Annotated in this window: 50 protein-coding genes and 1 pseudogene; 31 read left to right on the top strand and 20 right to left on the bottom strand. The window is 65.9% G+C overall.

The window, feature by feature from the left end; genetic code table 11:
* Window positions 1–425: 425 nt before the first annotated feature.
* From AC0IY0_RS25050 to AC0IY0_RS25015, 8 genes are read right to left on the bottom strand one after another with little or no spacing between them, the layout of a single operon-like run.
* The gene (locus AC0IY0_RS25050; RefSeq protein ID WP_471766002.1) at window positions 426–758 is read right to left on the bottom strand and encodes a hydroxyisourate hydrolase; all 333 of its coding nucleotides are present in this window, start codon (window positions 756–758) and stop codon (window positions 426–428) included.
* Window positions 755–2,182, bottom strand: a complete 1,428-nt coding sequence (locus AC0IY0_RS25045; RefSeq protein WP_471766000.1) for an amidase — start codon at window positions 2,180–2,182, stop codon at window positions 755–757. The genes AC0IY0_RS25050 and AC0IY0_RS25045 overlap by 4 nt, the downstream gene beginning before the upstream one ends.
* Window positions 2,179–2,931 carry an aspartate/glutamate racemase family protein gene (locus AC0IY0_RS25040; protein WP_471765999.1) on the bottom strand — a complete coding sequence of 251 codons (753 nt, stop codon included), beginning with the start codon at window positions 2,929–2,931 and terminating at the stop codon, window positions 2,179–2,181. Before AC0IY0_RS25040 ends, AC0IY0_RS25045 begins: the two co-directional genes overlap by 4 nt.
* A 12-nt stretch (window positions 2,932–2,943) precedes the next feature.
* Window positions 2,944–3,762, bottom strand: coding sequence for an ABC transporter permease (locus AC0IY0_RS25035; protein ID WP_471765998.1), 819 nt, complete (start codon window positions 3,760–3,762; stop codon window positions 2,944–2,946).
* 9 nt (window positions 3,763–3,771) lie between these two features.
* The gene (locus AC0IY0_RS25030; protein WP_447672976.1) at window positions 3,772–4,653 is read right to left on the bottom strand and encodes an ABC transporter permease; all 882 of its coding nucleotides are present in this window, start codon (window positions 4,651–4,653) and stop codon (window positions 3,772–3,774) included.
* A gap of 20 nt (window positions 4,654–4,673) precedes the next feature.
* A complete protein-coding gene (locus AC0IY0_RS25025; RefSeq protein ID WP_471765997.1) occupies window positions 4,674–5,717 on the bottom strand; it encodes an ABC transporter substrate-binding protein in 1,044 nt (347 codons plus the stop codon).
* 26 nt (window positions 5,718–5,743) lie between these two features.
* Window positions 5,744–6,832, bottom strand: coding sequence for an ABC transporter ATP-binding protein (locus AC0IY0_RS25020; RefSeq protein ID WP_471765995.1), 1,089 nt, complete (start codon window positions 6,830–6,832; stop codon window positions 5,744–5,746).
* Window positions 6,829–7,578 carry a maleate cis-trans isomerase family protein gene (locus tag AC0IY0_RS25015; RefSeq protein WP_471765993.1) on the bottom strand — a complete coding sequence of 250 codons (750 nt, stop codon included), beginning with the start codon at window positions 7,576–7,578 and terminating at the stop codon, window positions 6,829–6,831. The genes AC0IY0_RS25020 and AC0IY0_RS25015 overlap by 4 nt, the downstream gene beginning before the upstream one ends.
* 176 nt (window positions 7,579–7,754) lie before the next feature.
* Between AC0IY0_RS25015 and AC0IY0_RS25010 the strand changes: the two genes are divergently transcribed.
* Window positions 7,755–8,489 (top strand): GntR family transcriptional regulator, encoded by a 735-nt coding sequence (locus AC0IY0_RS25010; protein WP_471765991.1) that lies wholly within the window; start codon window positions 7,755–7,757, stop codon window positions 8,487–8,489.
* A gap of 442 nt (window positions 8,490–8,931) precedes the next feature.
* Window positions 8,932–9,249 (top strand): hypothetical protein, encoded by a 318-nt coding sequence (locus tag AC0IY0_RS25005; protein WP_471765989.1) that lies wholly within the window; start codon window positions 8,932–8,934, stop codon window positions 9,247–9,249.
* A gap of 95 nt (window positions 9,250–9,344) precedes the next feature.
* Here AC0IY0_RS25005 and AC0IY0_RS25000 read toward each other — a convergent pair whose 3' ends face one another.
* Complete coding sequence (locus tag AC0IY0_RS25000) at window positions 9,345–9,629, bottom strand: hypothetical protein (RefSeq protein ID WP_471765987.1); 285 nt, start codon at window positions 9,627–9,629, stop codon at window positions 9,345–9,347.
* A gap of 211 nt (window positions 9,630–9,840) precedes the next feature.
* Between AC0IY0_RS25000 and AC0IY0_RS24995 the strand changes: the two genes are divergently transcribed.
* Both AC0IY0_RS24995 and AC0IY0_RS24990 read left to right on the top strand, forming a co-directional pair.
* Window positions 9,841–12,012, top strand: a complete 2,172-nt coding sequence (locus AC0IY0_RS24995) for a hypothetical protein (protein WP_471765985.1) — start codon at window positions 9,841–9,843, stop codon at window positions 12,010–12,012.
* A gap of 518 nt (window positions 12,013–12,530) precedes the next feature.
* Window positions 12,531–15,173, top strand: coding sequence for an MGH1-like glycoside hydrolase domain-containing protein (locus AC0IY0_RS24990; protein WP_471765983.1), 2,643 nt, complete (start codon window positions 12,531–12,533; stop codon window positions 15,171–15,173).
* A 723-nt stretch (window positions 15,174–15,896) separates the two neighbouring features.
* Here the strand turns inward: AC0IY0_RS24990 and AC0IY0_RS24985 are convergent.
* Window positions 15,897–16,082 carry a ribosome modulation factor gene (locus AC0IY0_RS24985; protein ID WP_471765982.1) on the bottom strand — a complete coding sequence of 62 codons (186 nt, stop codon included), beginning with the start codon at window positions 16,080–16,082 and terminating at the stop codon, window positions 15,897–15,899.
* A 1,024-nt stretch (window positions 16,083–17,106) separates the two neighbouring features.
* Here AC0IY0_RS24985 and AC0IY0_RS24980 point away from each other — a divergent pair.
* From AC0IY0_RS24980 to urtA, 12 genes are all read left to right on the top strand, one after another.
* A complete protein-coding gene (locus tag AC0IY0_RS24980; RefSeq protein ID WP_419828659.1) occupies window positions 17,107–17,790 on the top strand; it encodes a helix-turn-helix domain-containing protein in 684 nt (227 codons plus the stop codon).
* Between the two features lie 102 nt (window positions 17,791–17,892).
* On the top strand, window positions 17,893–18,801 hold the full coding sequence (locus AC0IY0_RS24975) for a class II glutamine amidotransferase (RefSeq protein WP_471765980.1): 909 nt from the start codon (window positions 17,893–17,895) through the stop codon (window positions 18,799–18,801).
* 36 nt (window positions 18,802–18,837) lie between these two features.
* Complete coding sequence (locus AC0IY0_RS24970; protein WP_419828657.1) at window positions 18,838–19,524, top strand: GltB/FmdC/FwdC-like GXGXG domain-containing protein; 687 nt, start codon at window positions 18,838–18,840, stop codon at window positions 19,522–19,524.
* A 15-nt stretch (window positions 19,525–19,539) separates the two neighbouring features.
* Window positions 19,540–20,868 carry an FMN-binding glutamate synthase family protein gene (locus tag AC0IY0_RS24965; protein WP_471765979.1) on the top strand — a complete coding sequence of 443 codons (1,329 nt, stop codon included), beginning with the start codon at window positions 19,540–19,542 and terminating at the stop codon, window positions 20,866–20,868.
* Window positions 20,869–20,941: 73 nt separating this feature from the next.
* Window positions 20,942–22,249 carry a type III glutamate--ammonia ligase gene (gene glnT, locus AC0IY0_RS24960; RefSeq protein ID WP_471765978.1) on the top strand — a complete coding sequence of 436 codons (1,308 nt, stop codon included), beginning with the start codon at window positions 20,942–20,944 and terminating at the stop codon, window positions 22,247–22,249.
* A 90-nt stretch (window positions 22,250–22,339) separates the two neighbouring features.
* Window positions 22,340–22,804 (top strand): urease accessory protein UreE, encoded by a 465-nt coding sequence (ureE, locus tag AC0IY0_RS24955; protein WP_419828654.1) that lies wholly within the window; start codon window positions 22,340–22,342, stop codon window positions 22,802–22,804.
* Window positions 22,798–23,481 carry an urease accessory protein UreF gene (locus AC0IY0_RS24950; protein ID WP_471765976.1) on the top strand — a complete coding sequence of 228 codons (684 nt, stop codon included), beginning with the start codon at window positions 22,798–22,800 and terminating at the stop codon, window positions 23,479–23,481. Before ureE ends, AC0IY0_RS24950 begins: the two co-directional genes overlap by 7 nt.
* 10 nt (window positions 23,482–23,491) lie before the next feature.
* Entirely contained in the window at window positions 23,492–24,187 is a 696-nt protein-coding gene (locus tag AC0IY0_RS24945) for an urease subunit beta (protein ID WP_419828652.1), read from the top strand.
* A gap of 10 nt (window positions 24,188–24,197) precedes the next feature.
* Complete coding sequence (gene ureC / locus AC0IY0_RS24940; RefSeq protein ID WP_471765974.1) at window positions 24,198–25,910, top strand: urease subunit alpha; 1,713 nt, start codon at window positions 24,198–24,200, stop codon at window positions 25,908–25,910.
* A 42-nt stretch (window positions 25,911–25,952) separates the two neighbouring features.
* Entirely contained in the window at window positions 25,953–26,579 is a 627-nt protein-coding gene (gene ureG / locus AC0IY0_RS24935) for an urease accessory protein UreG (RefSeq protein ID WP_419828650.1), read from the top strand.
* A 2-nt stretch (window positions 26,580–26,581) separates the two neighbouring features.
* Window positions 26,582–27,418 carry an urease accessory protein UreD gene (locus tag AC0IY0_RS24930; RefSeq protein WP_471765972.1) on the top strand — a complete coding sequence of 279 codons (837 nt, stop codon included), beginning with the start codon at window positions 26,582–26,584 and terminating at the stop codon, window positions 27,416–27,418.
* A gap of 176 nt (window positions 27,419–27,594) precedes the next feature.
* Window positions 27,595–28,839 carry an urea ABC transporter substrate-binding protein gene (gene urtA / locus AC0IY0_RS24925; protein WP_419828648.1) on the top strand — a complete coding sequence of 415 codons (1,245 nt, stop codon included), beginning with the start codon at window positions 27,595–27,597 and terminating at the stop codon, window positions 28,837–28,839.
* Between the two features lie 715 nt (window positions 28,840–29,554).
* Here the strand turns inward: urtA and AC0IY0_RS24920 are convergent.
* Window positions 29,555–30,034, bottom strand: coding sequence for a PAS domain-containing protein (locus AC0IY0_RS24920; protein WP_471765970.1), 480 nt, complete (start codon window positions 30,032–30,034; stop codon window positions 29,555–29,557).
* 254 nt (window positions 30,035–30,288) lie between these two features.
* On the opposite strand from AC0IY0_RS24920, the gene AC0IY0_RS24915 reads away from it, so the two are divergent.
* Window positions 30,289–30,594, top strand: a complete 306-nt coding sequence (locus AC0IY0_RS24915; protein WP_471765968.1) for a hypothetical protein — start codon at window positions 30,289–30,291, stop codon at window positions 30,592–30,594.
* A 302-nt stretch (window positions 30,595–30,896) separates the two neighbouring features.
* Here the strand turns inward: AC0IY0_RS24915 and AC0IY0_RS24910 are convergent, their stop codons facing one another.
* From AC0IY0_RS24910 to AC0IY0_RS24890, 5 genes are all read right to left on the bottom strand, one after another.
* A complete protein-coding gene (locus AC0IY0_RS24910) occupies window positions 30,897–32,063 on the bottom strand; it encodes a M24 family metallopeptidase (RefSeq protein ID WP_147909019.1) in 1,167 nt (388 codons plus the stop codon).
* A gap of 14 nt (window positions 32,064–32,077) precedes the next feature.
* Window positions 32,078–32,758 carry a GntR family transcriptional regulator gene (locus tag AC0IY0_RS24905; RefSeq protein ID WP_147909018.1) on the bottom strand — a complete coding sequence of 227 codons (681 nt, stop codon included), beginning with the start codon at window positions 32,756–32,758 and terminating at the stop codon, window positions 32,078–32,080.
* 70 nt (window positions 32,759–32,828) lie between these two features.
* On the bottom strand, window positions 32,829–33,626 hold the full coding sequence (locus tag AC0IY0_RS24900) for a transporter substrate-binding domain-containing protein (protein WP_147909017.1): 798 nt from the start codon (window positions 33,624–33,626) through the stop codon (window positions 32,829–32,831).
* Between the two features lie 66 nt (window positions 33,627–33,692).
* Window positions 33,693–34,376, bottom strand: a complete 684-nt coding sequence (locus AC0IY0_RS24895) for an amino acid ABC transporter permease (RefSeq protein ID WP_147909016.1) — start codon at window positions 34,374–34,376, stop codon at window positions 33,693–33,695.
* A gap of 34 nt (window positions 34,377–34,410) precedes the next feature.
* On the bottom strand, window positions 34,411–35,217 hold the full coding sequence (locus tag AC0IY0_RS24890; protein WP_147909015.1) for an amino acid ABC transporter ATP-binding protein: 807 nt from the start codon (window positions 35,215–35,217) through the stop codon (window positions 34,411–34,413).
* A 194-nt stretch (window positions 35,218–35,411) separates the two neighbouring features.
* Here AC0IY0_RS24890 and AC0IY0_RS24885 point away from each other — a divergent pair, with 194 nt between their 5' ends.
* From AC0IY0_RS24885 to AC0IY0_RS24850, 8 genes are all read left to right on the top strand, one after another.
* A complete protein-coding gene (locus AC0IY0_RS24885) occupies window positions 35,412–36,476 on the top strand; it encodes a hydroxyacid dehydrogenase (RefSeq protein ID WP_246692333.1) in 1,065 nt (354 codons plus the stop codon).
* Window positions 36,473–37,756 (top strand): Zn-dependent hydrolase, encoded by a 1,284-nt coding sequence (locus AC0IY0_RS24880; protein ID WP_147909014.1) that lies wholly within the window; start codon window positions 36,473–36,475, stop codon window positions 37,754–37,756. Before AC0IY0_RS24885 ends, AC0IY0_RS24880 begins: the two co-directional genes overlap by 4 nt.
* A 35-nt stretch (window positions 37,757–37,791) precedes the next feature.
* A complete protein-coding gene (locus AC0IY0_RS24875; protein WP_419830077.1) occupies window positions 37,792–38,565 on the top strand; it encodes a LamB/YcsF family protein in 774 nt (257 codons plus the stop codon).
* Window positions 38,558–39,292 (top strand): 5-oxoprolinase subunit PxpB, encoded by a 735-nt coding sequence (gene pxpB / locus AC0IY0_RS24870; RefSeq protein WP_471765964.1) that lies wholly within the window; start codon window positions 38,558–38,560, stop codon window positions 39,290–39,292. Before AC0IY0_RS24875 ends, pxpB begins: the two co-directional genes overlap by 8 nt.
* On the top strand, window positions 39,285–40,319 hold the full coding sequence (locus AC0IY0_RS24865) for a 5-oxoprolinase subunit C family protein (protein WP_419830079.1): 1,035 nt from the start codon (window positions 39,285–39,287) through the stop codon (window positions 40,317–40,319). Before pxpB ends, AC0IY0_RS24865 begins: the two co-directional genes overlap by 8 nt.
* Before the next feature lie 42 nt (window positions 40,320–40,361).
* The gene (locus AC0IY0_RS24860) at window positions 40,362–40,775 is read left to right on the top strand and encodes a VOC family protein (protein ID WP_419830080.1); all 414 of its coding nucleotides are present in this window, start codon (window positions 40,362–40,364) and stop codon (window positions 40,773–40,775) included.
* Window positions 40,776–41,464: 689 nt separating this feature from the next.
* On the top strand, window positions 41,465–43,192 hold the full coding sequence (locus AC0IY0_RS24855) for a sensor domain-containing diguanylate cyclase (protein WP_471765962.1): 1,728 nt from the start codon (window positions 41,465–41,467) through the stop codon (window positions 43,190–43,192).
* A gap of 522 nt (window positions 43,193–43,714) precedes the next feature.
* Window positions 43,715–45,478 (top strand): sensor domain-containing phosphodiesterase, encoded by a 1,764-nt coding sequence (locus tag AC0IY0_RS24850; protein WP_419830081.1) that lies wholly within the window; start codon window positions 43,715–43,717, stop codon window positions 45,476–45,478.
* 616 nt (window positions 45,479–46,094) lie between these two features.
* Here the strand turns inward: AC0IY0_RS24850 and AC0IY0_RS24845 are convergent.
* Both AC0IY0_RS24845 and AC0IY0_RS24840 read right to left on the bottom strand, forming a co-directional pair.
* Complete coding sequence (locus AC0IY0_RS24845; protein ID WP_147941403.1) at window positions 46,095–46,556, bottom strand: Ros/MucR family transcriptional regulator; 462 nt, start codon at window positions 46,554–46,556, stop codon at window positions 46,095–46,097.
* Window positions 46,557–47,227: 671 nt separating this feature from the next.
* Window positions 47,228–47,899: pseudogene (locus AC0IY0_RS24840) on the bottom strand (IS630 family transposase); the annotation flags it as partial.
* A gap of 487 nt (window positions 47,900–48,386) precedes the next feature.
* Between AC0IY0_RS24840 and AC0IY0_RS24835 the strand changes: the two are divergent.
* The 5 genes from AC0IY0_RS24835 (at window position 48,387) to AC0IY0_RS24815 (ending at window position 54,047) form a co-directional block, all read left to right on the top strand.
* A complete protein-coding gene (locus AC0IY0_RS24835; protein WP_147909006.1) occupies window positions 48,387–48,863 on the top strand; it encodes a MarR family winged helix-turn-helix transcriptional regulator in 477 nt (158 codons plus the stop codon).
* Complete coding sequence (locus tag AC0IY0_RS24830) at window positions 48,860–50,902, top strand: FUSC family protein (RefSeq protein WP_147941405.1); 2,043 nt, start codon at window positions 48,860–48,862, stop codon at window positions 50,900–50,902. The genes AC0IY0_RS24835 and AC0IY0_RS24830 overlap by 4 nt, the downstream gene beginning before the upstream one ends.
* A complete protein-coding gene (locus tag AC0IY0_RS24825) occupies window positions 50,899–51,108 on the top strand; it encodes a DUF1656 domain-containing protein (RefSeq protein ID WP_147909004.1) in 210 nt (69 codons plus the stop codon). The genes AC0IY0_RS24830 and AC0IY0_RS24825 overlap by 4 nt, the downstream gene beginning before the upstream one ends.
* 60 nt (window positions 51,109–51,168) lie before the next feature.
* Window positions 51,169–52,110, top strand: coding sequence for an efflux RND transporter periplasmic adaptor subunit (locus AC0IY0_RS24820; protein WP_471765959.1), 942 nt, complete (start codon window positions 51,169–51,171; stop codon window positions 52,108–52,110).
* A 287-nt stretch (window positions 52,111–52,397) separates the two neighbouring features.
* On the top strand, window positions 52,398–54,047 hold the full coding sequence (locus AC0IY0_RS24815) for an ISL3 family transposase (protein WP_471765957.1): 1,650 nt from the start codon (window positions 52,398–52,400) through the stop codon (window positions 54,045–54,047).
* A 91-nt stretch (window positions 54,048–54,138) separates the two neighbouring features.
* Here the strand turns inward: AC0IY0_RS24815 and AC0IY0_RS24810 are convergent.
* Window positions 54,139–55,241 (bottom strand): IS3 family transposase gene (locus AC0IY0_RS24810; RefSeq protein WP_471765955.1). Its coding sequence is split into 2 segments (ribosomal slippage): window positions 54,139–54,980 and window positions 54,980–55,241, totalling 1,104 coding nucleotides; the frame shifts between segments, so codons are not numbered across the junction.
* Window positions 55,242–55,496: 255 nt separating this feature from the next.
* Between AC0IY0_RS24810 and AC0IY0_RS24805 the strand changes: the two genes are divergently transcribed.
* Window positions 55,497–55,703: a hypothetical protein gene (locus tag AC0IY0_RS24805; protein WP_419830084.1), complete on the top strand. Its 207-nt coding sequence runs from the start codon at window positions 55,497–55,499 to the stop codon at window positions 55,701–55,703.
* A gap of 12 nt (window positions 55,704–55,715) precedes the next feature.
* Here the strand turns inward: AC0IY0_RS24805 and AC0IY0_RS24800 are convergent, their stop codons facing one another.
* Window positions 55,716–56,096 carry a hypothetical protein gene (locus AC0IY0_RS24800; RefSeq protein ID WP_471766004.1) on the bottom strand — a complete coding sequence of 127 codons (381 nt, stop codon included), beginning with the start codon at window positions 56,094–56,096 and terminating at the stop codon, window positions 55,716–55,718.
* Between the last annotated feature and the right edge of the window lie 373 nt (window positions 56,097–56,469).

Genomic DNA, 56,469 nt, shown 5'->3' with positions numbered 1-56,469 from the left:
GGAACGATCAGTGAATCAGTCCAACAGCGCCGCGTGAACCCCACCCATGCGATTCAGCGCAGCCCGAAAACGCTCTAGCGTGCTCCTTTGAAACAGCTCTGAGCAACGGCAGCTTGTCTCGCTTTCCCACCGGAAGTGGACAGGCTGCTTTCCACCCATCACAAACGTACATTCGAACTGTCTGCACCGGGAGGGTCTGACCGAAAGCGGCGCGTCCGCTTCGGAAAAGATAGCCGGAAAGGCGGACGAGCTACTATCGACCCAAGCCGGACCACAAATTTCTGAAAGTGTTTGATCTCGCGCAGATGTAGTGAGTCGCTGGGCAAACCGTTCCGGTATCAGAGACCCGTCTCACGCGTGCAGCTTATGCTGCCTGAAAACCGAGGTAGAGCCGCGCTTCCACTCGAACCATTAGCGGCTCTGCGTCAGAAGCCGCGGAACAAGGCAATGCCGAACGCGGTGAACTTCAGCGGCAAATGACAGTGACTGGTGGGATCGGTGATCCGGAAGCGGATCGACGCCACATCCAGGAAGCCGTCGCCCGCCGGCCCGATGAAATCTCCGATCTCGAATGCGACTTCGTAGAGACCGGCGGCGAGCTGTGTGTGCACAATCGGATGCGCGAGCGTCCCGTCGGCCCCAAGGTAGCCTTCCGCTAGAACCGTACATCGGTCCCCCGCGGTCAGAACCCGCACGCGCAAGCCTTCTGCCGGCCGGCCGTTTGCGGCATCGACGGCGTGGATGGACAGGCCCGTCATCGATCGGTGCTCTCCCAGAGCATCGGCCAGGGATGGGCCGCTTCGTAGGTCGCCGCCACCGAGATTAGGGTCTCGTCACCACCCCACGGTGCCACGAGCTGGAACCCGATCGGCAGACGCGCGCTGGAGGGGCGGCATGGGATGGAGATTCCGGGGCAGCCCGCGGCGTTGACGAAGCCCGTGAAGGTCGCCGAGCCGCGGGGACCCACCGGCACTCCGGCAATGCGGTCCGGGTGGGTCTCCTGCGCCGGCCAGGGCAGCGCGGCGGCCGTGGGGGTCATTAGAAGATCGTGGCTCACGAACAGCGCAGCGAGGTCCTGGCGCAGGGCCAGCGCGATCCGCTGTACGTCGAACAGGTCGCTCGCCGACAGGTTCGCGCCGGCTTCCGCCAGGGCGCGGATATCGGGACCCAGCGCGTCGAGCCGGTGCGGATGCGCGTGCATCAGCCAGGCGATGCCAGCTTGACCGAGGATTGGCCATGCCTCCGTGATGGCTGTCGCCGCGTCGAAACGGCCGGTCTCGACCCGGTGCCCTAGGCCGCCCAGGCGCCCGGCCGCCTGGGCGACGCTGTCGGCGATCTCGGGATCGACCGGGGCAGTCCCGAAAGCCGGGACGTAAAGGATCCGCAGGGGGCGCTCCAGCACCGCAGCGGTCCCGAATGGGCCGAAGCCGTTCGGTGGGACGGAGTCCGGATCGGCCGCCCCGAGAATCCGCATCGCCACCGCGAGGTCGTCGACCGTGCGGGCCATCGCTCCGACCACTTCGAGGTCGAGCATGATCGGCGGGAGGCCGCGCCGGCGCGGCACCCGGCCGGTGGTAGGCTTCAGGCCGACGAGGCCGGTATGGGAGGCGGGCCGGCGGATCGAGCCGCCCGCGTCCGTCCCAAGCGCCAGCGGCCCGATCCCGGCAGCCACCGCCGCGACGGCGCCGCCGCTGGAGCCTCCCGGCGTCAGGGCCGGATCCCACGGGTTGCGTGTGACGCCGAAGACCGGGTTGCCGGTATAGCCTTGGACGGTCAGCTCCGGGACATTGGTCTTGGCTAAGATCACCGCCCCGGCCGCGCGCAGGCGGCGCACCGGCGTTTCGTCCTGGTCGGCCCTGTGCCCCGCGTAGAGCCGGCTGCCCCAGTTCGTCGCGAAACCGTCGACGTTCAGGCTGTCCTTGATGGTCACCGGAACGCCGTCGAGGGGGCTCAACGGTGTGCCCGCTCGCCAGCGTGCCTCGCTCGCTGAAGCGGCGCGCTCCGCCCCATCGGGATCGATGGCGACGAGGGCGTTGAGGGTCGCATTCACGGCCTCGGCACGCTCGAGGCAGGACCGTGCGGCCGCGACGGGGCTTGCCGTGCCGTCCGCGTACTGGCGGCACAGTGCACCCGCCGAGAGGGTCCAGAGCGGACCATCACCAGCCCGATCGATCCGGGTCATATCTCACCCTCGCGATGCGCGAACCACCGGGCGAGCGGCCCGGTCAGACCGGTGGCGGGTTTCGCTTGCGGACGGGCGAAGCGGCCGGCCGTAGGCGGGCGTATTCCGAGCCGCACCAGCGCCTGCGCCTGGCCCAGGGCTGCCGCCAGCGGATCAATCAGCGGAACCGGCGCCGCGTCGCGCAGGGCGGTTGCCAAACCGGCAAGCGGCGCCCCTGCAAAGATCACCGTATCGGCGCCGTCCGCGACCGCGCGCTCGGCCATGGCGAGGATCTCCGGTCGCAACTCGTCCTGAACCGCGGTCACGTCCTCGAACGGCCGGCGCACCGCGTAGAGCCCGACGCAGCGCGCCGTCAGCCCCGCCAACGCCACGGCATCTTCGTACCAGGGCAGCAGCGCGGGCGAGAACGTCACGATCGCGAACCGCGCCCCGAGCTGGCAGGCGGTCAGCATCGCCGCCTCGGCCATACCGACCACCGGCAAGTCGAACAACTCGCGCGCCGCGATCAGCCCGGGATCGCCGTAGGCCGCGATTATCGCGGCGTCGTGGTCGGCGTAATGCGCGGCCAGCGTCGCCAGCACGGCCGCGCCGGCGAGCTGGGCCTCGGCGCGGTTCGCGATGTAGGGCAAGCCCGTCGCCGCGGTGAGCGCAGTGATCTGCACATCGGGTGCGAGGGCCGCCTCGGCGGCCCGGGCCATGCGCACGGTCATCGCCGCCGAGGTGTTGGGGTTGAGGAGCAGGATCCGCATGAGTCGTCGCACTCAGCCGGCCAGCCGGCGGGACAGACCGGCGACCCGTTCCATCACAACCGCCAGCACCACGGTGACCAGGATGAGCAGGCTGGAGGCCGCCGCCACCGTCACGTCGAGGCGGCCCTCCAGATCCTGCCACATACGGATCGGCAGCATGTCGGTGGCGGCATCGCGCAGGAACAGCGAGACCGGGACATTGTCAAAGCTCGACATGAAGGCGATGAAGCCCCCAGCCAGGATCCCGGGCCGGATCAGCGGCAGGGTCACCCGGCGGAACGTGTACAGGCGCGAGGCACCGAGCGAGGTCGAGCTTTCCAGAAGCACCGGGTCCATCTGCGACAGGGCCGCCACGGTGGTGCGAACCACGAAAGGCACGCACACCACGGTGTGGCCTAGGACGAGGGTCAGCGGCGAGACCGGGATGCCGGCGAGGCTGAACAACATCAGGGCGGCGAGCCCGAAGGCCAGGGCCGGCAGGACGAGCGGCGACAGGAACAGGCTGTCGAGGAGCCGGGCGGAAAGCTGCGGCGACCGGGCGATGGCCAGCGCGGCGGCGGTCCCCATCACTACCGACAGAAGGGTCGTCCAACCCGCCACCACGAGGCTGTTCCAGGCAGCGGCCCGAAGCTGTTCAGCCTCCGCCAGCGCTGCGTACCAGCGCAGGGAGTAGCCGGGCGGTGGGAAGCGCAGGGAGAAGCCGCTGGTGAACGAGACCACCAAGACGATCACAGTCGGCGCCGCGAGCAAGACGAGGCAGACGCCGGCGAGCAGCAGAACGGTGCCGTGGAAGCTGAACCAGTCGAAATCGCGCCGCATGCTCGTCCTCATCGGCGCCCCTTAGGCTTGCGCGCAGCCGCGCAACAGGCGGCCCACGAGGTTGAAGACAGTCACGCAGGCCAGAACCGCAACGAGGAAGACGATCGCGATCGCCGCCGCGAACGGCCAATTGTTGAGCGACGAGGCCTGCTGGTACAGGTACATGGGCATAAACAGCATCTGCCCGCCGCCTATTAGCGACTGGGTGATGAAGGCAGTGATCGCCGCCGCGAAGGTGAGAAGGCAGCCCGCCACGATGCCGGGCAAGCACAGCGGCAGCGTCACCCGAACGAAGGTGCGCCACGCCCCCGCCCCAAGAGCCGCCGAGGCATCGGCGAGGTTCGGGTCGATCCGCGACAGGGCGGTCACCAGGGGCAGGACCATCAGTGGCATCTGCACTTGTGCGAGCGCCAGTACGAGGCCGCCCTCGGTGTAGAGCAGCTTTAGCGGCGTGTCGGTCAGGCCGAGCGCCAGGAGGCTCGCGTTGACGATGCCCTGACGTCCGAGGATCACGATCCACGCGAAGGTCCGCACCACCACACTGGTGAGCAGCGGCAGCAGCACGATCAGGGTCAGCAGGCCGCGCAGCCGGGCGGACGCCCAGGTGAGGAGCAGCGCCAGCGGCAGCCCGAGTAAGAGGGTGAGCGCCGTGACCTCGACGCCGAGCCACAGGGTCGCACCGAGCACCCTTAAGGAGAACGGGTCGAGCAGGAACCGGGCGTACTGGTCGAGGCCGAACCGGGTCATGACCGGATCGGCGTAAAAGCTTACCAGCACCAGGAGCGCTAACGGCGCCAGAAAAAAGACGAGGAAGAACGCCCCGAGCGGCAGCGCGAGGCGGATGTCGTAGGCCGCCGTCCAGGCATGGCCCGGGCGGCGGGGCGCCGCGACAGGGTCGGGCACCACCGGCGCGAAGCTCGCGGTCACACCCGTATCTCCCGATTGAAGCGCTCGATCCAGGCCGCCCGGCTGCGATTGATCGCAGCCCAATCCTGGAACACCGACTTGCGCTTCAACTCTTCGGCGTCTTTGGCCAGGACCTTCGCGACCTCGCCCTCCATCGCCACCTTCCGGTTGGTCGGGACGATCAGATAGGGGCTCTGCACCAGCTTGGCCTGCACCTCGGGCGAGAGGGCGGCCTCGATCAGCTTGAAGGCGAGTTCCTTCACGGGAGTGTTCTTGACGATGTGGATCGTCGTCTTGAAGGCGATAATGCCCTCCTTCGGTGCGGCGAACTCCACCGGCACGCCGCGGGCCTTTAGGATCTGGATCGCGTTGAAATTGCCGGGCCCAATATCGACCTGCTCCTGTTGGTAGAGGGCTGCCAGGGCGCCCGGATTAGCCGCGACGGCGGCGAGATTAGGCTTGAGCGCTTCCAGCGCCTTAAAGCCGGGCTCAATATTGGTCTCCGAGCCGCCGTGCATGCGGGCGATCTCCACGAGGAAGCCGGTGCCCAATGTCGAGTTCAGGTTGGTGATGCCGACCCGGCCCTTAAATTCGGGCTTCCAGAGGTCGGCCCAGGACGTTGGCGGCGTCTTCACCTTCTCGGGATTGTAGGTCAGGCCGACGATCTGGAAGAACGGCGCCGGGCCCATCGGCTCCTGCGCGTCCGCGATCAGGTCGGCATAGTGGGCGGACTGGGCCACCGGATAGGGCTCGACGAGGTCCTGCGTGATCGCCGTGAGAGCGGGGCCCGGATCGTGCAGCATCACGTCGATGGGCGGGTTTGCGCGGGCAGCCTGGACCTTGGCGATCTGATCGACCGAAAGCATTGGATCGAGAATGATGTCGCCGCCCGTGCTCTTGCGGAAGGCCGGAACCAGCACCCCCCGGTGGGCCTCTTCCCAACTGCCCGTGAAGGTTGCGAAGACGAGCTTGCGGGCCTGGGCGCGGGACAGGCCGGGGAAGGCCTGCGCGGCGCCGAGCGTCAGGGCGCCGGCGAGGAGGCTGCGGCGGTGCAGGGGCATGATCGGAATCTCCTGGCGACTCAGCTTCAAGGGCGTTGGGCGGGGAAGACGCCGACACGCTCCGGTGCGATCGGGCGCAGACGCACGCGCGTGCCGGGTGGCCGTGGGCCGACACCCGCCGCGCGGGCCTCGGCGGTCTTCAGGCGGGCGCCGCCTTCTAGGCGGATCTCGTGGACCAGGGTGGCGCCGAGCGGCAGGCCGATCTCGACGACACCGTCGAGCCCCTCCCCACCCATTTCGAAGGCGACGTGCTCCGGCCGCAGGCAGGCAGCTACCGACGTCCCGTCCGGCAGCGCGGTGACGGCGGGGAGCAGGCCGCCGCCCTCGATCGCCACCGCACGGCCGAGCCCCGGCTCCGTCACGATCAGCCCGTGCAAGATGTTGGCCGTGCCCACGAAGGAGTTGACGAACAGCGTCTCGGGGCGGTCGTAGACATCGGTCGGCGGCGCGAACTGCTCCAGGCGTCCGGCATTCAGGACAGCGACCCGGTCGGCCATCGACAGGGCCTCCTCTTGGTCGTGCGTGACGATCAGCGTGGTGGTGCCCGCGCTGCGCTGAATGCGCTTGATCTCGATCTGCATGTCGAGGCGCAGGTTCTTGTCGAGCGCCGCAAAAGGCTCGTCGAGGAGCAGGATCGACGGTCGCACCGCGAGCGCCCGGGCGAGGGCCACGCGCTGCTGCTGACCGCCCGACATCGCCCGTGGAAAGCGATCCGCCAGATGTTCGAGGCGCACCAGCGTGAGCATCTCGGCCACCCGCGCCTTCTGCTCGGCCCGCCCGACTCCCCGCGCAGCGAGCCCGTATGCCACGTTCTCGGCCACGCTCATGTGGGGAAACAGGGCGTAGTTCTGGAACACGATGCCGACGGTTCGGCGGTTCGGCGGCAAGTGATCGACCGCCTGGCCCCCGATGATAACGCGCCCTTCCGTCGGCTTCAGGAAACCGGCCACCGCCCGCAACAGGGTGGTTTTGCCGCAACCGGAGGGCCCGAGCAGCGCGACCAGTTCGCCGCCCTTGATGTCGAGGGTCACGGTGTCTACGGCGAGCGCTGTGCCGTAGCGCTGCGTGATCCCGTCGAGGATCAGGGAGGTCCCGGTTCCGGTCGCAGCGCTCATGGTCGGGTCTCCACGTTCGCCGCGAAGATGCTTCCTCGCGCGGCGAAGTCCGCGGTCGTGCAACCCGTGAGGGCCAGACCCTTCCAGAGGGTGACGGCGACCGAGTCGAGGACCGGCACGCCGAGTTCGGCTTCCAGCGCAGGGACGAGGGCAGCACCGGCGAGGTTGGTGCAGACGATCGCCACCGCGTCGACGCCCTCGGCAGCCACCGCGCGCACCATATCGGCGATGGCCTCCGGACCGACCTCGGCGAAGGCGAAGTTCTCCGATAGGCCACTGTGACGTTCGGCGGCGCAGTCGAAGCCGGCTGCCCCCCAGTTCGCTTGGATCTGCCGCTGGACGTCGCCCGTATAGGGCGTCACGAGACCGACCCGGCCATAGCCCCGGGCGCGGAACAGGTCGCGGAAGGCGAGGGACGCGGTGGAGGCGGGGCAACCGGTCCGGTCCTCGATTGCGTCGCGCAGGCGCTCGTCCGAGTCGAAGCCCAGCCAGGAGCCGGACGTTCCGTTCCACAGGATCGCCGCCACCTGGGCATCGGCGAGGAGCTCGGCTGCAGCCAGGATCGGCTCGAGATCGAATTGGCCTAGGGCCGCTTGCGTCAGACCGATCTGCGTCACCCGGAAGCGTGAGAAATGCGCGCTCACCTGCGCGCAGCCGGCGAGCAGATGTGCGGTGGCGGGTTCCAGCACGCTGTTCGATGAGGGCGTGAGCATGCCCAGACGCGTCGTCCCGTTTGGTCTCGCCATCGCATCCGTCTCCGATGCCATCAGCATCTTCCAGGTGCGACGGAGCAACAAGGTATTTTCTGCATGTTGCATGCAATTTGCGCAAATGCCTGGTATGGCACCGTTATGGCGCTAAAAACGGGTCACGGGCTCGACGATTGGATGCGCTAGACTTGGGCCGTGGAGTTGGGAGACCGATGGAAGTGGTCGCACGTCCCAGGGGACGCCCCCGCAAGGCCCTGATTGTGCCCGCCGCGCCGCTACTGCGAACCGGCCTGCACGAGCAGGCGGCCAGCAGGCTCAAGGACATGATCGTCAGCGGCGTTCTGCCGGCGGGAGCAACTCTCGTGGAGAAGGACCTCTCGGTCGCGCTCGGGGTTTCTCGCACGCCGTTGCGGGAAGCCCTCAAGCTCTTGGCGGCAGAGGGTCTAGTCGAGCTGCATCAGAACCGGAGCGCACGCGTTCCGGACTGGGAGCCGGAGGAGGTCCTTGAGCTGTTCGAGGCGTTGGCAGGGATAGAGCGGTTGACCGCGGAGCTCGCTGCGCCGCGGATCTCCGACGCCCTGCTGGACGAATTGCGCGAGAAGCAGACGCGGCTCGATTGCATGCACCGGGACAAGGTGCTGGACGCTTATTTTGCCCTCAACCAGGATATTCACCGAACGATCGTGTCGGCCGCCCACAATCGGCCACTGGCCCAGACCCACGCGCCTCTCCAGGCCCGGGCCCAATGGGCGCGCCTGCGGGCACTCTCGACTGGCAGCCGGTGGGAGGAATCCGCACGGGAACACCGCGACCTGTTCAGAGCTCTCGAGGCGCGCGATGCCACGGAAGCAGGAGCCATCGCCTATCGGCACGTGCTGCGCACCGGTGTCGTCATCGCCGAAACCATGGGGGCGCAGCGTGCGAAGGCCTCACCCGTTGGGACGTGAACGGCAACGCATTCTGCTGTCGAGCACCGTCTGGGTGCAGCGCAAGCTGTACGAGGCTGATGTGGGTACCTTCCTTCAAGTTGTGGCAGGCCAGTCCCACGCTTAGTACATCCGGGATGACATCGCGCCAGAAACCCGCTCGGTGTTCGCGCACTTCTTCGACAAGCATCTGAAATGGTAGCGTCCGGCGAGCTACGGATGGCAGTGTCTGCTTGCGCGATAGTGTAACAGCTAGCTCTATGGCTGCTATGGGCACGAAACCGAATGACCGGTTTTGCGCGGGTTGGAGACCCGGCATGGCGTAGTCTGGCCGAAAGCGGCTGGTCCGCTCCTGAGGTCGGGTTCTGGAAAAGCAGACGATCTCATGCCGACCGAGACTGGGTGAAAACGCGGTTCCCGTGCGGCTCGTGGTAAGAGCGACGACAAACCTTACGAGCGGGCTATGATGACGGCGCACTGCCTTTTGTCCCGAACCGAGTTCTCAGCCTGCTTCACCGCTCCGATGCGGAACGTGACGGCAGCCGCTGACGCAGTCGTCGATGTCTGGTCGTACGTCGAGACGATCGAACTGCCGCTGGGACGTGTCACGGAGCTTCTCGACGTCACCGACGTCTATCGCGACGCAGCCGACCGGTACGATCAGGTTCTGATCGGCACGAACGTCAACACTCTATTACTTGTTGTGATCGTGGATATCATGCACTGCACCGTGCACGGTCATTATTTCCTTGATTTGGCAGACGTGTGCGGCATCACTTAATCCTGTTCCGGCAGCATCAGCGCCTAACTCAATTAAGACGAATCGGCTGGCCTGCTATACGCGTCTAATCGGACATTGAGCAGGCATTCGATCCCTCATCGTCCCATCTTGATCGGCATCAAGCTGTTAGGGGCGATCTCCGGCATCTTCGCCATCTGGTCGAATGGCACGACCGCCATCACGTGGCCGTCCGGCATCTTGATGATGTTGAACTTCTTGCCAGTAGCCTTGTCAGTCGCGATCGCGACCATGAGCTGCATCGGCTCAAACGGCGTGACGACGAAGTCGTGACCCCAAGCGCCGACAAGCCCCGACAGGGACGCCGTGGCCAAGCCCGTACCGTCGAGGAGAGCGGCAGCCGGCAGAATTGCGCGCATCATGAGGTGTCGCCTCCGGTTCCATCGAGGAAACTTCGCGGGTCCGGACCGAAGGGTTACCGGGGCTGGGTCATCCTGCGCGTCGCCGCCCGCACCGTAACGGGAGGCCTGCGGCGAACGAAAGTCCGGCTGGACGGAGAGGAATCCCGATGGCGTCGTTTGCGATCCGACCGAAACGGCGCGCTTGGGTGCCCCTGACCAAGACGCAAGCGCGATGAGTTCCGGTCCTGGCACCGTGCCTGACGGGCGGCGCAGCGGCGTGCGTCGGGTGACCTTCGGGCTCGTTCGCGGGGTGTTGCACGCGTCCCGGACCACCGCTCGGATCGCCGCCACGCTGGTCCTGGCGGCCCTCGGCATCCTGTTCCTGAACTACGTCGTACTCTCCACCGATAAGGCGCACGCCTATCGCAACCTCGACCCGGGGCTGACCGAATGCCGTGACGGGCTCGCGACTGGGTGGACGATCCTGGCCGATACAGGGCGCGAGACCCTGCGGGCGGCGATGCCGTCCGACGGCGACGGTTGGGTCGATGCCAGCAACGACGAAGGCGCGGTGATCGCGACGGATGCGCGTTGGGCGACGCGGCTGCGCTGTGCCGTGCAGCGCCACATCGTCCCGGCCCGCGAGGCCGGTGGGCGCGACCTCGCCTTCCATCTCGGCTTCATCGAGTTCCAGGAGGACGGCGAACCTTATGCGCTGGTCTCCCGCGAGGGTGCGAGCGACACGGCCATCGACAGCGCGATGCTGCGCCACGCCATGGATAACGAGATGCGGGCCAAGGGCATGCCGGCCACGATGGTCAAGCCCGTCATCACCCAGCTCGACGCCCTGAAAAAGCATCTTTCGACCGGGTCGCACTACGTGATCGCGTTCGTCCATGGCTGGCGGCACGACGCGCGGATTGGCGACGGCAACGTGGCGGACCTGCGCCTCTACGCGGCCCACGCCGCCCGATTTCTCGCGCAGCGCTGCCCCAGCGACCCGAGCGTCTGCGACATGGACGTCACGGCGATCTATATCGGCTGGCGCGGGGCGCGAGTCGACGAGCGCGGCCTGCGGCGGTGGTTCGGCGACGCGATCGGCGGCTTCTTCGGAAATCTCTCGGCCGGCGCGACCTTGTTCGACCGGAAGCCGGTGAGCGAGGCCATCGCGCCCGCGGCGATCTCGGCGCTCCGCACGATCGAGACGACACTCGCTGCGCCGGGGGCGCATAACAAGCTGATCGTCGCCGGACACAGCCTCGGCGGCAACATGCTGGCGAGCGGGCTCAAGGACGACCTGGTCAAGGCCGTGCGCCGCCATCAATTCGGAGAAACAATGCCGCCGGTGCTCGGCAATCTGGTGGTCCTGATCAACCCGGCCTCCGAGGCGAGCAAGTGGACCGCGATCCAGCGCGAGGTCTGGATGAGGCTGGCCGACCATGCCGACGCCCATACGCCGGCTGCCGAGGTCGCGCGCGACGACGGCTACTTTCCGGCCGACCAGCGACCGGTCATGATGTCGGTGACCGCGGCCCTGGCGTTCCCGGCGGGCGGCCTGCGACCCGGGGATTGTGCGTGGATCGGCCTCGATGCTGACGATAGCTTCGCGGTCACCCGCCGGAAGATCCGGAGCCGGCTCTCCGCGACCGACAGCATGTTCGATGCCGGGGTCGACTACGATTGGGCGACGCACGACCTATTCCCGACCTTCAAATTCGATTTCCGCCCGGCCGCGAGCTTCCTCGACCGCGTGGCGGCGCGGTTCGAAGGCCGCCAGCCCCGAGGCGAGAGCTGCACCCCGCCCGCACCCGTCGACCTCGTGGCCGGATCGCTGACCCTGCCGCTGCGCGCCCTGTCGCTGCTGGCCGCGACCTTCCCGTTCCAGAACACCGCCCGGGAGGATTCGCACACCATCGGCAACCTCGACCCGCCGCGGCCGGCAGCGGGCGTGCTCGCCGATGCCCAACCCTCGGCCGCGCCGTTCGGTACGACCCACGAGCTACTTGGGCTCGATGCTTCCGGCCTCGAACGGCACCACCCCTACGCGACGCTCGCCGACGCCGCCCTCGACTGCCCGCGCTCCGACCATTGGCTGACCCGGGCTCGGCTGGCGCGCGCCGACCGACGCGGCAACTTCTGGGACAGCGCCGACCTCGCACCCGGCCGGCCTGGCGAGCACGGCCCCGCCGCGCGCTTCCTGCACGGCCTTCAGTTGACCGGCATGGCGCCGATCACGCGCGCCAACGACCCGTTCTGGAACGTCCGCGCTTTCGACAACGCGCTCTCGCGCCACGATGGCTACCGGCTGTCTTCGTTCATCTGTGCGCTGAACCAGCTCGTCATGGACGACATCACCGATGCGCCGACTTTGATGAGTGATCACCGTGACACGCAAATCCCATAGAGCCTATTCCGAACATTTGCCCCCAGTCGTCTGCCCGAAGCGGACCAGCAGTATTCACCAGTCTCAGAAACTCAGACGAGCGGTGCGTGTTGACCGTTGCTGGCCGAAAGCCGTCGTTCCGCCGTGGAGAAGGATTACAGCAAAAGCGGACATGTGACATGCCGTTGGGCCGGCTACAGTGCCGTAGATCTTAATGGATCGGTCGAAGCCGGCCCAGATTCTTGTTGACGCTCGTAGAGTTTGATAATTGCCTGATAAATCGCCGACATGCGACCTCAAACAACGTAAAATGTCTGCATCCCGAGGCGTGACGTTCGAAGGGCGTGGAAAACTAGCCGCGGTCCTCTCCTAAGCGTTGGTGCCTGCCTGCGGCACTTGGCTTTAATGATGCATCGCAGCCTTGCTCGACTTCTGGTCGCTTGGCACGTCATGACCCACGATCTGCCTCGTCGCATGGCTGTTCGGACGATCCTGTCCATCAGCCTGCCTCAGCTGCCCCTCACTCGAAAGGGCCAGGCGTGAGCAACGCGATCGACTGGGCAGAGCGTCGCCGCATCGCCGAGCAGGCGCGCGGCGAGCGGCCGTGGTCGCTCTGGGGACCTTATCTAAGCGAGCGGCAGTGGGGCACCGTGCGTGAGGATTATAGCCGCGACGGCAATGCCTGGCGCTCGCTGACCCATGACGATGCACGCTCGCGCGCCTATCGCTGGGGTGAGGATGGGCTCGCCGGAATCTGCGACGAACGCGGACTGCTCTGTCTCGCATTCGGCCTGTGGAACGGGCGCGACCATATCCTGAAAGAGCGCCTGTTCGGCCTGACCAACGAACAGGGAAACCACGGCGAGGACGTCAAAGAGCACTACCACTATCTCGACGCGGTTCCGAGCCACGCCTACTTGAAGTTCCTCTACCGCTATCCGCAGGCAGCCTACCCCTACGAAGAGCTTGTGCGACAGGGGTTGCAACGCGGCCGCGACGTACCGGAATACGAGATCGACGATACCGGGATCTTCGAGGGCGACCGCTTCTTCGACGTGACGGTGGAATACGTCAAGGCGGATGTCGACGACATCCACGTCATCGTCTCCGCGACGAACCGTGGCCCGGAGGCCGCCGACCTTCACCTCGTCCCGCAACTCTGGTTTCGCAACACATGGTCGTGGCGGGAGCGAGAGAACGACGAGCGGCCGTGTCTCGCGATCCACCGCGAGGGCGGCATCGCATGCGAGCATCCCCGCCTCGGCCGCTACCGGTTGGCCTTCGAAGGCAAGCCGGACGTGCTGTTCTGCGAGAACGAAACGAACCTGCGCTCCCACGCCGGCCAGCCTGAGGCTGAAGGGCCATTCAAGGACGGCCTTCATGCGGCGATCGTCGGGGGCGACGAGACCGCGATCCGGCGCGATACCGGGACCAAGCTCGGCCTGCACTATGTGCTCCGCCTGGACCCCGGCGAAACGAAGCGGATCCGCCTGCGGCTGTCGGCTGGGGCGCGGACGCGCCCGCTCGATGCGGATGGCAGCGTCCGTAACCTACGCGTGGCCGAGGCCGACGCCTTCTACGACGACCTTGAGAATGGGATCGCCGACCCGGATGCTCGCGCGATCTTCCGGCAGGCCGCCGCGGGCCTGATCTGGTCGAAGCAGCTTTACGCCTACGATGTGCAGGTCTGGCTCAAGGGCGATCCGCTACAGCCAGTGCCGCCCCGAGAGCGCGATGGTGGCCGCAATACCTCCTGGCGACACTTCGCGGCATCCGACGTACTTTCGATGCCGGACAAGTGGGAATATCCGTGGTTCGCCGCGTGGGATCTGGCATTCCATTGCCTGCCGCTGGCGTTGCTCGATCCGGACTTCGCCAAGAAGCAGCTCATGCTTTTGACGCGCGAATGGTACATGCACCCGAATGGCCAGCTCCCGGCCTATGAGTGGGAGTTCTCCGACACCAACCCACCAGTCCATGCCTGGGCGACCTACCGGGTGTTCGAGATCGATCGCAGCCGCCGCGGCGGGCGCGGTGATCTTGCCTTCCTCGAAGGCGTCTTCCACAAGCTACTGATCAACTTCACGTGGTGGGTGAACCGTAAGGATGCAGGCGGCCGCAACGTCTTCCAAGGCGGCTTCCTCGGCCTCGACAATGTCGGCGTGTTTGACCGGTCTCGACCGCCGCCGGGCTTCGGCATGGTGCATCAGGCCGACGGTACCGCCTGGATGGCGATGTATGCCCTCAACATGATGCGCATCGCCCTGGAACTGGCGCTCCACAACGACGTCTACGAAAGCACCGCCTCCAAATTCTTCGAGCACTTTCTCCTCATCGCCGAGGCGATGACCGACATGGGCGGCGAGGGCTTCGGCCTATGGAACGAGGACGACGAGTTCTACTACGACGAGGTCGACATTCCCGGCGCTGGGCCGATCCCCTTGCGCGTTCGCTCCATGGTCGGGCTGGTGCCTCTTTTTGCCGTTGAAGTGATCGAGTCCTCCGTGCTCCAACGCCTGCCGGACTTCGCCCGGCGTCTTAACTGGTTACTGAAGAACCGCCCACATCTCGCATGCCTCGTCTCGCGCTGGGATGAAGGCGGAGTCAAAGACCGCAAGTTGCTGTCGCTGCTGCGCGGCCACCGGATGAAGGCACTATTGCGGCGTATGCTCGACGAGGCGGAATTCCTCTCGCCCTTCGGCGTCCGCTCGCTGTCGAAGGCGCATCGCGACCAACCCTATTCCCTGAACGAGTTCGGCGCCTCCCTCACGGTCCGCTACGATCCGGCCGACTCCACCTCAAATATGTTTGGCGGCAATTCGAACTGGCGCGGACCCGTGTGGATGCCGATGAACTACTTGATCGTCGAGGCCTTGCGCCGCTTTTACACCTATTATGGCGACGATTTCCTCGTAGAGTTTCCGACCGGCTCGGGGAAGATGCACACACTCGCCGCGATTGCCGACGCGCTCCAGGATCGCCTGCTCGCCCTCTTTACAAAGGACGGGGCCGGCCGCCGCCCATTCCTCGGCGACCGACCGGGGATCCCAGCGGCCGCGGGGGCCGAGGAGGCGCTCCTGTTCCACGAGTTTTTCGACGGCGACACTGGTCGTGGTCTCGGCGCCTCCCACCAGACCGGCTGGACGTCTCTGATCCTTAACTTTCTGCACGACCGGACGTAGCTGCGTTTGTCGGGCTCTCAGCGAGCGGATGCGAATCGATGCGGTTTGGCGCGAATTGCGCATGCGTGGCTGAAGTTGCGAGTCACCGCTTCGGAGGGCAGATCGGCCGTGTTCGGAACATTGTCGGCAACTGTTCGGTCGCTGCTCAAAGCTGTGATGTCGAAGACGGTTACCGCGCGGCAGGCAGAACTGGTCCAGCTCTTAGCCGAAGCCACACTGCCTATCCCCCGAGATCAAGGCTGACGATGAGTCGGTGCTTCGAAACCGTCGGCCTTGAGTGTATCTCCGAGAACGGCGGCGGGGCCGGGATCCGTTTCCAGGAGCGGAAGGGTTGATCACGGGTCCGCAGCTACTCGCAGCACGGCTCTCCATTCGCTGGGCGCCCAGGGATCTGGCTCAGCACGCCAGGGTGCCTGTGAGCGTCGTGGTGCGAGCCGAGAGCAGTCCCGGGGAGCCGATAGTCACGATTGCCCAGCTCAACGCTCTCATGCAGGCCCTACGGGCTGCAGGCGCTAGCTTCCCGCCCTCACGGCCCGAAGAGGCTTCTGGAGCGGATCAACCGTGAGCTTGTTCGGGCCAGGCGCAGCGAGCCTCAGAGGTGACAGTGCTGCTCCGCGTCCCACCGGACGCTACCTGTCGCCCCTCCGCATCGCCCTGAGTTTTGCTGGGTTCGACGCAGGCCCCGGCGTCTATCCTGCCGGAATGTGCAAAGACCTCGGTACTTCAGGAGGCGTCTGAGATTGGGACGTCAGGGCCGTCCTCGCTCGGAGTACCATCGTATCCGTCGAGCCACGCCTGTCGCTCGGGAGCGTCGGTTCGGTACGGGCAGCTATCCCTTGAGCGACCCATTGCCCGCGCATGCGCACCTTCTGCTATCGGCTGACAGATAAGGGGCTGTCGGGTATCCATGAATGTGCCGTCCTTCGTCCTTCGAGACTACCAAATTCAATGAAGGTGGCATCTCTATTGCAAAATTCCTGAGCCCGCCGTTCTTCGCGGACATGGTGCACCCCCGATTTCAGCTTGGAAGGATCCAAGGTGCGCCGCTGCTATCGGATCCACTCCTGCCCGGCATTGGCTGTAAACGCGAAGGCGCGGCCACTATGCATCTACGGGTTCCGTTGTCCGCTTGGACCAGATAATCCGCCCGGCATCGTCTCTCAGGGTGGCTACCCCCGATCTGTGGGCGAGTAAGAATGTAAACCGAGTGTTAGCTTCAGAGATTGCCACAGCCTCTGTTCGCGCCACGATTTGCTCGCTGGCAACCGAGATGCCGCTAGCGCACCGGCGATGGATGGAGCACTCGAGGTGGAACACAGCCATCCATTATCAAGTGCAATACGCCTGCCAGTTAGGGAGCAGCAGGTGGTTTCGGACGATGCCGCAAAAGATGCGGCGCACCCCGTCAGGAGTACGCCGCAAGTTGGCTCGTGGTCTCATCTACGAGCTGGCGCCTCTGGCAAAGCCCAGGCCATTGAAAAGTCCGCGCCGGCGAACCGAGCGGGCCAAGGTAAGGGCGTCTCATGGAGCGTCATGCCAGGCGACAGGCGAACTGTATCAGCGCTGCGAACATAGGTAAGCCTGCCGCGATGATAGGCGACTGACCGCGGATCCTGCGGCCGGTGCCAACCGGGTGGTCGATCCAAAGGTTTTCCGGTGCTTGCGTTTCTCCGATGGGTCCAGGCTGTGTGAAAACGGAAGCGCACGTCGGATTTGTAGAACAATATTCCATGCGGCAGACCTGCAGCCCCGCCAGAGGACGGCCCTAACGCGGTTTGGACATCCATTTCAGCGCTGCCCAGGGTGTCTTCGGAAAGATCCTTCTACCGCTACTGCGTTTTCCCACACCCTCGGTCGAAGCTTGCCGTTGACAGGCATCCGACGCCGCGGCAGGGCGGCCGGAACCCGCGAGCGCCGAGGAGGGGAAACTGCCATGCCGTCAGGCTCGTCGAACCGGACGGCGGGGGAAGCCCCGGGACGTGCACGAGAGCCGGTCCTGTCTCAGGATCCGCACGCCGTCCGCGAACCGCGCGAGAACAACCTCGAACGGGCGATCGGCCACGCGGTGCGTGAGCGCCGGAAGCGGCTGGGCATCACCTCCGCCGACCTCGCCGCGACCACGGGCCTGTCGCCCGGCATGCTCTCCAAGATCGAGAACGGCAACATCTCGCCGTCGCTGACGACGCTGCAGCTACTCGCGCGGTCCCTCGGAATGCCGATCACCGGCTTCTTCCGCGGTTACGAAGAGGTCCGCAACGCAGTCTTCGTGAAAGCCGGAGAGGGAATCGAGCTGGAGCGGCGCGGCACCCGGGCCGGCCATCAGTACAACCTGCTCGGCCATATCCACGAGAACACCAGCGGGGTCACGGTCGAGCCGTACCTGATCACGCTCACGACCGATTCGGACGTGTTCCCGACCTTCCAGCATACCGGGATGGAGTTCCTCTACATGCTGGAGGGCGAGGTCTTGTACCGGCACGGGGATCGGCACTTCCACATGCAGCCGGGCGACAGCCTGTTCTTCGATGCCGACACGCCGCACGGACCGGCTGAGCTGCTCGTGCTGCCGGCCCGTTACCTCTCGGTGATCGCCTATCCGCAATCCGGCACTGGCTGATCTTCCCCCGCGCATTCTCTGAAAGAAATTTTATTTCTTCGTAGTTGATTACCGCCGCGAAGGCCGCTTATGCTCCAGGCGAACCCGCATCGGAGGTGGGCCATGTGCGGCATCGTCGGATTGTTCCTGAAGGACCCTGCCCTGGAGCCGCAGCTCGGCGCGCTCCTGTGCGACATGCTCGTCACCATGACGGACCGTGGCCCGGACTCGGCAGGCCTCGCGATCTACGGGGCGCCGATCCCCAGCCTGTCGAAGATCACCGTGCAATCGGCCCGGCCCGAGGCGGATTTCGCCGGGCTGGAGCAGCGTCTGGTGGAGGTCTCCGGCGGCACGGCGAGCGTGGCGGTGAAGAGCACGCACGCGGTGATCACCGTCGCGACCGACCGGCTCGACGGGACGCGGGCCGCGCTGAAGAGCCTTCAGCCGAGCCTGCGCGTGATGGCCGCGGGCGAGAGCGTCGAGATCTACAAGGAGGTCGGCCTGCCGAAGGACGTGATCGAGCGCTTCGGGATCGCCGGGATGTCCGGCACCCACGGCATCGGCCACACCCGGATGGCGACGGAGTCGGCCGTGACCACGATGGGCGCCCACCCGTTCTCCACGGGCGCCGACCAGTGCCTCGTCCATAACGGCTCGCTGTCGAACCACAACAACCTGCGTCGAGCCCTGGCGCGCGACGGCATGGCCTTCGAGACCCAGAACGACTCGGAGGTCGCGGCTGCCTATCTCACCACCGCGATGGCGCGGGGGCGCGACCTCGGCGCGGCCCTGGCGGGGGCGCTGCAGGATCTCGACGGCTTCTTCACTTTCGTAGTCGGGACGAAATCCGGCTTCGGCGTGCTGCGCGACCCGATCGCCTGCAAGCCCGCGATCATGGCCGAGACCGACCGCTACGTCGCCTTCGGCTCGGAGTACCGAGCCCTCGTCGGCCTGCCGGGGATCGAGGCCGCCCGCGTCTGGGAGCCCGAGCCCGCGACCGTCTATTTCTGGGACCAGCGGCAGGCCGCCTGAGCCGTCCCCGCCGACCTCTCGTCACGGATCCTCCCGATGCCCGTCTTCGACTTGGCGGCCACGCCGCTGCGCGACCTGAACCAGGCCCTCCACGGCGTCGCCGCCGGCGCCAACGACACCGCCTTCGAAGTCCTCAACCCCCGGGGCCAGCACGCGGTGGCCGTGGGCATCGACGGTCCCGTCACCGTCACGGTGCGGGGGGCCGTAGGCTATTACTGCGCCGGCATGAACGACGGCGGCACCGTGACGGTGCAGGGCTCGGCCGGCCCGGGTGTGGCCGAGAACATGATGTCCGGCACCGTCGTGATCGAGGGCGACGCCTCGCAATATGCGGGCGCCACGGGCCGCGGCGGCCTGCTCGTCATCAAGGGCAACGCAGCCTCGCGCTGCGGCATCTCGATGAAGGGGATCGACATCGTCGTGCACGGCTCGATCGGGCACATGTCGGCCTTCATGGGGCAGTCCGGCTCCCTCGTGGTCCTCGGCGATGCCGGCGAGGCGCTGGGCGATTCGCTCTACGAGGCGAAACTGTTCGTGCGCGGCGCCGTGAAGAGCCTCGGGGCCGACTGCGTCGAGAAGGCGATGCGCCCGGAGCATCTGGAGCACCTCGCGGTGCTCCTGAACCGGGCCGGGGTCACGGACGCCCGGCCGGAGGAGTTCCGCCGCTACGGCTCGGCGCGCCGCCTCTACAGCTTCAACATCGACAACGCTGACGCGTACTGAGCGGGAGACCGGGCCATGACCTACCAGAACCCGCCGATGCCGCCGCGCAAGTCGGCGACCTTCGACGACCACACCCTAGCGGAGATCCGCCGGGCGGCGGCCACCGGCATCTACGACATCCGCGGCGGCGGCACGAAGCGCAAGCTCCCGCATCTCGACGACCTGCTGTTCCTCGGCGCCTCGATGTCGCGCTACCCGCTGGAGGGCTACCGGGAGACCTGTGGGACCGGGGTCAACCTCGGCACGCGCTTCGCGAAGAAGCCGATCGCCCTGAAGATCCCGATCACCATCGCCGGCATGAGCTTCGGATCCCTGTCCGCCAACGCCAAGGAGGCACTCGGCCGCGGCGCGAGCCTGGCCGGCACCTCCACCACCACGGGCGACGGCGGCATGACCGACGAGGAGCGCGGCCATTCCGAGATCCTCGTCTACCAGTACTTGCCCTCCCGGTACGGCATGAATCCCCGGGACCTCCGGCGCGCCGACGCCATCGAGGTGGTGGTCGGCCAGGGCGCGAAGCCCGGCGGCGGCGGCATGCTGCTCGGCCAGAAGATCTCCGACCGGGTCGCCGCCATGCGCGACCTGCCCAAGGGGATCGACCAGCGCTCCGCCTGTCGCCACCCGGACTGGACCGGCCCCGACGATCTGGAGATCAAGATCGGCGAGTTGCGCGAGATCACCGACTGGGAGAAGCCGATCTACGTGAAGGTCGGTGGCGCGCGGCCCTATTACGACACCGCCCTCGCCGTGAAGGCCGGCGCCGACGTGGTCGTCCTGGACGGCATGCAGGGCGGCACGGCTGCGACCCAGGACGTGTTCATCGAGCATGTCGGCCAGCCGACGCTGGCCTGCATCCGGCCCGCCGTGCAGGCGCTGCAGGATCTCGGCATGCACCGCACGGTGCAACTGGTGATCTCCGGCGGCATCCGCTCGGGCGCGGACGTCGCCAAGGCCATTGCGCTGGGGGCGGACGCGGTATCGATCGGCACCGCCGCCTTGGTCGCCATCGGCGACAACGATCCAGCGTACGAGGAGGAATACCGCAAGCTCGGCTCGACCGCGGGCGCCTACGACGACTGGCACGAGGGCCGCGACCCCGCGGGCATCACCACGCAGGACCCCGAACTGATGGCCCGCCTCGACCCGGTGCGCGCCGGCAGGCGGCTGGCCAATTACCTCAAGGTCATGACCCTGGAGGCGCAGACGATCGCGCGCGCCTGCGGCCACAACCATCTGCACAATCTGGAACCGGAGGATCTCGTGGCGCTGACCCTCGAGGCCGCCGCCATGGCCCGGGTGCCGCTCGCCGGCACCGATTGGTACCCCGGCAAACCGGGCTTCTAGTCCCTTCAACCCTGCCGGCCGCGCCGGGATGGGGCGCGGTCGGCTCTCGCCGATGCACGCTTATGGGGCTGCCGTGACGACCGACCTTTCCACCTACGCCGCCGAGCACGGCGTGAAGTACTTCATGATCTCCTACACGGACCTGTTCGGCTGCCAGCGCGCCAAGCTGGTGCCGGCGCAGGCGATCGGGGGCATGCAGCGGGACGGGGCCGGCTTCGCGGGCTTCGCCACGTGGCTCGACCTCACGCCGGCCCATCCCGACGTGTTCGCGTTGCCGGATGCCGCCTCGGTGATCCGCCTGCCTTGGAAGCCGGACGTGGCCTGGGTCGCGGCCGACTGCACCATGGAGGATGTCCCTGTCGGCCAAGCGCCCCGGGTGGTGCTGAAGCAGCTCGTCGCGCGGGCCGCCGCCGAGGGGCTGCGGGTCAAGACCGGCGTCGAGGCGGAGTTCTTCCTGCTGACGCCGGACGGGGCGGCGATCTCCGATCGTCACGACCGGGCGGAGAAGTCCTGCTACGACCAGCAGGCGTTGATGCGCCGCTACGACGTGATCGCCGAGATCTGCGACCACATGCTTGTGCTCGGCTGGAAGCCCTACCAGAACGACCACGAGGATGCGAACGGCCAGTTCGAGATGAACTGGGAGTACGACGACGCCCTGGCCACCGCCGACAAGCACGCCTTCTTCAAGTTCATGGTCAAATCGGTGGCCGAGCGGCACGGATTGCGGGCGACCTTCATGCCGAAGCCGTTCCCGGGGCTGACCGGCAACGGCTGCCATTGTCACGTCTCGGCCTGGAACACGGCGGGGACCGAGAACGCCTTCGCGGATCCCGACATGCCGTTCGGCCTGTCGGCCCGGGGACGGCACTTCCTCGGTGGAATCCTGCGGCACGCCCCGGCGCTCGCCGCGATCACCAATCCGACGGTCAACTCGTACAAGCGCATCAACGCCCCCCGCACGACCTCGGGGGCGACCTGGGCGCCCAACGCCGTGACCTGGACCGGCAACAACCGCACGCACATGGTGCGGGTCCCGGGGCCCGGGCGGTTCGAGCTGCGGCTGCCCGATGGCGCGGTCAATCCATATCTGCTCCAAGCGGTGATCCTCGCCGCGGGCCTCGACGGGCTGGCAACGACGGCCGATCCCGGGCCGCACAGCGATGTCGACATGTACCGAGAGGGCCATGCGGTCACAGGCGCCCCGCGCCTGCCGCTCAACCTGCTCGACGCCCTGCGCGCCTTCGAAGCCGACGAATCCCTGCGCGCGAACCTGGGGGACGCCTTCGCCTCTGCCTACCTCAAGCTGAAGCGCGGTGAGTGGGACAGCTACTGCGCCCATTTCACTGCCTGGGAGCGCGAGACCACGCTCGATGTCTGAGGTGGCAGTGGTGGCCCGGCGCCAACCAGCGGACCAGCTCTTGCAAGGTTCGCATCGATTCGGCCAACGAGATGCGGGATGCAGACCGACATGCGTGTGATCCATCGCATTCTAGGCAGCCGGCAGAATGCCGACCTGGCCCATCGCCTGCACCACCTCGCACATCACGGCACGGTGGACGTGCTCGTCGTGTCCAGCGCAGACGTCGCCCGGCGGCGGATCCGCGCGAAGACCCAGTCCGGCGAGGAGATCGCACTGGCCCTGCCGCGGGATGAGCCGCTCTTCGACGGCGCAGTGCTAGCGCTTGACGAGGACCACGCCATCGTTGCCCGGGTCGGTGCCGAGCGCTGGCTCCGCCTCGTCCCGGGAAGCCAGGCCGCCGCCCTCGAGCTCGGCTACCACGCCGGCAACCTCCACTGGCGCGTTCGCTTCGCCGACGGGGCGATCCTGGTCGCCCTGGACGGGCCGGCCGACGACTACCTTATCCGCCTAGGCGCCCTTGTGACGGACGGGCTGATGACGCACACGGTCCTCGGTGAGGCGGAGCCGTGCTGAGCCGGCTACTGTCCTTCCAGCAGGCCGACGCTGCCTTCCCCAGTGGGAGTTTCGCCTTTTCCAACGGTATCGAGGGGCTTGTCGCGAGCGATCCCACCTTCGACTCGGCCAGCCTGATCCGGGCGTTGACAGGCCTCGTCCGCTTCCGCTGGGCGGAGACCGATCGCGTCGCCCTAATCCTCGCCCATCGAATTGGCACCGATCCTGACCACCTCGGGCGCATCGACGCCGCCGTGGAGGCGGCCGCGCTCGTCGAGTCGATGCGCGTCGGCAGTCGGCGCAACGGCGCTTCCCTCCTGACCACGCATGCGCGGCTCGCGACCCCCGGAGCCGAAGACCTGCGTGCCGCCATCCGCGCCGGCCACATGCTGGGACACCTGGCGACCGTGCAGGGTGCCCTGTGGCGCGCCCTCGGCCTGTCGGAACCGGAGGCCGCCGCGGTCGCGGGCTACCAGCTCGTCTCCGGCCTCGTCTCGGCCAGCGTCCGGCTCGGTCAGGTGGGCGCCATTCAGGGCCAGAAGGCCCTTCAGGCGGTGCTGCCGCTCGTTGCTGAGATCGCTGAGCGTCCGCTGATCGAGGAGCCTGACGGCGCGATTGTTCTCACGGGCTTCACGCCGCTGATCGAGGTCGCCGCCATGCGACACGCCCGCGCCGATCTGCGCCTGTTCGCCAACTAGGGAGCGTAGGATGCTGCTCACGCCCACCGAGCTGGAACGACTCACGATCTTCACCGCGGCCGAACTCGCCCGCAAGCGCCGGGCACGCGGCCTCAAGCTCAACTATCCTGAAGCGGTCGCGTTCATCACCGACGAGATCCTTGAGGGCGCGCGCGACGGGCGCAGCGTCGCCGACCTCATCGGCTGGGGATCGACGATCCTGTCGACCGAGGATGTCATGCCGGGTATCGGCGCGATGCTGCCGATCCTGCAGGTGGAGGGCGCATTCCCGGACGGGACCAAGCTCGTCACGGTCCACGAGCCGATACGCGCCCGCGAGGGTGCCCCCACCGATACCCTCGAACCCGGTGCGATCCTGCCGGCGGAAGGCGCGATCGAGCTCGGGGCGGGTCGACCGCGAGTGACCCTCGATGTGGTCAACACCGGCGACCGCCCGGTGCAGATCGGTTCGCACTATCATTTCTTTGAGGTCAACCGGGCACTCGACTTCGATCGGGCCGAGGCGCTCGGGCACCGCCTCGACATCCCGGCTGGGACGGCGGTCCGCTTCGAACCGGGCCAGCGCAAGACCGTGACCCTGGTCGGCTTTGGCGGCGCCCGTGAGCTGACCGGCCTCAACGACCTGACGCAGGGGACATTGCCCGACGCTTCGGCGCGGGCGGCAGCGCTCGCCCGCGCGAAGTCCCGCGGCTTCAAGGGCGCCTGAGGAAATTGCCATGGTGACGATCCCCCGCCGTGACTACGCCGCCCTGTATGGGCCGACCACCGGCGACGGTATCCGGCTCGCCGACACCTCCCTGGTGGCCGTCGTCGAGCACGACCACGCCGTGTACGGGGACGAGTGCCTGCACGGTGGCGGCAAGACCCTGCGCGACGGGATCGGGATGGCGCCCGGGGTGACCGCGGCTCAGGGGGCCCTCGACTTCCTCCTCTGCAACGTCGTGGTGATCGACCCGGTGCTGGGCATCCAGAAAGGCGATCTTGGCATCAAGGACGGACGGATCGTGGCGCTCGGCAAGGCGGGCAACCCGGCGATCATGGACGGCGTCGACCCGCGCCTGATCGTGTCGGCCGGCACCACGGTACGGGATTGCGAGGGCCTGATCGCGACGCCCGGCGGCATCGACGTGCATGTGCACTTCGACTCCGCCGCGTTGCCGAACCACGCGATTGCGTCGGGTGTCACGACACTGCTCGGCGGCTCGCTGGGGCCGATCACGGTCGGCATCGATTCCGGCGGCCCGTTCAACACCGGCATGATGCTTCAGGCCGCCGAGGCCTGGCCGGTCAATTTCGGGTTTCTCGGACGCGGCAACACCCACCGACCAGCCGCCCTAAGAGAACAGCTCGAGACCGGCGTCCTGGGCCTGAAGATCCACGAGGATTGGGGCGCGATGCCGGCGGCGATCGACGCTTGCCTCGGCTTCGCCGACGAACACGACTTCCAGGTCCAACTCCACACCGACACGTTGAACGAGTCGGGTTTCGTGGAAGACACGCTGGCGGCGATCGGCGGCCGTACCATCCACATGTACCACACCGAGGGGGCCGGGGGCGGCCACGCGCCGGACATCATCCGGGTCGCCGGCCTCCCGCACTGCCTGCCGTCGTCGACGAATCCGACCAACCCGTACACGGTCAACACCTTCGACGAGCACCTCGACATGACGATGGTGTGTCATCACCTCAACCCGGCCCTGCCGGAGGATGTGGCCTTCGCCGAGAGCCGCATCCGCGCCCAGACCATCGCGGCCGAGGACGTGCTGCACGATCTCGGGGCGATCTCGATGCTCGGCTCCGACAGCCAGGGGATGGGCCGAATCCACGAGGTCATCTGCCGGACCTGGCAGCTAGCCTCGAAGATGAAGGACCAGCGCGGCCTGCTGCCCGAGGACAAGCCGGGATTCGGCGACAATGCCCGAATCAAACGCTACATCGCCAAATACACAATCAACGCGGCACGGACCTTCGGCATTCAGGAGCACATCGGTTCGCTCGAAACGGGCAAGATGGCCGACATCGTCGTCTGGCGGCCGGCCTTCTTCGGGATCAAGCCGGAGTTGGTGATCAAGAGCGGTTTCATCGCGTGGGGCGCGATGGGCGATTCCGCCGCTTCGTTGATGACCTGCGAGCCGATGCTGATGCGGCCGCAATGGGGCGCCTTCGGCCGTGCCAAGCAGACGCTGTCGGCCTGCTTCGTCCACCCCCTGGCGATCGAGGCCGATCTCGGCGGCCGGCTCGGCCTCCACAAGGCGCTCCTGGCCGCCCGCGGAACGCGCACGCTCACGAAGGCCGACATGCTCTGGAACGACGTCTGCCCGGACATCCGCGTCGACCCGCAGACCTTCGACGTCTTCGTGGACGGCGTGCTCGCCACCTGCGAGCCAGCCCGGACCCTGGCTCTCGCCCAACGCTACATGCTGCGCTGAGTGCGCACCGCCCCCGTCATCCCTTTCACGGCCCGTACCCTCATGACCGACTCAACACCCGCGAACGCCGCCCGGATCGGTATCGGCGGCCCGGTCGGATCCGGCAAGACCGCCTTGATCGAACGGCTGATTCCCGTGCTGCAGGCGCGTGGCGTCGATCTAGCCGTCATCACGAACGATCTTGTCACAAAGGAGGATGCCGAGCGGCTACGCCGCTCGGGGCTGATCGATCCGAGCCGCGTCGAGGCGGTGGAGGCCGGCGCCTGCCCACACACGGTGATCCGCGAGGACCCGACGCTCAACATCGCCGCGGGCGACGTGCTGGAGGCCCGCTTCCCGGGACTCCAGTTACTCATCTTCGAATCGGGCGGCGACAATCTTGCTTCGACCTTTTCTCTCGACCTCGTCGACTGGTGGATCTTCGTGATCGATGTGGCCGGCGGCGACGACATTCCCCGCAAGCGCGGCCCCGGCGTGCTGCGCTGCGACCTCCTCGTGATCAACAAGGTCGACCTCGCGCCCCATGTCGGTGTCGACCTCGACGGGATGCTGGCGGAGTCCAACAGGATCCGCGCCGGCAAGCCGGTCCTCGCTACGAACGCACGGTCTGGCTTCGGCATCGACCGGGTGGCCGACGCCATCGGCCGTGCCGTGCTGCTCGCGCCCTAGCCGTGTCCGACGACATCCGGACCGGTCGACGTGCGATGGCGCGGCTCGGCTTCGTGCGCGGCGGCGGCACCAGCGTGCTCGCCGATCAGTACGTGCCGTACCCATTCCACATCACGCGTCCGTTCCGCCTGTATACGCAGCGCCCGGACCTGATCACGCTGTACCTGCAATCGGCCTCCGGTGGCCTTTACCGCGGCGACCATCTCAGCCTCGACATCGCGATGGGACCGGGCGCGGCGGCGCACATCACCACCCAGGCCGCCACGGTCGTCCACCGCAGCGCCGAGCGGCCGGCGCGACAAGACACGCGGATCCACGTCGGCGCAGACGCCTTCCTGCACTGGGTTCCCGATCCGCTGATCCTATTTCCTGACGCAGGCCTGGCGGCGTCGACACGCGTCACGCTGGAGGCCGGTGCCCGCGCCGTCGTGTCCGAGAGCATCGCCTGCCATGACCCCGAGGGTCGCGGCAGGCCCTTCGATCAGGTCGCATTGTCGCTCGGTATCGAGGCGTCGGACGGGGCGGTTCTGTTCCGCGAGCGCGCCTGCATCACCGGCACCGATTTCCAGGATCCGGCCTCGCCGCTCGGCCCGTGGCGGGCCTACGGCGCGCTCGCCATCCTCGGGCCGTCGTCTTGCATGCCGGGCCCCGAGGCGGTCCAAGCTGCCGCTGACAGCACCGGCTGCTGGACCGGCCTCAGCCCGCTGCCGAACGGTGCCGGGCTCGGCCTCCGGCTTCTCGCTCCCGATGGCGGCACCCTGGCGGCAGGGCTGGAAGCAGCCGCGGGCCGCGCTTTTGCAGCCTTGACCGGCCTCGAACCGGCGCGCCGCCGCAAGTAGCGGCCGTTGCTCGGAGCACGCCGGCGCCGATATGAGCAAGCTGCCAATGATTTCATCTTGAAGAAATTTATGTTCTTTGGAAGAAATTGACGTGTGGGGAGGATGCCGTGCGTAACGGCTCGTCCGGTACGGATGAGGCGGCTCACCCTTTTGGATGACCTGAAGGATTAGCCCCCATGGCGACAGACGATCCTGTGCATTCTGCGCTGCGCCGCCGCCTGCTGCTCGGCCTTGCGACGGCCCCACTGGCCGCATCCCTGTCGCGGATCGCTGTGGCGCCGGCCTTGGCAGCGGATGTTGGCGGACTGGCGGTCACCGACAGCGAAGTGACGGTGGGCATTCTTCACTCCATCACCGGCACGATGTCGATTTCCGAGACGGGACCAAGCCAGGGCGAAAAGCTCGCGATCCAACAGATCAACGATGCTGGCGGTATTCTCGGCCGCAAGATCAAGATCATTCAGGAGGACGGCGCCTCCGACTGGCCGACCTTCGCCGAGAAGGCCAAAAAGCTCCTCGTAAACGACCACTGCGCCGCGGTGTTCGGCTGCTTCACCTCGGCATCCCGCAAGGCGGTGTTACCGGTTTTCGAACAGTACAAAGGTCTTCTCTACTACCCGACATTCTACGAGGGTTTGGAGCAGTCCAAGAACGTGTTCTACACAGGCCAGGAGGCGACGCAGCAGATCCTCGCCGGTCTCGACTGGGTCCACAAGGAGAAGGGCGGCGACAGCTTCTACTTCATCGGCTCGGATTACATCTGGCCGCGTACCTCGAACAAGATTGCCCGGCGGCACATCGAGACTGCGCTCAAGGGCAAGGTCGTAGGCGAGGAGTACTTCCCGCTTGGCCATACCCAATTCAACTCGGTGATCAACAAGATCAAGCTCACTAAGCCGAAGGTGATTTTTGCGACGATCGTGGGCGGCTCGAACGTAGCGTTCTACAAGCAGCTTAAAGCGGCCGGCATCGACCTGTCGAAGCAAGTTCTCATTACGCTGTCAGTCACGGAGGACGAGGTCGACGGCATTGGCGGCGAGAACATTGCAGGGGCTTATTCATGTATGAAGTACTTCCAGTCGATCGATAATCGGAACAATAAGGCGTTTGTCACTGCGTTCAAAAAGATGTGGGGCGAGAAGACGGTGATCGGCGACGTCACGCAAGCCGCATATCTCGGCCCGTTCTTGTGGAAAATGGCCTGCGAGAAGGCCGGCTCGTTCGACGTCGAAAAGGTGGTGGCAGCCTCTCCGGGTCTTGAGTTCGAGAATGCGCCGGAAGGCTATGTCAAGATCGACGAAAATCATCACCTCTGGTCGAAGACCCGGGTCGGCAAGGCCAGGCCCGATGGTCAGTTCGAAATTGTCTACACCAGCCCGGAACTGATCAGGCCAGATCCATTCCCGAAAGGTTATCAATAATACTAGGCCAAAGACCGATCTGAGCCGACGCTGATCATGCCAGGCACCGGTCCCTTCTTTCGTACAAGGGCGGGAGCCCGTCGCGCTGCTGCGAGGTGTCCGAAATGACGCTCGAACAGGTCGTGCGGCTCCACGCGGCAAGCCAGTAGTCCCCAATCTTGCTCCAATGGCATCACAGGGGCTTCGATGAGTACCGCCCAAAGCCGATCGGCTGTTTGATAAGGCAGCTCTGACTGAATTTGGCCGGGACGCACGGTGGATGGCGGACCGGTTCTCGGTGGAGGAACCGGTGACGACCTCCGCGGCTCTACCGACAGGGGGATAGTCGGGATAGGCAGGGGTATGCCCAGCGACGTAACCACAACCCTCCAGGTGATGACGGAGCCGTGCCAGGAAGCCCCCGAGCTGTTTCGCTGGGTCCTGACGCGCTCAGACGGAGGACCGACACATAGCCGGTCTTCGATCGCCTACCATACTGAGCAAGCGGCACGGTCGGACGCCGAAGCGATAGCTCGCACGCTAAATGCCGCGCTCGCAGCGACCACGTCCCGTCGAGCGAGGTCGCCCCACGGAGCGCTCCGACGACGCAATTCCGGATGAGTGCCTGCAGGGACAGCAGGCCAGAGGCTTCCGCTGGGTCGGGGTAGCCACGATCGTGTCGGTGGTTCGGGCGGCAGTGCAACCGGTTTCACCGATGGACCGGGGCTGCCCGGCGTCAGTGTTCGCTAGTAGCCCGCGCTATGGCTCGACCGAGGGCGAACAGCAGCACATCTGCGGCGGCCCGAACTTCGGCCGGCGTATCGTCACTCAGCGTCCGCTTCAACGCGATGGCCAGCTCGGTGGTCCGGTCCAAGGGGCCTTCCAGCGTAGCCGGACCGCTGAGGACGTAGCGCTCGCCGCCCTCACGCATCTCGGTGATGTCGATCAAAATCCCACACACACGCACCGGACGCGCGGCCTCATCCCGGACGACACGCCCGCGGCTGAGCAGCCAGCGGACGGCTCCCCCCTCGGCGATCACGCGGAATTCCGCCAGCATCAAACCACCTGCCAGAACGGCCGCCTGGACTTGTTCAGCCAGCCACTCGTGATCAGCCGGGTGGACAGTCGCGATGGCGCCGAGCCCGACGATCTCCCGTTCGGCCAGCGCTGCATCACCGGTCAGAAGTCGAGCCGCACCGGCATCGTAGACCATCGTCTCGCGGAGGATGTCCCAATCCCAGGTCCCCACGACACACGAGGCGTCGAGGGCCGCGCAGCCGGTCTAAAGGCTCGCTGAAGCCGTCGATCGCGTTGATCAACGTCATGGACCGCTGCCCCATTGCCGCACCCTCTTTCCGACCCGTGATCGTTTTATACCCATTCTGATACGGACTAATCACCTCCAGCACCTGACAAAATTTCGAGCTTGGGTTGTAGCCACGGTCCCGCTACATCGCGATTTGGGCGGTGCTGACCCACCACTTTTCTCAAGCCCGGGAGCCGACCTTGTGCGACGACCCGACGATTTCGAGCGCTGCCGTTCGCTCTATGCAGTCGATCAGATCACTCAACCGTATCGCCGAATTGCTTGGTGTCCCTGCGTCGAGCTTTTACAGCCAAGACGGTAGCCACACCGAACTAAGCGGCACCGCCATCCTGGATTTGATCGACGCTCATCTTGCAGCGATCAACAGCGAGCGGCAAAAAAACTTCTTGGCGGCGGTGCACGCCATGGTGGAGGCTCATCGGAATACAACTACGAACGAGTCCTAGGGTGACGTCATCTGGCCGAAGGTCGTCAACTCGCGGTCGGCCGCCCGCAGCAGTAACTTGAAGCTTCCGGCAAAGGCCTATCGCGGCGTGCCTCGTTGCGTAGCGTGCCCTTATGCGAATCACCCGGCGAAACAGCCGTCGCGCTGAATGTCCGCTATGGGTGAGCGGCCGAGGCTCCTTGAATGACCGGGATGGGCGCAAACCAGCCGGTTGGTCCTTGCCGGAAGCAGGATGACAGTTTCGGAGTTGAAGCGCTGAAGAAGCGGGCGAGCCCTTTCCGACCCAACGGGGCTCTGGCGACCTCACCGCAGCGTCAGGGAGCGAGGCAGGTCCGAAAGGGGCTCGGCCCCATGCGCGGTGACGATGACGGTTTCGGATGCGCCGACGGTCCAGGCGCCATAGCGGCGCAAGGTCGCCGGCAGGTGGAAGACCATGCCTGGCTCGATCGGCCGGTCGACGCCGGTGAAGAGGCTGAGCAGCCCCCCCTCGCCCCAATCGGGCGCGAAGGCGATACCCATCGAGTAGCCGATGCGCTTGCGGAAGGCTGGGCCGTAGCCCGCCGCATTGATGATGGCTTGAGCGGCCTCGTGAGGGACGGAGCAGGGCCGGCCCGGTCGTATCGCGTCGAGGGCCGCGTCGAGGGCTCGCAGCGCGCAATCCATCATCCGCCGCGCCTCGGACGGCGGCTCGCCGATCCAAACGCTGCGCATCAGCGCCGCGTGGTAGCGGGCATGGCTGCCTGCGAGTTCGAGGAACACCGCATCGCCCGGTTCCAGCCGGCGCCGGCGCCACGTCATGTGCGGTAGCCCGCTGCGGGGGCCCGACGAGATCAGGGGCTCCATCGCCATCGCCTCGGACCCGGCCGTCGTGGCGGCGGCGAGCATGGCGGCGGCGACCGCGTTCTCGTCGTTCCCCACTGTGCAGGCCGCGATGCCGGCCGCGAGCCCGGCCTGTGCGTAACGTGCGGCGGCCCGGATCGCCTTCAGCTCGACCGCTGACTTCACTGTGCGCAGGGGGCCGAGGAGGCCCGACCCGTCCGGAACCGGGTCGATGCCGAGCGCCGTGCCGATCCGCGCCGCCAGGGCGGGCGAGACGAACCAGCCGTCCCGCTCCAGCGCCGGCCGGGCGAAGCCCCGGCGGCGCACGAGATCGGCCAGGGCGTCGGCCGGGTCGGTCCCGTCTGGATAGGCCTGGATGTCGTTGAGCCAGGTATTGGCCGCCGCCCCCGGCAATTCGAGCTGGCGCACCAGCAAGGCCGGCTCTCCCTCCACCGGCAGCACGAGGGCCTGAAAGGCGAAGTAGCCCGCCGTCTGGCGGCCGGTCAGCCAGTAGATCGCCTCCGGACCGGTCACAACCAGGGCATCGTGGCCGGCGGCGGCGATTGCAGCCCGTGCCGCCATCTGCCGCGCGGCGAACTCCGCCTCCGGGAAGGCCGCCTCACAGCCGCGCAGGTTCGCAAATTCATCCATCGCGCCGCCACAACTTAGAATTCGCTCAGGCGGCGAATAATGCCCAGCTTGAAGTTTTCGAGATGAGCCGCGATGGCATCGGCCGCCGCCGCCGCGTCCCCGGCTCGCAGGGCGGCGACCACCGCCAAGTGCTCGCGATGCACTGCCTCGAACCGTTCGGGCATCCGGCTCAGGTTAAACATCTGCGTCTTAAGCCGCAGATCCTTGATCGTCTTGGCCAGGATCGCATTTTGACTGTGATCGGCGAACAGTTCGTGGAAACGGCGGTCGACCTCCCAGTTGCCCGGGGCATCCGGATCCCCCGCCGCCAGCAGCGCCTCGATCTGTCCCTGCAAATCCTCCAGCACGGCGTCGGCGATCCGGCCCGCGGCGAGCACGACGCTCTCCCGTTCCAGCAGGCGGCGGACGTGCAGGATCTCGATCAGCTCGCGCAGGGAGAACTCCTTCACGACGAGCATCCCGCCGGGCTGCCGCTCGATCAGGCCCTCGGTCTCCAGCCGCGACATCGCCTCGCGGGTCGGTGTGCGCGAGATGTCGAGCATCTCGGCGAGGCGACGCTCGTGCAGCACGGTCCCGGCCGGAAGGTCGCGCCGCACCAGCATGTCGAGCAGCTTGTCATAGGCCATCTGACCCAGGCTCTGTTCGCGCCGGGCGTTGAGCGCCGTCGTGTACGACGATGCGTCAAGGGTCTTCATCGGTTCCTCCCGGAGCGGCCGGCCGGGCCGCCCCCGTCTTCTTGTCGGTATGCCGTGTCGCCGCCGCCTTTCACATGGCGTTCGTGCGGATCGGCTCCTTCGGCGCCGGGTCATAGCCGATCAGCGGGGTGATGAGCTTGGCATAGGTGCCGTCGGCGACCATCCCGGCGAGGGCTTTGTTGACGGCCGCATGCAGGTTCGGCTTCCCCTTCTTGATGGCAAAGCCCTTCTGGATGGTGCTGAGCGGGGTTTCGATCATCACCAGCGGCAGCTTGCGGGCCTTGATCGCGTAGTTGCCGGCCACCGCGTCGTTGATCACCGCGTCGATGTTGCCGCCGACGAGGTCCTGCATGGCGTCCGCGGCGGTCTTGTAGCTCTTCAAGGTGGCGCCGTGGTCCTCGGCGAGCTTTCCGAAGGTCGAGGCCGAGAGGGCGCCCACATTCCGGCCCTTTAGATCGTCCGGACCCTTGATGCCCGTATCCTTGCGGGTGACGATCCGCGCCCCGGATTCGAGCCACCCGTCCGCGAAGGCGACCTGCTTCTGCCGGGCGGGCGTGATGTCCATCGACTCGCTGGTGATGTCGTACTGATCGGCCATCAGGCCGATCAGCAGGGCATCGAACTTGACGTTCACGGGGCTGTATTCGAGCCCGAGCCTGCGGCAGACCTCGCGCATCACCCGGACCTCCAGCCCGTCGAGCTCGCCGCTCGGCGTACGCATGCTGAAGGGCGCGAAGGTGCTGTCGGTCGCCACGATCAGCTTGCCGGGCTCGATCAGTTCCAGCTTGCCCTCGGCCGCGCGGACCGCGGGAGCAGCCAGCAGGCTGGTGCAGAGGGCAGCGAGTGCGAGGAGGTGTCGGCGGTTCATAGCAATCTCCGATGTTGGGACGGGGCGAGAGGTGTGAGCCGCGGCCCGACTCGCGGCAGGCGCTGCTCAGGACAGACGGGCGTAGCGCCGCTCGAAGTAGGCGGAGAGCTGCGACAGGATCGACGTGAGGCCGAGGTAAATCAGCGCCGCCGCGATGTAGAAATCGAACGGGCGAAACGTGGTGGCGATCATGAGCTGGGCGTAGAGGGTCAGCTCGACCACCGTGATCGTCGAGAGCAACGACGTGTTCTTGACCGACGAGATCGCCTCGTTGGTGAGCGAAGGCAGGATCATGCGGAAGACCTGCGGCATTACGATCCGCGCCATCATGATCCGCGGGTTCATGCCCAAGGCCAAGGCCGATTCCATCTGACCCCGGGGGATCGCCGCGAGGCCGGCACGGATGGTCTCGGCTACGTAGGCGCCGCTGCTGACGCCCAGCGCGATGATCCCGGCGGTGATCGGCGACAGCTTCACGCCGATCTGCGGCATGCCGAAATAGACGATGAACACCTGGACAAGGGTCGGCGTACCCCGAATAAACCAGACGTAGAAGCTCGCCAGGGCCCGGAAGGGAGCGAAGGACGAGCGCTTGCCTAGCGCCCCGAGCAGGCCGCAGACCCAGCTCACAAGAATACTCGCCACCGTGACGCCGAGAACGACGATGGTCGCCGAGAGAAAGCCGGGGCCGTAGGTGACGACCTCTTCCGAGAGGCTGAGCCACCAGTCCTGAATTGCCGTGACGCTCATCACCGTCCGAACTCCCCGCTGGATATGCGGCTACTCACGCCGAGTGCCCGAGGCCGGTCGGCTCGTGCAGCACACGCCGGAGGAAGTGGCGCAACCGCTCGCTCCGAGGGGCACCGATGACTTCCTTAGGCGGGCCGTCCTCGGCGATCACGCCACCGTCGAAGAACAGAGTGCGGGTGCCGACGTCGCGGGCGAAGGCCATCTCGTGGGTGACGAGCAGCATCGTCATCCCATCCGCCGCGAGGGAGGCCATCAGCGCCAGCACCTCGCCCACCAGCTCAGGATCGAGGGCCGAGGTCACCTCGTCGAACAGCATCACCTTGGGTGCCATCGCCAGGGCGCGCACGATCGCCACGCGCTGCTGCTGCCCACCCGAGAGCTTCGACGGGTAGGCTTGCCTCTTCTCGTAGAGGCCGATGCGCTCTAGCAGCGCCTCAGCTTCCTCCACCGCCTGCCGGCGCGGCATTCGTCGCACTCGGATCGGCGCCTCGACGACGTTCTCCAGCACGGTCATGTGCGGCCAGAGATTGTAGCTCTGGAAGACCATGCCGATCCGCGCCCGCAATTCGCAGAGCTGCTGCGGGGTCGGCTGACGACGGGCGCCCAGCTCGTAGTCGAAGGCGAATCGCTCGAAATCCATGAAGCCAGAGGTCGGCGTCTCCATAAGGTTCAGGCACCGCAGGAAGGTGCTCTTGCCCGAGCCGCTCGCGCCGATGATCGACACCACTTCGCCCTCGTGGATATCGAGGGAGATGCCCTTCAGGACCTCATTGGCGCCGTAGCTCTTGTGCAGCTTCCTGATCTTCAAAAGCGGCGTCTTGGCGACTTCGATCTCCGTCATCGTTCACCCTAAATCGTTGTCATCGTTTCGAATTTTATTGCAATACTGTGATAGTACTTGAACCTATCGATCTATTCGCTCTACCGTTCAAGAATATTACCGTGATATGCTGATCTGTATTGGATTTTCATGTTGCCAGTATCGAGGCGATGCGATACACTCATCGGTATACCACCGGCATTCAAGCGGTATTTATGAGCAGGGCTGCCTCGTACGTGTTCACTGAGCCTTCCTTCCCCCGTTCCCCCTCCGCGGAACCGTCGGGCGTCTGCCTCATCGTTCAGCCGATCCACGCAGCCGGGCTGGCCCGTCTCCGGGCGGCGGGGCTTGAGCACCGGATCGCCACCGACCTCGCCCCCGCGACTCTCGTCCGCGAGGCGGCCGACTGTGTCGCGGTGATCACGCGCAACGGCGGCTTCCCCGCAGAGGCGGTGCTGGCCGCGCCCCGGCTGAGGGTGATCGGGGTTCATGGCACCGGGACTGACCCGGTGGCCGTTCCCGAGGCGACGAGGGTAGGAATTCCGGTCGTCAACACGCCGGGGGCCAATGCCCAGTCCGTCGCCGAGCATGCGATCGGCCTGATCTTCGCCCTGGCGAAGGCGATCCCGCAGGCCGACCGGGCCATGCGGGAAGGCGACCACGATTTCCGCTACGGGGCGCGCCTCGTGGAACTCGCCGGGCTGACGCTCGGTCTCGTCGGGTTCGGTGCCATCGGGCAAGCGACCGGCCGACTGGCGGCGGCCCTCGGCATGGAAGTGCTCGCCTACGGCCCGACACGGCCCGACTCCGATTTTCAGGCCATAGGGGCCGAGCGCGCCACCTCCCTGCCGGACCTCCTCGCCCGGGCCGACGTGGTCTCCCTGCACCTGCCGCTCACGCCCCTGACCCGTGGGCTGATCGGTTCGGGGGAGCTGACCCGCATGAAGGCTGGCGCTTTTTTGATCAACACCGCCCGTGGCGCCTTGGTGGACGAGGGTGCCCTGGCCAAGGCTCTCGCTGCTGGGACCATTGCTGGCGCGGGGCTCGACGTGGTGTCGGGGGACGCGCTCGCGCACGACCATCCGCTCCATGGGGAGCGCCGGGCGATCCTTACCCCCCATGTCGCGGCATCCACCGAGGCGGCCCTGATCCGTGCGGCCGAGCGGGTCGCCGGGCAGGTGGTCGACGTGCTCGCCGGCCGCCGCCCACCGAACCTCGTCAACGCGGAGGTCTGGGATCGGCGGCGGCAGGGTGAACCGTCCGCGGAGTTTCCGGCATGAACGGGTTAGGGGCTGCAACGGGCGCAGATTTGATCGCCATCGACCCGGACTTCTGCGCCGGACTGTTCGCGCAGCTCCTGTCCTTCAGCCACGACGAGCCCGGGGTCACGCGGGCTGCCTACGGCGAGGGGGAGGAGCGGGCCCACGCCCTTATGCGAGCGACCGGGCTCGCACTGGGTCTGAGGCCCGAATGCGATGCCGCCGGCAATCTCTTCCTGACAATGCTGGGACGCGACCCGGCACTGTCACCCTGGATGGTCGGCTCGCATGTGGATACGGTACCGCACGGTGGTAACTTCGATGGTGCGGCCGGGGTGATTGGTGGCCTCGCAGCCCTTGAAGCCCTGCGCCGGGCGGGCCTCGTGCCGGCGCGCCCGGTGACGGTGGCGGTGTTCCGAGCCGAAGAGAGCGTGTGGTTCCCTGCCTCCTATGTCGGCAGCCGCGCCGCCTTCGGCTTACTGCCGCCCGACGTGCTCGACCTGCCCCGCGCCGATTCCGGCCGGAGCCTGCGCGAGCACATGGCTGAGCTCGGCCTGCGGCCGGAGGCTGTGGCGCGGGGCGAGCGGCTGCTCGACCCGACGCGGATCCACGGTTTTGTGGAAATGCATATCGAACAGGGTCCGGCGCTGGAGGCGACCGGGGTCCCGGTAGGCTTCGTCACGGCGATCAGCGGCAGCTTCCGCTACCGCAAGGCCGCCTGCTTCGGCCGCTACGGCCATTCCGGCGCGGTAGCGCGGTCCGAGCGCAGCGACGCCGTCTTCGCCCTCGCCGACCTGATCACCGGCCTCGATGCCCTGTGGGGCACGCTGGAGGCGGAGGGGCGGCCGGCCACGATCACGCTGGGCGAGGTCGGCACTGACCCGGTCCAGCACGCCTTCGCCAAGATCCCCGGCGAGGTCCGCTTCTGCCTCGACGTGCGCAGCACCGAGCCCGCCGTTCTGGACCGGATCGAGGCGGCCTTGGCCGAATTGGTTGCCGCCATCGAGGCCGCCCGCGGCGTGCGCTTCGTCCTGGGCGAGCGCACTGGCAGCACGCCGGCCCGAATGAGCTCAGCGTTGGTCGAGGCCCTGTCGGGCCATGCGCATCGGCTCGGGATGCCGTTCCGGACCATGCCGAGCGGGGCGGGACACGACACCGCGACCCTCGCCGGCCAGGGCGTGCCAAGCACGATGATCTTCATCCGCAACCAGAACGGCAGCCATAACCCGCACGAGGCGATGCGGATCGAGGATCTGTGCGCCGCCGCGGCCCTGGTGGCGCACCTCGTCGCAGAAGCCTGACCCCGCAGACAGAACCCACGCGAAAGGATGCACCGATGATCGTCGATCTGAACTGCGACATGGGCGAGGGCTTCGGCGTCTATCGCCTCGGCGACGACGCCGAGATGCTGACGGTGGCGACCTCCGCCAACATCGCCTGCGGCTTCCACGCGGGTGACCCGCTGGTGATGCACGAGACCCTGCGCGGCGCCGCCGCGAACGGCGTGCAGGCCGGCGCGCATCCAAGCTTCCTCGACCTTTGGGGCTTCGGCCGGCGGCCGATCCACGGCGAACGCCCGGCCGACATCGAGAAGGCGGTTCTCTACCAGGTCGGCGCCCTCCTGGCGCTCGCCCAGGATGCCGGCTGCCCGGTCCGCCACGTGAAGACGCACGGGGCGATGGGCAACATGGCCAACGAGGATGCCGACCTCGCCGTAGCGGTGGCGCGGGCGATCCGCACTCTCGACCGCGACCTGATCTTCGTGGTCATGCCGGGCCTGGAGACCGAGAAGGCCGGCGAGAAGCTCGGCCTGCTGATCGCCCGCGAGATCTACGCCGACCGCGCCTACGCGGATGATGGCTCCCTCGTCTCGCGCAGGCTACCCGGCGCCGTGCTGCACGATCCCGACTCCGTCTCGGAGCGCGTGATGCGGATGTTGGAGGATGGGGCGATCACCAGCCTATCCGGCCGGCGCATCCCGACTCGGATCGACACGATCTGCGTTCACGGCGACACGCCCGGCGCCGTCGCCATGGGACGCCGCCTGCGCGAGGATTGCTCCGCCAAGGGCATCGGTCTGCGTCCAATGGCTGAGGTGCTTGGTGTCTGAGCCTGGCTATCGCCTCCTCGATTGCGGCGATCGTGCCCTGACGGTCGAACTTGGCAAGACGGTTGATCCTGCGGTCAACGCGCAGGTCATCGCCCTGGACGAGGCGATCCGCGGCGCTGGACGACCGGGCCTCTTGGAGACGGTGCCGACCTATCGCTCGCTCCTCGTCCTCTACGACCCTGACCGGTTGCCCCGGGTCGAACTCGCGGCGCTGATCGCCGCCCATTGGCCGCCCCCGGAAGCAGGGGCCGGCGCGGGCCGCCGCTGGCGGGTACCAGTCCACTACGGCGGCGAGCACGGGGCCGACCTCGCCTCGCTTGCGGCCGGGGCGGGCTTGAGCCCGGAGGAGGTGGTCGCCGTCCATGCCGGCCGCGATTACTGCGTCTACATGATCGGCTTCGCCCCCGGCTTCGCCTATCTCGGCGGCCTGGATCCCCGCATCCATGCGAGCCGGCGCACCGATCCCCGACCCAAGACCCCGGCGGGCAGTGTATCCATCGGCGGGAACCAGACCGGCGTCTCGCCACCCCTGGAGTTGCCTAGCGGCTGGCAACTCATCGGCCGCACGCCCGCACGCTCCTACGATCCGGCGCGTGCCGAGCCGTTCCTGTTCACGGCCGGAGATCTGATCCGGTTCGACCCCATCGGCCGCGCCGAGTTCGATTCTCTCAGCGAGGCCGCCCGTGCCGGTGAGACCGTGGCCACCTTGGAGCGAATCGATGGCTGAAGGCCTGCGCGTCGTTGCCCCTGGTGTCGCCTCGACCCTGCAGGATGCCGGTCGGCAGGGCTACCTGCGCTACGGTATCTCCGGGTCCGGGGCGATGGATCCCGATCTGCTGGCCCTGGCCAACGCCCTTGTCGGCAATCCGCTCGACACGGCCGTGATCGAGATGGCGATGGTCGGCCCCACCCTCGTATGCGAGGCGGAATCCTGCCGCATCGCCCTCGCCGGGGCGCCCTTCGGGATGATCCTGAATGGGCGCATACTCGACCTCTTCACCGCCTACGACCTACGGCGGGGGGATCGGCTCATCCTGGGCGCCCCACGGCAGGGCTTACGGGCCTGCCTCGCGGTCGCCGGGGGCTTCGCCGTGGCGCCGATGCTCGCCAGCGTCTCGACGCATAGCCGTACTCGCCTAGGCGGCCTGGACGGCAATCCTCTCGCTGCGGGCGACCTGCTACCCCTCGGCGCGCCCAAGTCCAGCGACCGACCGCTGACCCTGCCGCCGCTCCACCGGCCACGTCTAGGCGGTCCGATCCGGGTTGTTCTCGGGCCGCAGGCCGACAGCTTCACCGAAGAGGGTCTGCGAACCTTCCTCTCCGCGCCCTACACGCTCACCGCGCGGGCGGACCGGATGGGCTGCCACCTCGACGGGCCGCCGATCGCCCATGCAGATGGCTTCAACATAGTCTCAGACGGGATCGTGAACGGCTCGATCCAGGTGCCCGGACACGGACGTCCCCTCATCCTGCTCGCCGACCGCCACACCACCGGAGGGTATCCAAAGATCGCCACGGTGATCTCGGCCGATCTCGGTCGCCTGTCGCAGGTGCGGCCGGGCGAAACGATTGTGTTCGAAGCCGTCACCGTCGAGGAGGCCCAGTCCCTCGCCCGCGGGGCGAGACGTACCCTCGCAGCGCGACGGGCGGCCCTCGTACCGGCCGGCGGCGCAGAGCTCGACAGCGCCTTCCTGCTGTCCTGCAACCTCATCGGTGGCGTCATCTCGGCGAGCGCTCTCGAACCGGCCGCCTGAGGGCGCGACGGTCCCGTCCATACACGACGAAAAGGCTTATCGATGCTCACGCCATTCCACCTCGCCTACCACGTCACCGACCTCGACGCGGCGCGCCGCTTCTACGGCGGTGTGCTCGGTTGCCGGGAGGGGCGCAGCACGGAGACCTGGGTGGATTTCGAATTCTTCGGCCATCAGATCTCGCTGCATCTGGGTGAGCCCTTCGCGACGACCCGGACCGGAAAGGTCGGTACCCACATGGTGATGATGCCCCATCTCGGCGTGGTGCTGCCGCTCGACGCCTGGGAGGCACTGGCCGCCCGCATTGAGGCGGAGGGCGTTGCTTTTGACATCCCGCCGGTAATCCGTTTCGCGGGGGAGCCCGGCGAGCAGCGCACGATGTTCTTCTTCGACCCAAGCGGTAACCCCATCGAAATCAAGGGTTTTAGGGATCTCAAGAGCGTCTTCGAACACTGACTTACATTCGCAGTTAGCCCTCACGCGCCTGAATGCCGGCTCGTTCGTTCCGTGGCGCGGTCGAGCAGGCGGAAGGCGGAGCATGATGGCGATTCGCTGTTGAATGTCCGCGCTCAAGCGAAGAAGAGAAGCGCCTGGATGGCTGAAATGGGCGCCAAGCCGAACGACCGGTTTTGCGGCTGGCAGCGGCCTGGCGCGACTTAGATTGGCCGAAATCGGACTGGCTGGTTTCGACTTCACCATGTCCTTAAGCGGACGTCGCAACAGCCTCGCTTCCCGTATCCAAAGAACACGTTTTGCCGACCTTTGAATAGCCGACATGGTTACCCGACAGGATTTCAATCGCGTTGATTAGTCTATCATATACGGCCTACGACCATCGGGAAAACGATCGTTTTCGGGGCATTAGGGCGTACCCACTTGAACGATCTGTTGGGGTGGTTCTCCGCCAGGCCGCTTCCAAGTAGCCGCGAATCGAAGCGGACGTCGCGGTTTGGCCCGCTCACGACCCCTTGCAGACCCACGGAACGTCCGCTTGTAGCTTGCTCGGGGTGGCAGGAATCTACTGCCGGAACGGGCAGTCATGCGGCTGCAGCCGAGCCCTGCAAGAAGTGAGTTATTCACGAACAAACTTCACCTGCCGTCATGAACTGAGCCGCATACTCCTCCTCGATCGAGGATGGTTAAAGATGTTCAAGCGGCTCGCGGACCGCGTTTCATTGCGCCGCCAGATCAGTCTGCTCGCCGGCGCCATCGGCCTTGCTATTGTCGGCGTGACCACGATCGGGTCCGCGCTGCTGGCGCGCGGGCAGGCCACCGATATGGCGCAGAACACCCTCCTGCAGGTCGCCCGGTCGATGGCCGATCGACTTGATCAGGACATGGCCGAACGCCTGCGGGAAGTCCGCAACGTTGGTTCACTCGAACCGCTGCAGCCCCACTGGATGGCGAACACCGGCGGCCTGCGCATAGTGCTTGAGACGATGCAGAGGACGTTGCCGGACTACGCCTGGATCGGGTTTGCCGATCGCGACGGCCGGGTGCGTGCTGCAACAGGCGGCGTTCTTGATGGGGTAAGCGTCAGCCAGCGCCCCTGGTTCAGCAATGGTCTTCGGCAAGCGGCGGTGGAGGATGTGCACGCGGCAGCCCTGCTGGAATCCAAGCTTCCTCCCTACAGCGATGGAACGCCGTTTCGGTTCGTGGACTTGGCTGTCCCGGTCCGCGATGCCTCGGGACAGATCATCGGTGTCCTTGGGGCGCACCTCAGCTGGCGATGGGCAGACGTGGTCCGGCGCGAGGTCCTGTCGTCTCGCAGACCTGAGCTGAAGGAGGACGTAGTCGTCCTCGATCGCTCCGGCCGAGTTTTGCTCGGATCCGACGCTTTAGCGACCCCGTACACGGCCGCGGAACTCGCATCCGGGAATTTCAGCGTCCAGAGCGCTGAGGGCACTCGGCTTGCTGCGGTCGCTGCAACGCGCGGTCGAGGCGAATATCCGGGCCTGGGATGGACCGTCGTCGCGCTGCAGCCGATCGATACGGCGCTGGCCGGGGCTAACCGTCTGACCAGCCTTATCCTTCTCCTCGGGCTCTCCACGGCTATCCTCGGTGCTGTCGGTATCTGGTGGGTCGCGGCCCGGCTGACCCAGCCACTGACGCAGCTGACGGCGGCAGTCGACCGCATCGGCCGCGAGGCGAATGCGACGATGACGCGCCACCTGCACGGCTCTCCCGAGGTTCTGCACCTATCGACCTCTGTCAGATCGCTCTTGAGACGCATCGGCACGGTCGAGGCGGGTGCCCGCCTTATCGAAGTGGAGGCCTCACACGCGATCGAAGCCGCAGAGAATCGCCTCAAACGTCTCGGCGCCGATCTGCACGCCATGCAGGTTCTTGCCGACACCGACGCACTGACTGCTCTCCTCAACCGACGCGCGTTCCTGCCCTTAGCCAACGGCGCGATGAGCAACTTCAAGCGGTACCGGCGTTCGATCTGCATTCTGATGATCGACATCGATCACTTCAAGCGTGTCAACGACCTGTACGGGCATGCCGCGGGCGATGAGGTTATCCGCCAAGTTGGGCGCATCGTCAGCGAGGCTATCCGACCCACCGACAAGGTGGCGCGGTTCGGTGGCGAGGAGTTCGTGGTCCTGCTCTGCGAAATTGGTCTGGAAGGCGCGGCTATCTTCGCGGACCGCATCCGACAGACGGTGGCAAACACTGTATTTGAGCCTGGCGGTCAGTGTCTCAGAGCTACAATCAGCATCGGCATGGCCGAGGCTGAGTTCACCGATGGCGACGTCGATCACACGATCGAACGGGCAGACCGCGCACTCTATGCGGCCAAGTCCGGCGGCCGCAACTGCGTGCGATCGTTTGAGGCTTCAAAATCACCAGGTCTGAAAGCGGCAGCTTAGAGCGACCGCGGGATATCCCAGTCGCTTACGTGAGAGGCTACTGGGTCGAGATCTCCCGGATCGCCGAGCCCTTACTTTTACATTGAGAGCGACGAGGCCGCTGAAGCTGTCGTCACGGGGCACAGGGTCGTCATGCATGATCTGACCCAAAGGTGAACCACTCTCTATCCATGCAGCTTTAGTTAGCGATGATCAACGCACCTGGGCCATTAGGTCGCGGGCGATTAGGCCGCCCGAGGCTCCGCAAAGGGTGGCAAGCAGCAATTATGCTTTCGGCACTAGGAGAAATGCCGCTTTCAAACCCGGAAAATCGCTCTGATGCCGTTAATTTCCCTCCTTTGCGTGCTACGATCTAGTCGATCCAGCTATAAGACACGCTTTTTTGAGGCTGTAAGGCCGTATTCCTGCTACAAACAGAGTTTGGCAAGGGTTTTTCAGTTAGATGGATCAGGGGGATATGAGGCTCAGGTCGGGTGAAAGCGCCGCCCATACCTTTGCCGCACGAAGGCTTCCAGTCGCACTATGTCTGAAATTTTACACAAGGACCGTTCCGAGGAAGCGCGCCTGAGTGCACTTCAACAGTACGACCTGCTCGACACGCCGCCGAGCGAGAGCTTCGACCGCATCACGCGGATGGCTAGCCAGATCTTCAACCTGCCAATTTCAGCGGTGTCGCTGACGGATCGCGACCGGCAATGGTTCAAGTCGCGCATCGGCGTCGAGCATTCATCGATCCCGCGGGAACAGGCGCCGTGCGGACAGGTGGCTGAGACCACCGACGTTCTGGTGATCCCCGACTTCAAGAAAGATGCCTGCTACGCCGACAGCGTGCTCGGCCGCAGCGGCATCCGCTTCTATGCCGGCGCGCCGCTGGTGACCCGCGAAGGTTACGGGCTCGGCGCCCTATGCGTTTTAGGAACTGAGCCGCGCGCTGCCACTGAGGCCGAGGTCGCCGCCCTGAAAGATTTGGCCGCGATGGTCATGGCGCAGATCGAGTTGCAGCATGCCTTTGGCCGGATCGACCCGCTGAGCGGCCTGCCGAGCCGGAACCAGTTCCTTGATGACCTGTCCGATCTCGCGGCCGAGCGTCCGGACGAGGCTCGGCTTGCCGTGCTCATCGATCTCGCGCGTCCCGAACAGATCAATGCCTATGCCCGCGTCATGGGCCTGGGCCGCATCGACGATTTAATCAGGGACACCGCGCGCGGAATACACCGTGACATCGGTAGAGAGCTCAAGCTCTATCACACGGCGGCCACGCAATTCGCCTTCCTGGCGCCCCCGGGAGTCCGACAAGACGATTATGTCCGTCGGCTGACGGACGGACAGAGGGAGGCGCAGCAGCGCTCCATCACTGGAATGCTTATGACCAGCGCCATCGGTGTGACCGTCTTTGCGCCCGGATCGACCAGACCGCAAGACGTACTGCGAGCCCTCTACGGCGCGGTTCAGGAAGCCCGCATGTCGCCCGATCTAGTCGGCATCTATTCACTCGCGGCCGATCAAGCCTATCATCGCCGATACAGACTGCTGCAGGACTTCGGGTCGGCACTGCTTGCTGGTGATCAGTTGCGGCTCGTGTTCCAGCCGCGCATCGATCTGCCCACGGGACGATGTATCGGCGCGGAAGCGCTGCTGCGCTGGAACCACCCGGTCTTGGGCCCCGTGTCTCCCAGCGAGTTCGTCCCGGTCATCGAGCACTCACCACACGCCCAAGCCATGACGACCTTCGTTCTGGAAACAGCCCTCGCGCAGGCGCGTCGCTGGCGAGACGCCAAGCGTGAGATTGTGATTTCGGTCAACGTCTCGGCTGCCAACCTGCACGAAATGGATTTCGCCCATTCCGTCCAGGTCGCGCTTGAGCGGCTCGGTCTGGAACCGGAGCGACTAGAGTTGGAGGTGACTGAGAGCGCTATCATGCAGGATGCTATCAACGCGCGGCGCCAGTTGGACGAGCTTGCCGCCGCCGGGGTTCGCCTAGCGATCGATGATTTTGGCACCGGCTACAGCAGCCTCGCCTATCTTCAGGATCTGCCAGCCCACGTCGTGAAGATCGACCGAAGCTTCGTACTGAAACTAAGCGAAGGCCAGAAGGAGATGTCGCTCGTGCGCTCGATGATCGGCCTCTCGCATGATCTCGGCTACCGTGTGGTAGCGGAAGGCATCGAGACCGTTGAGGCGGCCGATCTGCTTTTGGCGATGCAATGCGACGAGGCCCAGGGCTACTTCTTTGCTCGTCCGCTGGAGGTCGATGAATTTCAGAGTTGGTTTGAAGACCACGAGTAAAATATCAAATCTTCGGGTAATATAAGTAATCGAAAATGGTCAAACAGAATGAGATATATTCGTAATGACGCTGTTTCTAAATGCAATATGTTAATTGCTAATCAGGTTGAATGGGGAATTATTTGGCCACCCTATAAATTTCGATGATAGCGATGGCGAAAACAGAATTTATTAAAAAATTTAATTATTTTCAGTTAATCTAACTTTTTTATACAACTAACTAGATTCAAATTATTTCTTGGTTCGGAGCGGACTTCACATCTATGTCTGATCCAATACATTCGATTTTTGGGAGTGAATGAGCAGGAAACCATCCTACCCGAACGCAGGCCGTGCTTTATTGATCTGCCACGAGCGGACCTTTTGAGGATCCGAGAAGGGCCGGAGGCAGCCCCAAGCTTCGGGTATCAAGTGTCGGGTTCGGGCCAATCGTCGCAAATTGCGGATCTGGAGCCGTACAGGCGCCTCTGCACTTACTCGGATTCTGTAGCGGAAAACGACCCGCGCCCGTCCAGAGCCAAATTTGGCGACCGTAGAAGCCGCCCGTCGATCCAGGAAACCCGCCGGTCCTGGGACCAGCGGGCTCTCACGATTCCAGGGGTAAGAACCGTGCGGTTCAAGCTGCCTTGCGAGCCTTCTCACGAGGCTCGGTGTGTGAGCCGGGCTGCCCCAGTCCGATCGCCTTGGCCAGCGCTGAACGCTGTTCGGCATAGCTGGGGGCGACCATCGGGTAGTCGGCTGGAAGACCGTAGCGCTCGCAGTAGGTCTGCGGGGTCAGCCCATTGGCGGTCAGGTGCCGCTTGAGCGTCTTGTATGTCTTTCCATCGACGAAGCTCGTCAGACCGTCCTGCTGAACCGACTTGCGGATCTGGGCGGGAGATGGTCGTGCAACTTCTGGCTGAGATTCGGCGGCACTGGCAGCTGAACCTGAAGCAATCGAAGCGATGGTGTCGTGCATGGCTCGGATCAGACCGGCCAACTCAGCGACCGGCACGGAATTGTTCGAGATGTACGCGGCGACAACCTCACCAGCCAATCGGACGGAATCAACCTGAGGTCCGGTATCTTCTAGTATCATCTTACTACTGCTCAGTTGGAAGCTTAGGTGCGTGCATGCACCACGGCCACGCAAATTAGATCAGCAGCGAAAGGCAGGATTCAAGCCCCGACTGCCGGGGATTCCAATATGGTTAACAGAAGCCCGCCGGTCGTGGGGCTAGCGGGTTGCTTCGTTGCGGACGAGTTTAATGCGCTCGTTGAAGAAGGAAGCGGAATCCCAGTCACGGTACCCGAGGATCGGCCCCGCTCGCACAATCAGCTGATATGATGATCCAAGCGTCCGATGAATCGCTCGCGATCCCATACCTCGACGCTGCGCCCATCAGCCATACCACGAGCCGTGGTCATCGCTTCACCGTCATCTTCGGAACGGATGATCTCCGCTCCATCGATCCGACCATCCCCACGTAACCAGTAAACTCGGTAGCAAGGGCGTCGCTTGGTTTCGTCCCGGACTTGCGATTGAGCAAACATGGGAAGGCTCCCAAAGGGCGAAGCGGCTGCCCCTCGCGCCGTAACCGATCTCCAATATCGGTCGTACGAGGATCCTGTGATGACCGAACAGTGATCCGCAACAACCTGTATTAGAACTCATGAGCTATCTCTGGCGTCAGTGTGAAACCGTCCGCCAGAAAGCCTGTCGAGGCTGGAATCGTAAGCCAACGCACAAGTGATACCGATCCTCATTGATTAGAACCCATGAGCCCAGGCGCGCAGTCCGATAAAGATGGTGCGCCAGGGTCGGTCGATGAGGGTGTTCCAGTCGCGGCAGCAATGGTCGAGGATGTCAGCGTAAAATTTGAAGACGCGGTTGCCGAGCCAGTTGTCGCGCATGAACTGCCAGAGGTTCTCCATGGGGTTCAGTCGGAGGAGCGAGCCGGCACGGGCAATAGGGTGATGTTGGCGGGCACGACGAGTTTCTTGGTTGTGCGCCAGCCCGCCTGATCGAGCAGCAGGACGGCGTGCGCACCGGGGCGACGACCTGGGCGATCTCTTCGAGATGCAAGGCCATCGCCTCGGTGATGCAGCGTGGCGTGACGAGGCCGTCCCCTTTGCCGAGGGCGGGGCAGATCGCACCGAAGATGTAGGCGGAGGCGGCGCGCTGGTCCTTCGGCGCCGCAGGTCGCGTGCCGCGCTTGGCCCAGCGGCGGGTGATCGTGTTCTTCTGGCCGACCCGAGCCTCGTCGGCGAACCAGATCTCTATCGGCTTGCCGCCGACGGCTTGCGCGATCTCCGTCCTGCGGGCGGGGAAGGCTTTCTAAAAACCGGGATGGCTTCCGGGTCCTGGGCGTGATGGCGCGGGCAGGCGGAGAGCTTGCGGTAGCCCCGGGCTCGCAGGACCCGGCTCAGCGAAGCGGACGAGCGAAAATCCCCCCAACCAAGTCGCAGACCGCCACGTGGTCGATAGCCGGGACGCGGACCTCGCGAGGCGCACAATGGGCCGCTAGCAGCCGCGGACTATCAAGGCGCGCCTGTTGCTGTAGCTTGACCTCTTACGAACGGGTTGCCGCAGCCGTCGCGGTAGGCGTTCGCTATTGAGGAGCGTCGGAGGCTCACTGAACGACCGGGATGGGCGCAAAGCGACCTTGCTAACGGGATTGCTGCGGGAGAGGTCCAGCGGTCGGTCGGCCACATGGCCCTCCGGGTTGCGGCCGGTTCCTAGTCCACGTGTTCGCGAGGCGCGCCTACAGCCTACGCATAATCGTTGAGGGACGACCATCCAACGAGGAATTGGCCTGCCGCCGTCGCATGGCTGAGCATCTATAAGATCGCATCCTAACCGATAGCTAGCCATCTATAAGGGTCCCGCGCGAGGGCTCGATTTGCCTTCGGCGCCCAGGCGAACTGGATGTCCAAGAAGCTCGATTATTTGCGCCAAGCCTACACCCATACCTTGCTGCTGGCCGGGCGACAGTGGCGGCGCGCAGCTAACGGCGTCGTAGAATCACATGGCCTCTCCGACGCGACCGCGCTCCCTCTCATTCTCATTGGCCGACTCGATGGCGAGCCGCGCCAGAACGCTGTGGCCGAGGCCGTCGGCATCGAAGGCGCATCGCTGGTGAGGTTGCTCGATCAGCTCTGCACGGCTGGACTGGTCGTGCGGAAGGAAGATCCGACGGATAGGCGCGCCAAGATGCTCAGCCTCACGCAGGCCGGGCAGCAGACCGTGGCGCAGATGGAAGCCGAACTCAACGAACTACGGGAGCAGGTGTTCTCCGACGTCGACACCGCTGATCTGGAAGCGAGCGTGAGGGTCTTCCAAGCGCTTCAGAAGTACATCCGTGAGTTCCCGAACGGCATGGCTCGCGAGGAGGCCGCAGAATGACGCTCCCTGGCTGGCGCGACTGGGCGTTCTCGATCAAGACCTTCGTGGCGGCGGTGCTGGCGATGTATCTCGCCATGTGGATCGACCTGCCTCGGCCCTACTGGGCGCTGGGCACCGTTTACATCACCAGCCAGGTGCTGGCCGGTGCGACTCGGGCCAAGGCCCTTTACCGGGTCCTGGGCACCCTGCTGGGCGCTGTCGTCAGCATCACCCTCGTGCCGAACCTCGTCAATGCGCCTGAGCTTCTGACGCTCGCTATCGCACTCTGGGTGTCGATCTGCCTGTACTTCTCGCTGCTCGACCGCACCCCCCGCAGCTATCTGATGATGCTCGGCGGCTACACGGCGGCCCTGATCGGCTTCCCGAGCGTGGGCGAACCGGGGACGATGTTCGACACCGCGGTGGCCCGCGCCGAGGAGATCACGCTCGGCATCCTGTGCGCCAGCCTCGTCAATACGATCGTATTGCCCCAGTCCGTGGCGCCGATGATATCCACGCGCCTGGATCTCTGGCTGCGCGACGCGCGCGGTTGGGTTGCCGACGTGCTCGGCCGTGCGCGTCAGACGGGAGACACTCAAGCCAAGCGGCTCAAGCTCGCCTCGGACGCCATCGCCTTCGACGCCCTGGCGACGCCGTTGCGCTACGACATGACCGGCGCCGAGCGCTCTGTCGCCGCCATGGCGACGCTGCGCCAGCACATGCTGATGTTTCTGCCGATCGTTTCGGCGGTCGCAGACCGAGTCGATGCCCTGGAGCAAGCCAAGGCGCTTCCGATCCGCGTGCGCGCCCTCCTCGACGATATGGCTGCGTGGCTCGCCTCTGGGGCGACCGACCCCGTCGCGGCTGACCGGCTGCGGATGGCAGCCGACGCGGTCGATCCGGTCCTTCACAAAAACTTCGCCTGGCCGGACCTGGTGCTCGCCAGCTTGGTGGCGCGCCTGCGCGACTTCATCGACCTGCGCCAGGATGCCAGGCTCCTGCAAAGGCACATCGTCGACGGGACGCCCGTTAGAAAGGAACTCGCCTTTCGCTATACCGCCGCCGCGCGCACGATCCGTCACCGTGACCATGGCATGGCGCTTCTGTCCGCGGTCGGCGTGTTCCTTGTCGTCCTGCTCACCTGCTCGATCTGGATCGCGACCGGTTGGCCGGATGGCTCCGGCGCGCCGATGATGGCGGCGGTCGGCTGCTGCTTCTTCGCCGCGCAGGACGACCCTGCACCGTCCATCCTTGGCTTCGCCAACTCGGCCGTGCTCGGCGCCGTCGTCGCCGCCATCTACCTGTTCGCGGTTCTGCCGCAGGCCACGAGCTTCGAGATGCTGGCCCTGGCGCTGGCGCCGGCGCTCATCCTGTGCGGAGTCTGCATGACGCAGCCGCGGACGGCGCCGATGGCGATGGGTGCTGCGGTCAACGGTTCGGCCGTGATCGCGCTCCAGAGCAGCTACACCGGCGACTTCGCTGCCTTCGCCAACTCTGCGCTCTCGATCATCGTCGGGATGTGGGTCGCCACGCTGGTGACACGCCTCGTCCGGTCGGTCGGGGCCGGGTGGTCGGCGCACCGCCTCCAGGCCGTGAACCGGCGCAGCCTCGCCCAGGCCGCCGAGCGTCACGGCGCGCAGAGCGGTCTGGAGCTCGCCGCCATCATGCTGGACCGCGTCGGACTGCTCGCTCCGCGTCTCGCAGCCTTACCGCCGGATGATGCGGAATGGACGGCCGATCTGCTCGCCGAGGTGCGGATCGGGGTGAACGTGGTCGAGCTGCGCCGCGACCGCCGGCAGCTCTCGACGGAAGCCAGGACCGCGGTCGAGCGGCTCCTTGGCGGCATGGCGCGGCACTTCGGCGGCCGCGCGGCTCTCCCGCCCACCGAACTCTTGGTGTCCCTCGATGCGGCGCTCGACGCGGTGGCGATTGAACCGGAGCGCCCGGCACATCGAGCGGCGCTCCTCGGGCTTGTCGGCATCCGCCGCGGGCTGTTTCCCGAGGCTCCTCCCTATCGGCCGAGTCTGGTGGCCCAAACCCAGGCGGCGCTTGCGGCATGACCGGCGAACTCGACATCTACGGCGTCTTCGTCCCGAGCCTCGGGGCCTGGATGATCCTCGCCTTCTTGATCAGCCTGCCCCTGCGCCGGATGCTCGCACTGACAGGCTTCTACCGGCTGGTCTGGCACCGGCCGCTGTTCGACCTCGCGCTCTACGTCGTCCTGCTGGGCTGTGTTGTCACGGTCGGGCAGCCCCTGATCTCCTGACAGTTCGTCGTTCGCCCCCGTCAGTTCCTCACGCCTTCTATTGATCGTTTGGTTCCCGCCATGACACGGTTTCTCGCTCTCTCGTTCCGGCTCGTCGTCACCCTGGCGATGGTCGCCGCCGCCGTCGTTGTCGGCCTGGCTTTGTGGGACTACTACATGGAGGCGCCCTGGACCCGGGATGGTCGCGTGCGCGCCGACGTGGTCGAGGTGGCGCCGGACGTCTCCGGCCTCGTCACCGAGGTGCTGGTCGAGGACAACCAGACCGTGAAGCGCGGTGACGTGCTGTTTAAGATCGACCCCGAGCGCTTCACCCTCGCCCTGCGGCAGGCCGATGCGATCGTCGAGGGCAAGAAAGCGACGGCGGAACAGGCGGCAGCCGACTACCAGCGCTACATCAAGTTGAGCGACGCCGCGGTCTCGCAGCAGAAGGTCGAGCTTGCACGAGCGACAGACCTCGCCGCGAAAGCTTCTTACGATCAGGCCATGGCCGACCGCGACCTCGCCCGTCTGAACCTCGAACGCTCGGCGGTGAAGGCTTCAGTCAACGGGCGCATCACCAACATGGAGCTGCGCCCGGGCAACTACGTCAACACCGGCCGGGGCGTTATGGCACTGGTCGACCGCGACACGCTCCGGGTCGAGGGCTACTTCGAGGAGACGAAGCTGCCGCGCATCCACGTCGGCGATAAGGCCAGCATCCGCCTGATGGGCGAGGATGGACTGTTGGACGGGCACGTCGAGAGCGTCGCCGGCGGCATCGAGGACCGTGAGCGTTCGGCCGGTGCGAACCTGCTGGCCAACGTCAACCCGACCTTCGCGTGGGTGCGGCTGGCACAGCGCATTCCCGTGCGGATCAAGCTGGACGGGGTGCCTGATCAGACGCGGCTGGTCTCGGGCCGAACAGCAACGGTCGCCGTCGATGCGGCGGGCGAAAACCACCGGCCCGCCCTCCTTGGATTTCTGCACAAGTTTACGCTCGTGGCCGATCGCTCCTCGAAGTGACCGAGGTGCAGCGTCAATCGATGTGAGTAGTCGAACCTCTCGATGCAGGTCGCACGCGCCTATCCGCCGAGATCCTGTGTGAATGCGCTGCCTTCGAGACGGGACGCCTCCACCAGGGCACCGCCTTCCCAGCTGCCGGAAGCCGCTGCACCGCGCTGAAGCTGACGGCGCCTCCTGATCGTCCCCCTTTGAAGTGGCTCTTCGCCAAGTTTGGTGGATTGGGTTGGTGGAAGGGATGCCGGAAGGTAGCTCCTGGCTGAACCGGGCGGGGATTCTCAGATCAGGGTATGACCCTTCTCTGTCACATACCCGGCTGTCGCTTTCTCCACGTCACGCGTGAGGAGAGCACTACCCTTCGCATTTCCGCTCAAGCGAAGCGCGATCATGCCCGTTGCCCACGCTGTCGTACGGTCAGCCGGTCGGTGCATAGTCGCTATCACCGGCGTCCCGCCGACCTGCCGACGAGCGGTCAGGAAGTGCGTCTGACCCTGACGATCCGACGTTTTTACTGCCACGACCCTGCTTGCGCCCGCCGAACCTTTGCCGAGCGTCTGCCGGGCCTCCTCGACCGCTACGCTCAGAGAACCTGCCGGCTGGTCGATGCTCAGGTTCGGACCGCGCTGGCGCTCGGTGCCACACCCGCCGCCCGGCTGCTGCCGCACCTGGCGATGCCCACCAGTGCCACGACGCTGCTGCGGGGTATCCGCCAATGTCCGCTGCCGACCGGATCCAAACCGATCATCGTCGGTGTCGACGACTGGGCTCTGCGCAAGGGCAGAACCTATGGCACCATCCTGGTCGACCTCGAACGCCGCCGTCCTATCGATCTGCTGCCGGATCGTTCGGCCTCGACGCTGGCGGCCCGGCTCCGGCGCGACCCACAGATCCAGGTCGTGGCACGGGACCGCTCGACCGAATATGCGCGTGGGACCGCCATGGGTGCGCCCGATGCCGTTCAGGTCGCAGACCGGTGGCATCTCCTGCTCAATACCCGACAGATGGTCGAGCGCTGGCTCGCCCGCGTCCATCCGCGTCTGAAGCTGTTGCCGGCCGTGGCCCCGTCATCGCCATCGATTCGGCGCGTCACGCCCTACCCGCGCGCACCGTCCGAGATGCTCGCGCGAGCTGCGGCCCGCGGTCGATGGGAAGCCGCCTATGACGACGTGCGTCGCCGCCATGCGGAAGGACACTCGCTTCGGCGCATCAATCGCGAGACGGGCTTGGCCCGGGCCACGGTGCGCAAGTACGCCTTCGCCGCGAGCTTTCCCCGGAACGGCATGCGCGAGCCGAAGCCGAGCATGCTCGATCCTTATCTCTGGCATCTGCATGGCCGCCTCAATGAGGGCTGCGAGAATGCGGAGCAGCTCTGGCGCGAACTTCAGGGGATCGGCTTTGCCGGCACCTCGAAGCAGGTGCATCGCTGGTTGTCCGAGCGGCGCGCAGGCTTGGCCGGAACGACTATCCGGTCGTCGCCAGCACCGACCGACACCCGAGTTCTGACCTCCACCGCATCACCCCTGGCCTCATCCAAGCAGCTGTCCTGGTATCTCCTGCGGGAGCCCGAAGACCTCGGCCCTGAGGCGGCTGCGGTCGTCTCGCGTGTCCTGCAGGATACCGAGGCGGCCAAGGTGGTCGATCTCGGCCGCCGGTTCTGCCGGATCGTCCGGAGCCACTGTGGCCAGCAGCCGTCAGGAAAATCAGATGTCCCGGCGTTCGATCAATGGCTGGGCGAAGCGCAAACCTGCGGTGTCCGGATCGTCGAGAGCTTCGCTGCTAGCCTCGGCCAGGATAGAGATGCTGTTCGGTCCGCACTGACACTGCCTTGGAGCAGTGGACAAGCCGAAGGCCAGATCACGCGTCTCAAGCTCTTGAAGCGCGCCATGTACGGCCGCGCCAACCTCGACCTCCTAAAACGACGGTTCCTCCTCGCAGCCTGATCCACCAAACTTGGCGAAGAGCCTTGAAGTGGTCCGCCCTGAAGTATGGCTTTTGAGCCGACTGGAGTTGACCCCGTTTGTGGTCCACGGCCTATGCAAGTTCTCGGGCTGTGACAGCTTGGTCGGCGAAGGCTCGGGGCGTCCAGCCGCCCAGGGCCGTGTGGGGTCGATCCTCGTTGTCGTGGCACCTCCTTTCCTCGATGCGCTCACGGGCATCGGCCAGCGACAGGAACCACGAGGCGTTCAGGCATTCCGCTCGGAGGCGGCCGTTGAACGACTCGATATAGGCGTTGTCGGTCGGCCTGCCCGGTCGGGAGAAGTCGATCTCGACCCCGTTCAGGTAGGCCCATTGGTCGAGCATGCGCCCGGCGAACTCTGGCCCGTTGTCGACCCGCAGGCTCTTGGGTCGGCCCCGCAGCCGGACCAAGGCGTCCAGAGCCTCGGTCACCTGGAAGGCGCGAAAGTTCGCTCTCGGTGTGAGTGAGAGCGCCTCTCGCGTGTGGCAATCGACGACGGTCAGGATCCGAAATGGACGCCCGTCGAAGATGCGGTCGGACATGAAGTCCGTCGCCCAGACCTCGTTGGGCCCACCGATCGCCGGTCGTCCCTGACGGTAGCGCCAGACTCGTTTGCGCTTGGGCAGCTTGGACCGAATCGAAAGTCCCTCGTCGCGGTAGATCCGGTAGGTGCGCTTATGGTTCACCTCCCAGCCCTCCCGTCGTAACAGGATGTGCAGCCGTCGGTAGCCGTAGCGCACCCGTGCAGCAGCCAACTCCTTCAATCGCATCGGCAGCGCGACCTGAGGGTCCGAGCGCTTCCTGTATCGCTGGGACGAGCGGCCGAAGCCGGTAGCCAGACAGGCCCGACGCTCGCTGTTCCCGTGGGCCACCTGCAGGTGGCCGGCGACCTCACGGCGAGCGGCAGGCCTCACCACTTTCGTTTGAGGACGTCCTGCAACATGGAGCGGTCCAGCGTCAGGTCGGCGACCAGCCGCTTGAGCTTGCTGTTCTCGTCCTCCAACTGCTTCAGCCGCCGGATCTCCGGCACGCCCATGCCGACGAACTGTTTCTCCCAGCGATAAAAGGTCGGCTCGGATACGCCCACCTTCCGGCAGACCTCGTCCACCGTCGCGCCGTTCTCCGCCTGCCGCAGGGCGAAGGCGATCTGTTCGTTCGTGAGGCGTTTGCGAGGCATGGCATCCACCCTCCTTCAGGATTCAGGATGCCCGAAGCACTTGCGCTCAGCGCGGACCAGTTTGGTGGGGCAGGATCATTCGAGAGCCCGGCCATCATCAGCCGACGCTCGGGCGCGGTGCGCAATGCCTATCGCGCTGGTCCTGATGGCGCTACGGCCTCCACTCGCGTCCAGGGCCTACCGCGCCCGGATGTAGGCCAGGCCGACGGTGAGTGCTGGGCGTCCCGGGAGAAGGCCAGGAAGGCGTTCGAGATTATGCAGAAGGGCGAGGGCCGCCTCGATGCGTCCGCCGGCCGTGCCGGTGTCGTGGGCGGCACGAAGGTCGAGGCGAACGGCAGCGTGAACGTCCTCGTTCAGAAGCCCGGGCCCGACACGAACGTCCGGACCTCTGCCTCCGGCAACCTGTTCAAGGACGTGGTGCTAAGCCGGGGGCGGACGATGGCCCCGGCAGAGCGGTCGTGAGGCGCTAGCCCCTCACCTGGCTAGCCGCGCCGGTAGCACTGTCGGGGTCGTGCTCGACGCATTTGACGCTGCAAACGAGGCTACGAAGCCAGCCATTGAGCGAACGTCGTCCGGCTGGCGTGGATCGTGGGCGACCACCTCCGCTTCGCGTTCCAGCCGGAGATTACAGGCCTTCGATGGTAGGCCGACATCAGGCGTGCAGGCGTCGTGGCGGGCGCAAGCTGCGTCCAGCGCGTCGATGGGTGGCAGCGGAGCGTTGTTGCCTGGGCCGCAGTAATTGCCGTGAATGAGAAGCTTGGGGCCACCATTGGCGGCAGGTTGCGCGAGAGACGGGGCGGCCCACGAAGCGATTAGAAGCATCGGGGCGGCGAGTCGGATGGCGGCGAGCGACATCATGGCGGAGACCCTCCAGCACCGGTGCCTCTCTTAGTCACGTCGGCGAGGACGGTGCGAAGAATGGTTAACCACCACCCACCAATCCGTGATGTGTTCCGGAACACTACCCTTGCGTGTGCTGCGCTCCAGCGAACCGAGTGATCCCAGAAAGCTTAGCCGCGCCTCTCGAAGGCTTGCTGCTTCGGCGTGGGTGAACCGGTTCTGCGTAATCAGCCCTCAAGCCTAGCTGCAGACTCGCGTTGAGGTAGCGCTGCAAATCGATATGCTACCGATATGTCAAACAGCGTTGAACATTGGTTCTTCCGCACTTTCGGTGCTGAGCGGTGGTTTGGACGTTGATTCGCATGTTGGCCCGAGGGCAGTGCGATGT

Source organism: Methylobacterium sp. AC315 (genome assembly GCF_979253755.1).
Note: the sequence above shows the minus strand (reverse complement) of the source record. Positions and strands in the feature narration are given on the sequence as shown.

Coding starts and splice junctions, on each gene's coding strand:
- AC0IY0_RS24945 (WP_419828652.1), top strand. CDS start 23,492: ATGCTGCTCACGCCCACCGAGCTGGAACGACTCACGATCTTCACCGCG.
- AC0IY0_RS24875 (WP_419830077.1), top strand. CDS start 37,792: ATGATCGTCGATCTGAACTGCGACATGGGCGAGGGCTTCGGCGTCTAT.
- AC0IY0_RS25015 (WP_471765993.1), bottom strand. CDS start 7,578: ATGGCGAGACCAAACGGGACGACGCGTCTGGGCATGCTCACGCCCTCA.
- AC0IY0_RS24965 (WP_471765979.1), top strand. CDS start 19,540: ATGACCTACCAGAACCCGCCGATGCCGCCGCGCAAGTCGGCGACCTTC.
- AC0IY0_RS24825 (WP_147909004.1), top strand. CDS start 50,899: ATGACCGGCGAACTCGACATCTACGGCGTCTTCGTCCCGAGCCTCGGG.
- AC0IY0_RS24895 (WP_147909016.1), bottom strand. CDS start 34,376: ATGAGCGTCACGGCAATTCAGGACTGGTGGCTCAGCCTCTCGGAAGAG.
- AC0IY0_RS24815 (WP_471765957.1), top strand. CDS start 52,398: ATGACCCTTCTCTGTCACATACCCGGCTGTCGCTTTCTCCACGTCACG.
- AC0IY0_RS24845 (WP_147941403.1), bottom strand. CDS start 46,556: ATGATACTAGAAGATACCGGACCTCAGGTTGATTCCGTCCGATTGGCT.
- AC0IY0_RS25040 (WP_471765999.1), bottom strand. CDS start 2,931: ATGCGGATCCTGCTCCTCAACCCCAACACCTCGGCGGCGATGACCGTG.
- AC0IY0_RS24885 (WP_246692333.1), top strand. CDS start 35,412: ATGAGCAGGGCTGCCTCGTACGTGTTCACTGAGCCTTCCTTCCCCCGT.
- AC0IY0_RS24910 (WP_147909019.1), bottom strand. CDS start 32,063: ATGGATGAATTTGCGAACCTGCGCGGCTGTGAGGCGGCCTTCCCGGAG.
- AC0IY0_RS25005 (WP_471765989.1), top strand. CDS start 8,932: ATGATGACGGCGCACTGCCTTTTGTCCCGAACCGAGTTCTCAGCCTGC.
- AC0IY0_RS24995 (WP_471765985.1), top strand. CDS start 9,841: ATGAGTTCCGGTCCTGGCACCGTGCCTGACGGGCGGCGCAGCGGCGTG.
- AC0IY0_RS24805 (WP_419830084.1), top strand. CDS start 55,497: ATGCAGAAGGGCGAGGGCCGCCTCGATGCGTCCGCCGGCCGTGCCGGT.
- AC0IY0_RS25035 (WP_471765998.1), bottom strand. CDS start 3,762: ATGAGGACGAGCATGCGGCGCGATTTCGACTGGTTCAGCTTCCACGGC.
- ureC (WP_471765974.1), top strand. CDS start 24,198: ATGGTGACGATCCCCCGCCGTGACTACGCCGCCCTGTATGGGCCGACC.
- AC0IY0_RS24835 (WP_147909006.1), top strand. CDS start 48,387: ATGTCCAAGAAGCTCGATTATTTGCGCCAAGCCTACACCCATACCTTG.
- AC0IY0_RS24970 (WP_419828657.1), top strand. CDS start 18,838: ATGCCCGTCTTCGACTTGGCGGCCACGCCGCTGCGCGACCTGAACCAG.
- AC0IY0_RS25000 (WP_471765987.1), bottom strand. CDS start 9,629: ATGATGCGCGCAATTCTGCCGGCTGCCGCTCTCCTCGACGGTACGGGC.
- ureG (WP_419828650.1), top strand. CDS start 25,953: ATGACCGACTCAACACCCGCGAACGCCGCCCGGATCGGTATCGGCGGC.
- AC0IY0_RS25050 (WP_471766002.1), bottom strand. CDS start 758: ATGACGGGCCTGTCCATCCACGCCGTCGATGCCGCAAACGGCCGGCCG.
- AC0IY0_RS24900 (WP_147909017.1), bottom strand. CDS start 33,626: ATGAACCGCCGACACCTCCTCGCACTCGCTGCCCTCTGCACCAGCCTG.
- AC0IY0_RS24985 (WP_471765982.1), bottom strand. CDS start 16,082: ATGGATACCCGACAGCCCCTTATCTGTCAGCCGATAGCAGAAGGTGCG.
- AC0IY0_RS24860 (WP_419830080.1), top strand. CDS start 40,362: ATGCTCACGCCATTCCACCTCGCCTACCACGTCACCGACCTCGACGCG.
- AC0IY0_RS25010 (WP_471765991.1), top strand. CDS start 7,755: ATGGAAGTGGTCGCACGTCCCAGGGGACGCCCCCGCAAGGCCCTGATT.
- AC0IY0_RS24975 (WP_471765980.1), top strand. CDS start 17,893: ATGTGCGGCATCGTCGGATTGTTCCTGAAGGACCCTGCCCTGGAGCCG.
- AC0IY0_RS24820 (WP_471765959.1), top strand. CDS start 51,169: ATGACACGGTTTCTCGCTCTCTCGTTCCGGCTCGTCGTCACCCTGGCG.
- AC0IY0_RS24880 (WP_147909014.1), top strand. CDS start 36,473: ATGAACGGGTTAGGGGCTGCAACGGGCGCAGATTTGATCGCCATCGAC.
- AC0IY0_RS24800 (WP_471766004.1), bottom strand. CDS start 56,096: ATGTCGCTCGCCGCCATCCGACTCGCCGCCCCGATGCTTCTAATCGCT.
- AC0IY0_RS24830 (WP_147941405.1), top strand. CDS start 48,860: ATGACGCTCCCTGGCTGGCGCGACTGGGCGTTCTCGATCAAGACCTTC.
- AC0IY0_RS25020 (WP_471765995.1), bottom strand. CDS start 6,832: ATGAGCGCTGCGACCGGAACCGGGACCTCCCTGATCCTCGACGGGATC.
- ureE (WP_419828654.1), top strand. CDS start 22,340: ATGCGTGTGATCCATCGCATTCTAGGCAGCCGGCAGAATGCCGACCTG.
- AC0IY0_RS24920 (WP_471765970.1), bottom strand. CDS start 30,034: ATGGTCTACGATGCCGGTGCGGCTCGACTTCTGACCGGTGATGCAGCG.
- AC0IY0_RS24855 (WP_471765962.1), top strand. CDS start 41,465: ATGTTCAAGCGGCTCGCGGACCGCGTTTCATTGCGCCGCCAGATCAGT.
- AC0IY0_RS25045 (WP_471766000.1), bottom strand. CDS start 2,182: ATGACCCGGATCGATCGGGCTGGTGATGGTCCGCTCTGGACCCTCTCG.
- AC0IY0_RS24980 (WP_419828659.1), top strand. CDS start 17,107: ATGCCGTCAGGCTCGTCGAACCGGACGGCGGGGGAAGCCCCGGGACGT.
- urtA (WP_419828648.1), top strand. CDS start 27,595: ATGGCGACAGACGATCCTGTGCATTCTGCGCTGCGCCGCCGCCTGCTG.
- AC0IY0_RS24905 (WP_147909018.1), bottom strand. CDS start 32,758: ATGAAGACCCTTGACGCATCGTCGTACACGACGGCGCTCAACGCCCGG.
- AC0IY0_RS24865 (WP_419830079.1), top strand. CDS start 39,285: ATGGCTGAAGGCCTGCGCGTCGTTGCCCCTGGTGTCGCCTCGACCCTG.
- AC0IY0_RS25025 (WP_471765997.1), bottom strand. CDS start 5,717: ATGCCCCTGCACCGCCGCAGCCTCCTCGCCGGCGCCCTGACGCTCGGC.
- AC0IY0_RS24850 (WP_419830081.1), top strand. CDS start 43,715: ATGTCTGAAATTTTACACAAGGACCGTTCCGAGGAAGCGCGCCTGAGT.
- AC0IY0_RS24890 (WP_147909015.1), bottom strand. CDS start 35,217: ATGACGGAGATCGAAGTCGCCAAGACGCCGCTTTTGAAGATCAGGAAG.